36 protein-coding genes and 1 pseudogene are annotated in these 41,895 nt (G+C 70.3%); 12 read left to right on the top strand and 25 right to left on the bottom strand.

All coding sequences use genetic code 11. From position 1 onward, the window contains the following. A pseudogene (locus AX721_RS28065) lies at positions 1 to 308 on the top strand (M23 family peptidase); the annotation flags it as partial. Positions 309 to 348: 40 nt separating this feature from the next. Then, positions 349 to 1,389, top strand: coding sequence for a tetratricopeptide repeat protein (locus tag AX721_RS18645; protein ID WP_068877481.1), 1,041 nt, complete (start codon positions 349 to 351; stop codon positions 1,387 to 1,389). Between the two features lie 155 nt (positions 1,390 to 1,544). On the opposite strand, the gene AX721_RS18640 is transcribed toward AX721_RS18645, so the two are convergent. From AX721_RS18640 to AX721_RS18625, 4 genes are all read right to left on the bottom strand, one after another. Then, positions 1,545 to 3,194, bottom strand: coding sequence for a glycosyltransferase family 4 protein (locus tag AX721_RS18640; protein WP_068877480.1), 1,650 nt, complete (start codon positions 3,192 to 3,194; stop codon positions 1,545 to 1,547). 91 nt (positions 3,195 to 3,285) lie between these two features. Beyond that, on the bottom strand, positions 3,286 to 5,088 hold the full coding sequence (locus tag AX721_RS18635; RefSeq protein WP_068877479.1) for a calcium-binding protein: 1,803 nt from the start codon (positions 5,086 to 5,088) through the stop codon (positions 3,286 to 3,288). Between the two features lie 211 nt (positions 5,089 to 5,299). Then, on the bottom strand, positions 5,300 to 6,673 hold the full coding sequence (locus AX721_RS18630; protein WP_231733363.1) for an HlyD family type I secretion periplasmic adaptor subunit: 1,374 nt from the start codon (positions 6,671 to 6,673) through the stop codon (positions 5,300 to 5,302). Next, positions 6,670 to 8,406: a type I secretion system permease/ATPase gene (locus AX721_RS18625; protein WP_068877478.1), complete on the bottom strand. Its 1,737-nt coding sequence runs from the start codon at positions 8,404 to 8,406 to the stop codon at positions 6,670 to 6,672. The genes AX721_RS18630 and AX721_RS18625 overlap by 4 nt, the downstream gene beginning before the upstream one ends. Before the next feature lie 215 nt (positions 8,407 to 8,621). Between AX721_RS18625 and AX721_RS18620 the strand changes: the two genes are divergently transcribed. Continuing rightward, positions 8,622 to 9,428 carry a DUF6270 domain-containing protein gene (locus tag AX721_RS18620; RefSeq protein WP_068877477.1) on the top strand — a complete coding sequence of 269 codons (807 nt, stop codon included), beginning with the start codon at positions 8,622 to 8,624 and terminating at the stop codon, positions 9,426 to 9,428. Here the strand turns inward: AX721_RS18620 and AX721_RS18615 are convergent. Genes AX721_RS18615 through AX721_RS18600 form a run of 4 tightly spaced genes read right to left on the bottom strand, consistent with a single transcriptional unit; the run spans position 9,388 to position 15,195 of the window. Continuing rightward, on the bottom strand, positions 9,388 to 10,626 hold the full coding sequence (locus tag AX721_RS18615; RefSeq protein ID WP_156467250.1) for a hypothetical protein: 1,239 nt from the start codon (positions 10,624 to 10,626) through the stop codon (positions 9,388 to 9,390). The two genes, AX721_RS18620 and AX721_RS18615, sit on opposite strands and share 41 nt — an antisense overlap. Next, positions 10,623 to 11,648 (bottom strand): hypothetical protein, encoded by a 1,026-nt coding sequence (locus tag AX721_RS18610; RefSeq protein WP_068877475.1) that lies wholly within the window; start codon positions 11,646 to 11,648, stop codon positions 10,623 to 10,625. The genes AX721_RS18615 and AX721_RS18610 overlap by 4 nt, the downstream gene beginning before the upstream one ends. Beyond that, on the bottom strand, positions 11,645 to 13,243 hold the full coding sequence (locus AX721_RS18605) for a hypothetical protein (RefSeq protein ID WP_068877474.1): 1,599 nt from the start codon (positions 13,241 to 13,243) through the stop codon (positions 11,645 to 11,647). Before AX721_RS18605 ends, AX721_RS18610 begins: the two co-directional genes overlap by 4 nt. Beyond that, positions 13,240 to 15,195 carry a hypothetical protein gene (locus tag AX721_RS18600; protein WP_068877473.1) on the bottom strand — a complete coding sequence of 652 codons (1,956 nt, stop codon included), beginning with the start codon at positions 15,193 to 15,195 and terminating at the stop codon, positions 13,240 to 13,242. The genes AX721_RS18605 and AX721_RS18600 overlap by 4 nt, the downstream gene beginning before the upstream one ends. Before the next feature lie 132 nt (positions 15,196 to 15,327). Here AX721_RS18600 and AX721_RS18595 point away from each other — a divergent pair, with 132 nt between their 5' ends. Further along, positions 15,328 to 16,383 (top strand): sulfotransferase family protein, encoded by a 1,056-nt coding sequence (locus AX721_RS18595; RefSeq protein WP_068877472.1) that lies wholly within the window; start codon positions 15,328 to 15,330, stop codon positions 16,381 to 16,383. Between the two features lie 4 nt (positions 16,384 to 16,387). On the opposite strand, the gene AX721_RS18590 is transcribed toward AX721_RS18595, so the two are convergent. Genes AX721_RS18590 through AX721_RS18580 form a run of 3 tightly spaced genes read right to left on the bottom strand, consistent with a single transcriptional unit; the run spans position 16,388 to position 19,172 of the window. Beyond that, positions 16,388 to 17,761, bottom strand: a complete 1,374-nt coding sequence (locus AX721_RS18590; RefSeq protein WP_068877471.1) for a hypothetical protein — start codon at positions 17,759 to 17,761, stop codon at positions 16,388 to 16,390. After that, complete coding sequence (locus tag AX721_RS18585; protein ID WP_068877470.1) at positions 17,758 to 18,114, bottom strand: EamA family transporter; 357 nt, start codon at positions 18,112 to 18,114, stop codon at positions 17,758 to 17,760. The genes AX721_RS18590 and AX721_RS18585 overlap by 4 nt, the downstream gene beginning before the upstream one ends. Beyond that, positions 18,111 to 19,172 carry a glycosyltransferase family 2 protein gene (locus tag AX721_RS18580; RefSeq protein ID WP_231733362.1) on the bottom strand — a complete coding sequence of 354 codons (1,062 nt, stop codon included), beginning with the start codon at positions 19,170 to 19,172 and terminating at the stop codon, positions 18,111 to 18,113. Before AX721_RS18580 ends, AX721_RS18585 begins: the two co-directional genes overlap by 4 nt. Before the next feature lie 111 nt (positions 19,173 to 19,283). On the opposite strand from AX721_RS18580, the gene AX721_RS18575 reads away from it, so the two are divergent. Genes AX721_RS18575 through AX721_RS18565 form a run of 3 tightly spaced genes read left to right on the top strand, consistent with a single transcriptional unit; the run spans position 19,284 to position 21,314 of the window. Next, positions 19,284 to 20,117, top strand: coding sequence for an ABC transporter permease (locus tag AX721_RS18575; RefSeq protein ID WP_068877468.1), 834 nt, complete (start codon positions 19,284 to 19,286; stop codon positions 20,115 to 20,117). Further along, positions 20,114 to 20,860 carry an ABC transporter ATP-binding protein gene (locus AX721_RS18570; RefSeq protein ID WP_068877467.1) on the top strand — a complete coding sequence of 249 codons (747 nt, stop codon included), beginning with the start codon at positions 20,114 to 20,116 and terminating at the stop codon, positions 20,858 to 20,860. Before AX721_RS18575 ends, AX721_RS18570 begins: the two co-directional genes overlap by 4 nt. A gap of 58 nt (positions 20,861 to 20,918) precedes the next feature. Further along, entirely contained in the window at positions 20,919 to 21,314 is a 396-nt protein-coding gene (locus AX721_RS18565) for a DUF3597 domain-containing protein (RefSeq protein ID WP_068877466.1), read from the top strand. Between the two features lie 34 nt (positions 21,315 to 21,348). Here the strand turns inward: AX721_RS18565 and AX721_RS18560 are convergent, their stop codons facing one another. The 3 genes from AX721_RS18560 to AX721_RS18550 form a co-directional block, all read right to left on the bottom strand. Continuing rightward, positions 21,349 to 21,810: a hypothetical protein gene (locus tag AX721_RS18560; protein ID WP_068877465.1), complete on the bottom strand. Its 462-nt coding sequence runs from the start codon at positions 21,808 to 21,810 to the stop codon at positions 21,349 to 21,351. Between the two features lie 3 nt (positions 21,811 to 21,813). Next, complete coding sequence (locus tag AX721_RS18555) at positions 21,814 to 22,194, bottom strand: glycine zipper 2TM domain-containing protein (RefSeq protein ID WP_068877464.1); 381 nt, start codon at positions 22,192 to 22,194, stop codon at positions 21,814 to 21,816. 115 nt (positions 22,195 to 22,309) lie between these two features. Continuing rightward, the gene (locus tag AX721_RS18550) at positions 22,310 to 22,495 is read right to left on the bottom strand and encodes a hypothetical protein (RefSeq protein ID WP_156467249.1); all 186 of its coding nucleotides are present in this window, start codon (positions 22,493 to 22,495) and stop codon (positions 22,310 to 22,312) included. 150 nt (positions 22,496 to 22,645) lie between these two features. On the opposite strand from AX721_RS18550, the gene AX721_RS18545 reads away from it, so the two are divergent. Further along, the gene (locus AX721_RS18545) at positions 22,646 to 23,023 is read left to right on the top strand and encodes a VOC family protein (RefSeq protein ID WP_068877462.1); all 378 of its coding nucleotides are present in this window, start codon (positions 22,646 to 22,648) and stop codon (positions 23,021 to 23,023) included. Positions 23,024 to 23,031: 8 nt separating this feature from the next. Here AX721_RS18545 and AX721_RS18540 read toward each other — a convergent pair whose 3' ends face one another. The 5 genes from AX721_RS18540 to AX721_RS18515 form a co-directional block, all read right to left on the bottom strand. Next, positions 23,032 to 23,247, bottom strand: a complete 216-nt coding sequence (locus AX721_RS18540; protein WP_068877461.1) for a hypothetical protein — start codon at positions 23,245 to 23,247, stop codon at positions 23,032 to 23,034. Between the two features lie 468 nt (positions 23,248 to 23,715). Further along, positions 23,716 to 24,531: a carbonic anhydrase gene (locus AX721_RS18530; RefSeq protein WP_068877459.1), complete on the bottom strand. Its 816-nt coding sequence runs from the start codon at positions 24,529 to 24,531 to the stop codon at positions 23,716 to 23,718. 73 nt (positions 24,532 to 24,604) lie between these two features. Then, complete coding sequence (locus AX721_RS18525; protein ID WP_068877458.1) at positions 24,605 to 25,597, bottom strand: SDR family oxidoreductase; 993 nt, start codon at positions 25,595 to 25,597, stop codon at positions 24,605 to 24,607. A gap of 79 nt (positions 25,598 to 25,676) precedes the next feature. Next, positions 25,677 to 27,125 (bottom strand): sensor histidine kinase, encoded by a 1,449-nt coding sequence (locus AX721_RS18520; RefSeq protein WP_231733361.1) that lies wholly within the window; start codon positions 27,123 to 27,125, stop codon positions 25,677 to 25,679. Positions 27,126 to 27,225: 100 nt separating this feature from the next. Continuing rightward, a complete protein-coding gene (locus AX721_RS18515; RefSeq protein ID WP_068877457.1) occupies positions 27,226 to 28,545 on the bottom strand; it encodes a PA2928 family protein in 1,320 nt (439 codons plus the stop codon). Positions 28,546 to 28,672: 127 nt separating this feature from the next. Between AX721_RS18515 and AX721_RS18510 the strand changes: the two genes are divergently transcribed. After that, positions 28,673 to 29,944, top strand: coding sequence for a cytochrome P450 (locus tag AX721_RS18510; RefSeq protein ID WP_068877456.1), 1,272 nt, complete (start codon positions 28,673 to 28,675; stop codon positions 29,942 to 29,944). 54 nt (positions 29,945 to 29,998) lie between these two features. Here AX721_RS18510 and AX721_RS18505 read toward each other — a convergent pair whose 3' ends face one another. Then, a complete protein-coding gene (locus AX721_RS18505) occupies positions 29,999 to 30,775 on the bottom strand; it encodes a PEP-CTERM sorting domain-containing protein (protein WP_068877455.1) in 777 nt (258 codons plus the stop codon). 214 nt (positions 30,776 to 30,989) lie between these two features. On the opposite strand from AX721_RS18505, the gene AX721_RS18500 reads away from it, so the two are divergent. Beyond that, the gene (locus tag AX721_RS18500) at positions 30,990 to 32,828 is read left to right on the top strand and encodes an alpha/beta hydrolase (RefSeq protein WP_156467248.1); all 1,839 of its coding nucleotides are present in this window, start codon (positions 30,990 to 30,992) and stop codon (positions 32,826 to 32,828) included. Here AX721_RS18500 and AX721_RS18495 read toward each other — a convergent pair. The 4 genes from AX721_RS18495 to AX721_RS18480 all read right to left on the bottom strand — a co-directional run bounded on the left by AX721_RS18495 (position 32,807) and on the right by AX721_RS18480 (position 37,486). Next, positions 32,807 to 34,624: a DUF885 family protein gene (locus tag AX721_RS18495; RefSeq protein WP_068877453.1), complete on the bottom strand. Its 1,818-nt coding sequence runs from the start codon at positions 34,622 to 34,624 to the stop codon at positions 32,807 to 32,809. The genes AX721_RS18500 and AX721_RS18495 overlap by 22 nt on opposite strands. 68 nt (positions 34,625 to 34,692) lie before the next feature. Next, positions 34,693 to 35,973 (bottom strand): C69 family dipeptidase, encoded by a 1,281-nt coding sequence (locus AX721_RS18490; protein ID WP_068877452.1) that lies wholly within the window; start codon positions 35,971 to 35,973, stop codon positions 34,693 to 34,695. Between the two features lie 5 nt (positions 35,974 to 35,978). Then, complete coding sequence (locus AX721_RS18485; protein WP_068877451.1) at positions 35,979 to 36,698, bottom strand: methyltransferase domain-containing protein; 720 nt, start codon at positions 36,696 to 36,698, stop codon at positions 35,979 to 35,981. A gap of 59 nt (positions 36,699 to 36,757) precedes the next feature. Then, on the bottom strand, positions 36,758 to 37,486 hold the full coding sequence (locus AX721_RS18480) for a glycosyltransferase (RefSeq protein WP_068877450.1): 729 nt from the start codon (positions 37,484 to 37,486) through the stop codon (positions 36,758 to 36,760). A gap of 91 nt (positions 37,487 to 37,577) precedes the next feature. On the opposite strand from AX721_RS18480, the gene AX721_RS18475 reads away from it, so the two are divergent. Together AX721_RS18475 and pdeM are read left to right on the top strand one after the other, a co-directional pair. Then, on the top strand, positions 37,578 to 40,256 hold the full coding sequence (locus tag AX721_RS18475; protein ID WP_068877449.1) for a ligase-associated DNA damage response DEXH box helicase: 2,679 nt from the start codon (positions 37,578 to 37,580) through the stop codon (positions 40,254 to 40,256). A 59-nt stretch (positions 40,257 to 40,315) separates the two neighbouring features. After that, a complete protein-coding gene (gene pdeM / locus AX721_RS18470; protein ID WP_068877483.1) occupies positions 40,316 to 40,981 on the top strand; it encodes a ligase-associated DNA damage response endonuclease PdeM in 666 nt (221 codons plus the stop codon). 10 nt (positions 40,982 to 40,991) lie between these two features. Here the strand turns inward: pdeM and AX721_RS18465 are convergent, their stop codons facing one another. After that, complete coding sequence (locus AX721_RS18465; RefSeq protein ID WP_068877448.1) at positions 40,992 to 41,585, bottom strand: GNAT family N-acetyltransferase; 594 nt, start codon at positions 41,583 to 41,585, stop codon at positions 40,992 to 40,994. Positions 41,586 to 41,895 lie beyond the last annotated feature (310 nt).

Genomic DNA, 41,895 nt, shown 5'->3' with positions numbered 1-41,895 from the left:
CCATGGATCAGCTGGAGGCGAGCGGGCTGAGTCCGGTCACCGCCGACGCCCCGCTGATGGTCGCCTATTTCCGCGCGATCGCGCTCCTGCCCGGCGATGCGGTGGAGGTCGACCTGAGGGGGCCGGACGGGGTCAGCCTCGCCCGCACCCGCGGACAGCCCATGCAGCGCTGGCGCGCCCAGGACATGACCTACGTGGGCAAGCGCCGTCCGCCCGGCGGATGGGCGCGGGGGGTCTACGTGGCCGAATGCAAGGTCTGGCGAGGCGGCAAGGTCGCGGAGAGCCGCAGGGTGGAACTGCGCCTCTGACCACGTGACACCCCGCGAGCGTGACCTTAGGACTGCCCGCATGGAGTCGATCTTCAACGAGGGCGTAGCCCACCAGAAGGCGGGCCGGCTTGAGGAAGCGGAGGCCTGCTACCGCCAAGTTATCGCCTGGAACCCGGTGTGGGTGCTGGGCAACCTGGGCGTGATCCTGCGGATCACCGGACGCCTGGACGAGGCCGAGGCCGTCCTGCGGGAGTCCCTCGCGATCGACCCGACCCACGCTCAGTCACGGCACACCCTGGGCATGACCTTGCTGCAGCTCGGCAAGTACGCAGAGGGGTGGGCCTTTTACGAAGCACGGCACGAGCTGCTGTACCGACCGACCGCGCCGCTCACCGAGTGGCGCGGGGAATCCCTGCGCGGCAAGCGAATCCTGGTGGTGGCCGAACAGGGCCTCGGAGACCAGATCCTGTTCTCGCGCTTCATCCCGTTGTTGGCGCAACAGGCGGCGGAAGTGCGCCTCGCCGTGGCCCGGCCCCTGGTCGGACTGCTGAGCCAACTGCCGGCGGAGGTCTTCAATCCGCCGAACCTCGATGGCGAGACCGCGGACGTCTGGGCGTCCATGGGATCGGTGCCCCGCTGGCTCGGAGCCGGTCCCGACGATGCGCCAGCGCCGACACTGATCGCGCCGCCCCCACAGCCGACGCGGCGCCAGGGCGTGGGGTTGATGTTGCAGGGCGGCGATCGCAATCCCAATCCACGACGGGTGCCAAACCCTGTGATCGCTCGGGCCATCCGGGGGCTTGGAACCTTCGCCCCGCTCGAGCCCGAGATCACAGGAGCCAAGGGTTTTGCGGATACGGCCGCGCTGATCGCCGGCCTCGAGCGGGTGGTCAGTGTCGATACCTCTGTCGCCCACCTCGCCGGCTCGCTCGGAGCGCCCTGCCTGGTGCTGATGTCGCGGCCGGCGGTGGATTGGTACGCGAACTGGAAGGACGACCGCACGCCCTGGTATCCGTCGATGCGCTTCATAAGGCAGCGGGCGCCGGGGGACTGGGCCGGGGTCATCGCCGACCTGGCCAAGGCGCTGGCGGAACCCATCGGCCCGTGGGCTTCCAGTTGAACCACTCGTGATCCGTCGCATGCTTCCCGGCGTCCAAGCTTTGCGCTAGGTCTTCGAGGTCAGCCAAGCTCTCCATGGCTGTGTCGCTTTGGCCGGGTCGCGGATCCCTTGATTCCGCTTCCCGGCCGCTTGCGTTTCCGGCGTCGGCCGCGCTGTCAGCCGCGGGGTGTGATCTCCACGACGTCGTGGCGCGCGAGCCACGCCAGCGCCCGCTCCACGAAGTTGCGGCGCGGCGGCGGGAAGAGGTCGCGCAGGATGGCCACGGGCGTGGCGCCGTGGGCCGCCAGGTGGGCGATCACCGCGGACAGTTCCTCCGGCCTCGGCGGGTTGACGCGGCTGTAGTTCGCCAGGGCCGAGCCGAAGCGCGCGGCCGCCGCGCCCTCGCTCATGCCGGGGCGGAGGGTGACGAGGTCGCCGTGCCCGAGGTGGCGCGACGGATAGCTGGCGAACAGGGTGAAGGGGTCCGGCGCATAGGGATTGACCCGGGTCTGGGCCGGTTCCGCGACACCGGCCAGGCGCGCAGCCTGCTCCGCCCAGAGCGCCTGATACTGTGGAATGATGGCCGACCAGTCGAAGACCTCCCGGGCGCGCGTCTGCGCCTGCTCGCCCATCCGCCGGCGAAGGTCCGCGTCGTTCACCAGCGCCACGATCGCGGCTTCGGCGGCGCGAAGGTCGATCGCCGTGAACTGGGCGACGGCGCCGACATAGTTGTCGTAGGCCAGCCAGGCGTTGGCATAGAGATAGCTTAGGTCCCCACCCATGTTGGGCCGCGGCGCGAGGGTCGGGATCCGGAAGCCGTCGACGCCGTCCCGCACGGTGTCCTTGTATCCGTCCCAGTCGCTGACGACCGAGGGAAGGCCCGCGGCCATGGCCTCGACCGGGGTCAGGCCGAAGGTCTCCTGGATGTTGTCGGAGAAACTGATGAAGAAGTCGGCGACCGACCAGATCGTGAAACGAACGTCGACCTGCCGGCCGTCGACCTGATGGTAGATCACCGAGGGACAGAGCTTGGCCGTTTCCCGGTGAAAGATCTCCCCGGCGGCGTCCGTTTCGGCCCAGCCCGAGTTCACCCAGTGGATGGGCCGCCCGGCGGCGATCGCGGCGCGTTCCAGCGCCATGGCCATCAGGGCCGGGTTCATCTTGGCCTTGATGTTGAAGCGCCCGACATAGAGCGCGACGATCGCGTCAGAGGGAATGCCCAGCCGCTCGCGCCAGGCCTGGCGATGCTCGTCCGAAACCTGGAAGTCGGAGGCGTTGACGCCGAGCGGGATCGTCACCCGTTGCGGTTCGGCGCGCCGGCGGGCGCCGTACTCGCGCCCGAGATAGTCGCGCATCATGCCCAGCTGCGCGTCGACCGCCGCCCGCACGGCGTTGGACGTGCAGATCAGGGCGTCGTGCCCGTCCACGGGCGCGACGAGCATGTCGCCGACGATCTTCATGACCACGCGTGTCGCGGTGGTGTGCGTGACCCCGCAGAGGGCGTAGCGGACGCCCACCATGTGGCGCAACCAGGCTTCGGCGGGTAGGTCGGGCGCCGGAATGTAGAGCACCCCAGGATCGATGAGGTCGTGGCGGTTCCGCTGGGGGATCCAGCGCACAGGCCGGGCGGGCGGCTCGACCCGCGCGATCAGCGCGTCCAGCTCTTCGGTGGGGCGCCCGCCGACATTCCAGAGATGGAAGCGGTCGACCTCGGCGTGGCGGAGGAACCCGCGCAGGAAGCTCTCGCCTGCGGAGAGTCGTCCCAGGAGGCGCTTCCCCGAGGTGTCGTAGCCGTCGGTGTGGAAGTAGATCGCCGCGTTCGCCATGGGTTGCGCGTCTTAGCGTGGCATGGGGCCGACGCAAAGAAAAAGGGCCGCCCCGAGGGGCGGCCCTTCCAGATCGAGATCTGCGTATCGCTTAGACGATGTTCGCGAAGGAAACGTCGTCCAGCGTACGGCCCACCAGGACCACCGCGTCGACCGGGGCGTTCGTGGCGTTGTCGGAGAAGATGACAACGTCCGTGCCCACTTGGACCACGTAGTACTCGGTGCCCGCCGAACCCGTGAAGAAGGTCGTGGCGTTGGCCAGAGCCGTCGCGTAGTCCGACGCCGTGCCGGCTTCCACGTAGTTACCGGCGGTGCCGGCCGTGGCGTAGTTCAGCGCGTCGGTCGCTTCCCAGTCGAGGATCTGGTCGAGCGTGCCGGCCGTGGTGCCGGAGTCGCCCGCGTCGAACGTGAACACGTCGTTGCCGTTGCCGCCCGTAAGCTTGTCGGTGCCCGTACCCGCGTCGATGGTGTCGTTGCCGTCACCGCCGAGGATGGTGCTGTTACCCGCGCCGCCAACCACGCTGTCGTTGCCGCCAGCGGCGTCGACTTGGTCGGTGCCCGTGCCGGTGTCGATGGTGTCGTTGCCTTCACCGCCGTTCAGCGAGTCATTGTTGTCGCCGCCGTTCAGCGAGTCGTTGCCAGCGCCGCCCTGCAGGACGTCGTTGCCCGCCGCACCGATGCCCGTATCGTTGCCGTCGCCGAGAACGATGCTGTCGATGTCGGCGCCACCGGTCACGCTGTCGTCACCGGCGCCGGCGTCGATGCCGTCGTCGCCGCTGGCGTTCGTGATGACGTCGTTGCCGTCGCCACCGAAGACGGTGTCGTTGCCAGCGCCCGACTCGATGGTGTCGGTGCCGACGCCGCCCGAGAGCGTGTCGTTGCCGGCCGCGCCATTCATCGTGTCGTTGCCCGACTCGCCCAGCAGCTCGTCATTGCCCGCACCAGCGAGAATGGTGTCGTTGCCGAGGTTGCCGTTCAGGACGACGCCCGACGTCGCGCCACCGTCGCCGGTGATGCTGTCGTTGCCGGCGCCACCGAGGATCGTGACCGCCACGGCGCCCGCGGCGTCGAGGGTGTCGGCGCCCGCGTTGCCGTGGACGTAGCCGCCGCCCGCGATGTTGACGACGTCGTCGCCTTCACCGCCGAGCACCGACACGACCGTGGTCGCGCCGCTGACCGTGATGTTGTCGCTGTCGTCACCGCCGTCGATGGTGTCGTTGCCGCCCGAAGACGTGATGGTGTCGCTGCCACCTTCACCCAGCACGCGGTCGGCGCCGGCGCCGCTCTCGATCGTGTCGTTGCCCGAGTTCCCGTTGAGGAAGTCGGCGCCCGAGCCGCCCGTGATCGAGTCGTTGCCCTTGCCGCCGTAGAGGCTGGAGGCGCCCGCCGTCGCGGCGACGCTGATCACGTCATCGCCCGAGTTACCCTGAGCGAAGTTGACGCCCACGTCACCGTCGATGGTGTCGTTGCCTTGGCCGCCGTACATCGTGTCGGCGCCCGAACCGCCGTTCAGCGAGTCGTTGCCCTGGTTGCCCTGGAGCAGGTCGGCGCTGATGCCGCCCGAGAGCGTGTCGTTGCCCGAACCGCCGTAGAGGCCGTCACCAGCGTCGGAGCCGGTGTTGGTGTTGTTGTTGGTGTCGCCCACGAACAGAACCGAGCTGTCCGGGAAGATCGGGGTTTCGCCCGCGAAGTCCGCGGCGTCGAAGGTCACGGTCTTGCCGGTCAGGCCCGAGATCAGCGTGATCGAGGCGCCCGCCGTGGCCGTCGCCGCGTTGTAGATGACGCTCGTGATATTCGCACGCTCGCCGGTCTGGCCGAAGACCAGGTTGTCGGCGGTCGCGTCGAAGGTCGCAGCCTGCGCGTCCGTGATAGTCTCAAAGAAATAAGTCGCCATTAGTCTCTCCAGTCTGTGTCACACGGACCCCTGAAACGCTTGACCCCCGTCCCCGACGGAGCAGTCCCAGCGGTCCAATACCCCAAACGCCATAGCATGGCTGCGGCGCAGGTTAGACGAGCCCGAGGGCAGACGTATCGGAACCCTGCCCATTACGCAACCTCAAAAAGCCCGCCGGAACATAGGGTCAGCGGGTGTTGCGCAGGCGCCGCTACTCCTCGCGGAACGCGTCCTCCAGGGTGTCCGTAATCGGCGAAATCAGGAAGCCCATGACCGAGCGCTCGCCCGTCACGATCAGGGCTTGGGCTGGCATGCCGGGGGTCATCTGGACGCCCTTCTTCAGCTTCTTGAGCTCGCTCGGCGCGATGCGCAGATCGACCCGGTAGAAGGCCGCCCCCGTCTTCTCGTTGGTCATGCGGTCCGCCGAGACGACGTCCACCGTGGCGTCGAGCGAATCGTTGAACCTCTGGTTCAGGCCCGTCAGCTTGACCTTCGCCTTCATGCCCTTGCGGACCTCGTCCACGTCCTCGGGCTTGATCATCGCGGTCACGGTGAGCGGCGTGCCCGACGGCACGACGTCCATCATCGGCTCGCCGCTGCCGACCACGCCGCCGACGGTGAACTGGGTCAGGTTGAAGACGTAGCCGTCGACCGGCGAGCGAACCACGGTCGCGGCCAGGGTCTGGCGCGCCGTGGTCAGGCGCGGGATGATGTCGGCCAGCTTGGTCTGGCTGTCCCGCAGCCCTTCCGCCGCCTGCGTCTCGCGCTCGTCCCGGATCGACGCCAGCTGCAGCCGGGTCTCGCCGATCTGCTGCCGCAGGCGGGCGATCTCGGACATCAGCTGGCCCTTGCGGCCCGCCAGTTCCGCGAGGGTCCGCTCATAGCGGAGGATCAGGGTCTTCGGCGCGAAGCCCTGCTCGTTGAGCTTGCGGTAGCCCGCCAGCTCCTCCTCGGTAAGCCGCTGCTGCTCGTTGATCGACTCCAGTTGAGCCTGCTGGCCCAGCACCTGGGTCTGCTGCTGCTCGACTCGCTGCATCAGGACCGCGGACTGGCTCTGGAACAGCTGCTGACGGGTCGTGAACAGGAACTGCTGGTCGCGGACCAGCGTCGCCACGGCCGGGTCCGACATTCGGGTGGTCAGCTCCCCCGGCATCTCCAGCGCCGTTTTGCCCATCGCCTCGGCCATGAAGCGCGCGTTCTGGGCGAGCAGGGTGTCGTACTGGTTCTGGTAGACCGTCACCGCGGCGCGGGCTTCCACATCGTTGAACAGCAACAGGGGTTGCCCGGCCCGCACATGCTGCCCCTCGGCGACCAGGATCTGCTTCACGACCCCGACCTCCTTGTGGCGCAGGGTCTTGCGCATGGCGTCCGCACGCACCTCGGCCGGAGCCGTGATCCCGGTGCTGAGCTGGCTCACCGAGGCCCAGAGGCCAAGGCCCAGCACGAAGGCGCCGATCACGCCCGCGCCAACCACCATGGGCCGCCGCAGCCGCTGCTGCAGCTCCGCGGGCATCTGTTCGCGCTCATCGCTCCCGAACGTGGGCGCGACGTAGTCGCGGCGAACCGGCGTCAGATCCAGCTTCATCGACCCGCCTCCACCGCGCGGACCTCGGGCGGCTGCGCGGGCTTGACCAGCCGGGCCATGACCTGGTCGCGCGGCCCGAACAGCTCGACGCGGCCCTCGCGCAGGACCAGCATCTTGTCGGCCGCGCGGAAGACGCCCGGCTTGTGCGAGATGATCACGACCGTGGCGCCGTTGGCCTTCATGGCGTCGATGGCCCGCATCAGCGCCTCCTCGCCCTCGGCGTCGAGATTTGCGTTCGGTTCGTCCAGGACCACGAAGGCCGGATTGCCGAGAACGGTGCGCGCCAGGCCGACCCGCTGCCGCTGGCCGGCGGAGAGCACGACGCCCCCCTCGCCCACGTCGGTGTCGTAGCCCTTGGGCATGCGAAGGATCAGCTCGTGCACGCCGGCAAGCTGGGCGGCTGCGACGACCTCCTCGTCGGTGACGTCGTCACGGAAGCGGGCGATGTTGTTGCGCACGCTGCCACCGAACAGCTCGGTGTCCTGGGGCAGGTAGCCGACGTATTTGCCGAAGTCGGCGCGATCCCAGGTGAACACGTCGGCGCCGTCCAGCCGCACGACCCCGTTCATCGGCTTCCAGATCCCCACGAGGAGGCGGGCGAGCGTGGACTTGCCCGCGCCGGACGGCCCGATGACGCCGAGCACCTCGTTCGGATCGAGCGAGAAGTTGACGTTGGTCAGCACCAGACGCTGGGCGCCCACGGGGGCGAAGTTGACCCCCTCCGCCGACAGTTTGCCGAGCGGCCGCGGCAAGGCCGTGGAGATCGCCGGCGGTTCGGCGCTGGCCAGGAGGGTGTTGAGCCGTTCATAGGCCCGGTACATGTTGTTCAACGGATCCCAGGACCCCACGATCTTCTCGATCGGCTGCAGGGCCCGGCTCGCCAGGATCATATTGGCGAACAGCATGCCCGAGTGGATCTCGCCCTTGAGGATCAGGTAGGCGCCGATGGCGATCACGAGCACCTGGATGCCCATGCGAACGGCCTTGATGATGTCGGTATAGAAGTTGGAGGCCTCGGCCGCCGCGGCCCCGCGCTCGATCGTCACCGCGCGGTGACGAGCCCAGGCCTGGCCGATGGTCGGAAGCATGCCCATGGCGCGGACGACCTCGCCGTTGCGCAACGCTGCGTCCGTGAAGCCATAGCTCTTCAGCGCCGCGTCGTTCGCCTCCTTCAGCGCCGACTGCGTGGCCCGGGCCTGGGCCACGGCGAGGCCGAGCAGCACGGCCGCGCCGATGACAGTCACCACGCCCACCAGCGGGTCGATGATGAACAGCACGATCATGAACACCGGCATCCAGGGCACGTCCATGAAGGCCGCAGCGGCCACGCCGGTCAGGGCCTGACGGAACTGGTCCAGGTCGCGCAGGGCCTGGGCCCGGGCGCTCCAGTTGCCGCGGACGGCGGCGTCGAACAGGCTGGTGAACACCCGGCCGGAAACCCGCTGGTCCAGGGCCACGCCATAGTTGATGAGGATGCGGGCGCGCAGGTCGTCGATGGCGCCGGAGATGAAGAAGACGAACAGCGTCACCAGGGTCAGCATCCAGAGCGTCGCCTGGTTCTGGCTGACCATCACGCGGCCATAGACCTGGTAGGTGTAGAGCGGCAGGGCCAGGTACAGCAGGTTCGACACCAGGCTGAACCCGAAGGCCACCGCGGCGGGCTTGTAGCCCTCGCGCAGCGCACGCCCGAGCACGTTGTCAGGCAGGTCCGTGAGGAACGTGAGGAATTTCATGTCGCCTAAGCCGTCCCGTGAGACCCTACGGCCTGATACAACAAACCGCGTCGAAAATGGTGAACGCTCGTGAAGATTGCGCGTTCGCGCCCACTGCCGCAGCAGGGCGCCGGAAGCGCGCGTAGATGCGCAGGCGGTCCCGCCTTGTCAATGCCGCCCACTTTCGCCCGGCCATGCTAAGAACCGCGGACGGACCCTTGACGCCAGGAGCCCCGATGCCGCGGATCGCCATCGTCGGCAGCTGCATAACGCGCGACCTGTGGCCAATCCGTGGCGGGGGCGTGGAAGCTCTGCTGTATATTTCCCGGACCAGCCTGCCGGGCCTGCTGTCCGCGCCGGTCGAGGGCTTTCGCCCCGCGGAAGACCTGCCGGGGGACCTTCACCGGAACGAGCACAACGCCCTGGTGGCCGATGTGCGGAAGACGGCGCTTTCCGCCCTCATGGCGTACCGGCCCACGCACATCATCTTCGACTTCATAGACGAGCGCTTCGACCTGCTGTCCGTCGGCTCGTCGCTGGTCGCCAACAGCGGCGAAATGGTGCGTAGCGGCTATCGGACGCAGCCGGCGCTGGAGAGGGTCAGGACGATCTCGCGCCTGTCCGACGGATGCGAAAGGCTTTGGCGCGCGGCCGCCGTCGAATTCGCCGCCGTGGTCCGCGCCACGCCCCTCGCCCGGGCCCGGCTCATCCTCCATAGCGCCCGCTGGGCCGAGCGCCAGCGTCTGCCGGACGGCCGGATCGAACCGATCGACCACGTCGAGATCATCGGCGGACAGCGCGCGGTCATCGCCGACTACAACGCGGTCCTCGAACGCCAGGAAGACGCATTCGCCTCTTTGCTGCCCCTGGCGAAGATCGATGCGGGCGCCTTCCGCCTGGCCGACTCCGCCCACCGGTGGGGGCCGAGCCCGTTTCACTACGTGCCCGAGTATTACGACGAGGTCCGGCGACAGCTCGTGGCGCTGGGCTTGGACGAAGCGTTCAGCGACCGCCCCGCCGCGCCCAGTGCTCCAGCGGGGTGATCCCGCGCCGGACCAGCGCCGGCCGCGTCGCCACATAGGCGGCGGTGGGAAACCCCGGCCGCGCCTCCGCCACCGCCCAGGCGCCGCCGCGCAGGTAGTCGATGAGCGGATGCACGCCCGCCGGCAGATCCGGGCCCCGCGCCTCGACGTAGGCGGGCAGGTCGAACCAGGGGCTGGGGCTCGTCCCTTCAAATCCGCCGTGCGCCAGGAAGTGGGTCAGAGGCTCCACGCCGGCGTCTGCGACATTGGGGTGCTGGTCGAGGTACCACCGGGGATCGAACAGCGGGTGCGGCGCGAGGCCCGCCTTCCAGCCTTTCGACAGGTAGTGGACCAGCGCCGGCTGGCCCGCCGCGTCGGGCGCGCGCTCCATATACCAGGCCGGATCGAACAGCGGATGCGGGCTGAGCCCTGAGCGCCAGCCGTCCCGCAGGTAGTGGGACAGCGGTGCGTCTCCCGGCTCCAGCACGGGCGCTTGGGCGAGATAGTGGGCCGTGTCGAACGCCGGATGGGGCGACAGGCCCCGGGCCGCGCCGACCCGGACGTAGTGCTCGAGCGGCGTCACGCTGGTGGCCGCCAGCTCCGCCGCATTCTCCCGGCCGTACCAGCCCGCATGGAACAGCGGTGCGGGATCGCGGCCTTCGCGACCGCCGCGCACGAGATAGTGCGCCAGCGGCGACATGCGCAGGCGCGCCAAGTCCGGGTTGCTCGCGAGGTACCAGGCCTGCTCCAGCGGCGCCCGCGGGATGATGCCCGGGTCGGCCCCGCGCCGCGCGTAGGCCGCCATGTGGCGCAGGTCGTGCAACGGCCGCCCCGTGCCGTGCCACACCCCGCTGCGGGCGATCACCAGCGCCTGGCCGGGCCAGCCCAGGCGGGCCAGCACCCGGTCCAGCATTTGGCTCAGGCGGTTGTGGCGCCGCAGGCGGCCTCTGCCCCGCGCCTGGAACGCCGCCACCGCCTGGTCGCGCAGCCGCGCCTCCAGCTCGGCGCGCGCGGCGAGCGATTCGGTCAGCGCCAACGCCAGCTCGGTGCGGGCCAGCGCCTCGCGGACCTGGGCCTCCTGCGCCAGCTTGTGGGCGCCCGCGAAGTCGCGGCTGAGCCGGGCCACCTTCGCCGTCACGGCGCGGGCCTTGTCGAGCATCGCCCCGGGGGCGGCCTGGGTGGCGGGAGCGGCTCCGGACGCGGCGTTCGCCGGCGTCACGCGCCTTCGTGTTCGAGCCATTCTTGGAAGCTGCCGCGCCCGGAGGCGAAGGGGTTGGGGAAGGCCGCCTGCAGGTCGGCGCGCTCGCGATAGAGCACGCGCTCGCTCTTGGCGATGGGCCGGCCGTCGTCATAGGCGCCGAACGCCCACCAGCGGTCCGGAATCGAGGGGTCGGTGGCAGCGGTCACCAGGCGCTTGTACCAGGCCCAGATCTCGTAGACCGGGAAGTTCGTCCCGGCGTAGCGCTTGGTCATCGCATCGCCGATCGCGCCAAGCTTGGTGAAGTGCCAGAAGCGCAGCGGCGCGCCGTTGACGGTGATGCGTCCGTCCTTCTCCACCGCCACGGTGCGGGTCGAGAGATTCCAGCTAGCCACGTTGTAGCCGGGGTCGCGGATCACCTTCACGCTGTCGAACAGCGCCGGGACGTGGTCGCACCAACGCTGGTCGACGAAGAGCCCGTTGGGCATGTCGTCGTAGCAATAGGATAGCAGCCGGTCGTTCCACCACTTGGCGAAGCGGGCGCCCTCGCCCGTCGTGCGGATCGCCACGAAGCCCAGGTTGAAGATTCCGGTGCGCGACGCCGACAGGTCGTTGTCGAGGATCGCCGCGTGGTCGTCGTTGGGGTCGATCAGGTGGGGCGTCAGCAGGATGTCGTGCTGGCCCAACCACGCCTCCAGCGGCTGCAGCGTCCCGAGGGCCGCCGTGTCCGGATCCATGTAGATCACCGCGTCGAAGCCCCAGCCGCAGGCCTGGTGGATGAACGGCCCCTTCACCGCGGTGCAGACCTCGACCACGTCGTGCTTGAATAGCCAGCTCTGGAAGTCGGGGATGCCGAGGTCCTCGGCCCAGACCAGCCGATCGAACGGCTCGGCCGCCGGATCGAAGGCGAAGCCCTCGGGCGGACGGTCGGTGATCAGGGCCGCCAGCTCCCAGTCAGGATGGTGCTGGCGCAACGTCTGGAACAGCACCCGGGCGCGGTTCAGGTACGAGAAGGTGAAACTGGAATAGCAGAGGATCTTCATGCGCTTGCCGTGGCAGCGAGGTCGAGGGTGAGCGCGCTGTAGCGCAGGTCATAGAGCATCGGGCCGCGGCGCGCGCGGGCGAGATCCAGAATGGACCCGCTTTCGAAGGCCGCCGCCAAGGCGGTCTCTTCCAGCACGCGGCCGTGCCCCGTCTCGCTCACGAACGCGGCGACGTTGCCGCTGTCGGGACCGGTGACGACAGCGCAGCCGGCCGCAACCGCCTCGTAGGCCACGAACGAAAAGGTCTCCCGGCAGAGGGGCCAGACCAGCACGGCGTCGATTTCGGCGACCTCCAGGGCGTCGCGCATGGCCAGCGGGCGGTCGGCGCCGGCGCTCACCGGGCGGAACGTCGCCGGCAGGCTGGCGTCGCCCCGGGCGCCCAGGTGGTGGAAGTCGTATCGCGGGTCGTCGGCGAACCGCCGCGCCAGCCCCTGGAACAGGGGCCAGCCCTTGTGTCCCACCGGCAGGCCGGCATAGGCCACTCTCAGCGGCCGATCGGAGGGGGTGGCGGGCGCCCGCCCCCGCTCAACGAGCGTTGCGTGCGGCAGAACGACCGTACGCGCGGCAGGGAGCGTCGTCGACGCCTGCCACAGATCCAGCGTCGCCTGGGACGGCGCGGCGACCGTCAGACTCAGCCGCTCGAACAGCCGCGCATGCTCGGACAGGTGCCGTTCCCGCCAGGGGCCATAGACGCAGATGTTGCAGGCGGCGCTGCCGGGTGGCGGCGCGGCGCAGTCCTGCACGTCGTCGCGCAGAAGGTGGAAGCCGGCGCAGAGGCTGGCGAAGTCGTGCAGCCAGAACACGCCCTGCCGCAGCCCGGCCGCCGCCAGGATGTCGGCCGTTTCGTCGGCCGCGTGGCCCAGCAGGCTGTGGATGGCGAAACTGCGCCCCTCGTCCCCGCTGACCGCCGCGGCCAGGGCGGTGGCGATGTCGGCAGGATCGAACAGCCCCACGGGCGCGCCGTTCCAGACCACGCCCAGCACGCCGGGGTCGGCGGCGGTGCGGACCACCGGCCACGGGCGGGACGGGTAGAGGTGCAGGTGGTCGCGCCCCTGTTCCGCCAGCCGCGCCGCCTCCCGGCCGATGGAAAGCTGCAACCCGCCCAGGTTCGCGCTGTAGTCATCGTGGCTGAAGGTGACGTGCAGCCTGGCCAGCCCGCCACGCGAGACCGCCAGCGCCGCAGCCAGATCGGACCTGGGCCCGGCCGCATCGCGCGCCGTGGGGACGCGATCCCCCACCGGCTTCAGCCGCGCGATCACGTCGTAGCGGAAGCCCTGCGGCGACTCCGGCCGCACGGCGCGAGGCCGGCCGTTGGTGATCCAGTGAACGAAGGGGTTGGCGCCCTGCTCCGCCACCTCCGGAAACGCCTCGAGGTAGGCGCTCACGGAGAAGTCGGGCGAGGGATCGCGCCCCTCGCGCCAGCCATAGGTCATGAAGTGGTCGAGGGGATCTGCGCCCACCTCGCCCACGTCCGGATAGGTCTTCAGGTAGAAGGTCGCGTCGAAGGCCCGCGCGGCGATGGCGTGATCCGGCTGCAGCCGACGCAGGCGTCCACGCAGGCGCATCGGCACGGCGGCGGCCAGCAGCCGCTTCACGAGACAAGCTCCCCGGTCATGTCGCTGTAGGCCAGGTCGTACAGCTTCGCGCGCCGCGGTCCGCGGCCCAGCGCCAGCACGTCCCCGGACGCGAAGGCGGCGGCCAGCGCGGCCTCGTCCGCCAGCACGCGGCCGATGGCCGGGTCGGCGGCGAAGGCGGCGACGTTGCCGCTGTCGGGCCCGGTCAGGACGGCGGCGCCCGCGGCCGCGGCTTCGTAGGCGGTGAACGAAAAGGTCTCGCGGCACAGGGGCCAGATCAGTGCCGCGTCGGGTTGCAACGCTTCCAGCGTCTCCTGCATGGCGCGGGGCTGCTCGGCCGTCACCACCACCCGGTGGAACTCAGCCGGCGCGGACGGGTCGGGGGCGCCGCCCAGGTGCAGGAACGCGTAGCGCGGATCCTCTTCGAACCGCTGAGCCAGGTCGCGGAACACGGGCCAGCCCTTCAAGGGCGTGGGCATTCCCAGATAGGCCAGGCGGAAGGGCCGGCCAGCCGGCGGCTTGCGGGCCGACTTGCGCTCCACCAGCCGGGCGTGGGGCAGCACCACGGTCTCGCAGGCCGGCAGGTCGCCATGCGCGCGCCAGAAGTCCAGGGTGGTCTGCGAGGGCGCCACGGCGGTGACGGACAGCCGCTCGAACAGCCTCCGGTGGCCCTCGGTGTGCCGCGCCCGCTGGGTGCCATAGGCGCAGACCCCGCAGGCGGCGCTGGTCGATGGCGGGGCGGCGCAATCCTCCACGTCGTTGCGCAGCAGGTGGAACCCGACGCACAGGCTGGCGAAGTCGTGCAGCCAGAAGAAGCCCTCGCGCAGGCCGGCGGCGCTCAGGATATCCGCCGTGGCGTCGGCCTCGTGACCGAGCAGGGAGTGGACCGCGAAGCTGCGCCGGCCGCCGCCCGGCGCGGCCGCCAGGGCGTCGCGCACCGCTTCCGGCGCGAAGACGCCCAGCCGCCGCCCGTTCAGCAGCACCCCCAGGGGGCCGGGTTCGCCCGCCACGCGGACGGCCGGCCAGGGCGCGGCGGGATAGAGGTGCAGATGGTCCACGCCCCTGGCGGCGAACGCATCGGCCTCGCGGCGCACGCAGAACTGCAGCCCGCCCCAGTGCTCCACATAGTTGTCGTGACTGAGCGTGATGTGGAGGTCGCGCAGCCGAGCGAGCGCCGTGGCCAGGCGGACGGGCGGGTCGGCGCGCAGCCGGGCCGAGGCGGTCGCCGCCTCGCCGATCCGCGCTTCCACGGGCTTCAGCCGGGCGATGACGTCATAGCGGAAGCCCAGTTCATGCCGCGGGCTGCGGCCCTCGGCGCGCCCGGCGACTAGGTAGTGGGCGAACGGATTGAGGTTGGCCGCAAGGACGTCGGGGTTGGCCTCCAGATAGTCGCGTACCGAGAAGCGGGGGTTGGGATCTCGGTCTTCGAGCCAGCCGGTGCGGATGAAGTGCTCCAGCGGATCCATGCCCGCCGTCGCCACGTCCGGATTGAGCGCCAGATAGAATGCCTCGTCGAACTCGGCCGCCACCGCCGCGTGCTGCTCCGGCGTCAGCGGAACCGCGGCGACCCGACGTCGGCCGCGGCCGGCCGCCTGAGGGCTGTCCGAAGCAGCGAAGCTCTCGTGCGACCAGGGCGCAGGCGCCCAGCCCACCTGGCCGAAGTAGCGCGCGGCATGCCGCGACGGCGCGATCTCGCGGCCCTCGTGCCGGCCATGGGCCAGGAAGTGCGAGAAGGGCTCGATCCCCGCCGCCGCGACGTCGGGGTTCGCTGCGAAATAGCCCTCGACCGAGAACCAGGGCGCCGGATCGCGTCCCTCCTGCCAGCCGGCCATGCGGTAGTGCCACAGGGGGGGCATATCGGCCGGCAGGTCCGTATAGATCGCCCGATAGAAGTCGGGGTCGAACGCCGGCGAGATCACCCGGTGCGCTTCCGCGGACGGCGGGCGTTCGTCGGCTTGGGCCGTGACGGCCATGGAGTTCCAGTTCCTGCGAGCGGCGGCGCGGGCTGGTGTGCAACAGATGGGCGAGCCGTTCAACCTTGGCCGGAGCGCCGTCGCGATCAACCGCTTGCCCAGCGGCGTCCTGCCCCGTACCACCGCCTCGATATGAGCCGACAGCCCGCCAGACCGCGCGCCGCCCGCACCGCCTACCTGGTGCTGGGCATGCATCGTTCGGGCACCTCGGCGGTGACCCAGCTCCTGGCGCTGGCCGGCGCCGAGCTGCCGGCCAATGTGATGCCGGGGGACGAGCACAACGCCAAGGGCTACTTCGAGCCCTGGAAGATCGCGATCTTCAACGACGAGCGGTTGCGCGCCGCGGGGTCGGCCTGGGACGATCCGTTCGCCTATCCCTACCGTCCGCTGGACCCCGACCAGGAAGAGGCCTGGCTCGACGCCGCCTCGGCCCTGTTCGACGAGGAGTTTCCGAAGGCGACGTGGCCCTTGATGAAGGACCCGCGCGCGACGGTGCTGTTGCCCATGTGGCGCCGGGTGTTGTCCGCCAAGGGCGTGGCGGCGCGTTGCGTCATCCCCGTCCGGCATCCGCTGGCCGTGGCCGGGTCGCTACGGCGGCGCGACGGATTTGCGGACGAAAAGTCCGTTCTGGTCTGGAGCGCCTACATGCTGGCGGCCGAGGCCTACACCCGCGACTTGCCGCGCGCCTTCGTGGGCTACGACGCGCTGCTGGCGGACTGGCGCGCGGAGGTGGCTCGGATCGAGGCCGCGCACGGCGCGCCGTTGCCGAATCTGACGCCGAAGTCGGCGAAGGCCGTCGACGGCTTCCTCACCGCCGACCTGCGCCACAACGCGGTGAGCGACGGCCTGAAGTCCCTGGGCTGGGCGGGCGAGATCGCTGCCGATGTCTTCGCCTGGTTCGAAGCCAAGGCGGCGGGCGGCGATCCGCCGATGAGCTTTCTAGACGGCGCGGCGGCCCGCCTGGCCGAACGGGCCCGGGACATGGGCGCCCTGATCTCCTCCACCACCCGCGACCTGGCGGCGGTGCGGGCCGAGCTGATGGAGGCGCGCGCGCGGCTCGACGTGGCGCGGGCGTTCGAAGCCGAGGCCCGGGCCGACATCGCGCGTCTGGAGGAAGGCTGGCGGGCGGCCCAGAGCCTGCTGGACGACATCGACGTCGAGCTGGACGCCGCGCTCGCCGAGGAATGACTCCTCAGCGCCGACGCAGGCGCGGGTCGATGGCCAGGTAGATCAGGCCGGTGATCGCAGCCAGGTCCAGCAGGTAGAGATAGCGGTAGTCGCAGGCGATCGAGATCGCGAAGAAGCTGGCCGCGAACCCCAGGGCCCCGGCCAGCAGGCCGGCGATGGCGAGGTCCGCCGGGTCGCGCCGCACCAGCAGGAAGACGCCGACCGCCAGGGCGATGGCCGCGAAGGTCAGGTGCGACATGGCGGGCGTGTCCAGAAACCAGGTGGCGTAGTTGTAGAGCCTCTGGTCGCCCGCGCTGCGCCGGGGCTGCATCTTCAGGGCGGCCATCGCCGGCGCAGGCCCCTCCGCCCCCACCGACAGCGGCAGGCAGCGGTCGATCGCCGGCGTTCCCAGCACCTGCTGGAAGGCCAGGGCGCGGGCGTGGAGGTAGACGCCGGTGTCCTCCGTGACGAGATCGACCCACTCACGCTGGATGACGTCCGAAGGGACCTTCCGGAGCAAGCCGGACAGGGCGGGGTCCCAACCGATGGTGTCGACGCGCTCGGGCGCGTAGATCCGCGCGGCATGCGCGCGCAGATAAGGCGCCACGGCGGGCGCGGCGCGATCCAGGTGCGGCGTCGTCAGGGTCGGATCGAGCGCGATCGCCGCCACCAGGTCGTAGGTCTGCAAGATGCGCACGCCCTTGCCGCCGGCGCTGTCGGGCCGGCCTGCGCCCTGCGGCTGAGCCACGGCGCTGAGGACGAAGGTGAGCACGGCCACCGCCACGAGCCAGCCCATCGCCAGCGGCAGGCTGCGCCGCCAGCCGCCCGAACCCGACCTGGCCCAGGCGATCGCCAGCGCCGCCGGCAGCGCCAGGATCAGGCCGTTCTGGCGCAGCAGGCCGGCAGCGGCGAACAGGAGGGCGGCGAGCACCAGGCAGATCCAGGGCGTCGGCCGCGCGGGATCGCGCACGGCCAGGCCCAGCAAGGTGAAACCGGCCACGGCCGCCACGGCGAACTGCACGTCCTTCCAGACGATGCCGGGGTAGATCATCGCCTGCGGCAGGCTGATGAGCGCCAAGGCCAGGATCGGGGCCAGCCAGCTGGTCCGCGGCCGCAGGGCCGGCAGCAACGCCCAGGCGCCGAACAGCAACACCCCGCTCATGACCACGGCGAGCTCTGTTCCAGGCCGGATGCGGTCCAGGACGCCCAGCAGCCAGCCGAAGAAGGCCGGGTTCCAGGTCGTCCGCACGCCGAAGCGGCCCTCGTGCAGCGCCAGCACCGAATCGACCGTCAGGTGACCCGGCAGGTTCAGCCGCAGCATCAGCAGAAGGGCGCCCAGCAGCACCAGCCGGAGCGTCCAGCGCGCGAGGACCCCCGAGCCACCGGCGGCGCGGCTCATGCGGGGCGCACCACGAGGAAGAGGCCGGCGATCATCAGCAGGTAGCCGGCGGCCATGGTCCAGGTCGCCTGCTCCTTGAACACCAGCCACCCGGCCAGCGGGACCAGGCACGAGCCGATCAGCGAGAAGGCGTAGGCGAGCGACAGCGGCACCCGGGTCAGGACGTAGAACCACAGGAGCGCGGTGACGCCGTACCAGGCGAAGGCGCCCATCAGCGGGTAGTTGACGATCACCCGCGCCAGGAAGGGCCCCGACAGGCGCTCGTTGTAGACCGCGCCCCACTTGAACAGCATCTGGCCCAGCGGCAGCGCCACGGCGAAGACGCTGCAGAGCGCCATGTCCTTGGGGCTCATGCCGACGTCTCCTCGCTCTCCAGCTCGCGCAGGACGTTGAGATACGGGTGGATCGGCCGGTTCGGCACGTTGAGCACGTCGTAGTTCATGGCCTGGAGCAGGAACTGGGCGCCCAGGATCACCGGCAGGGCGGCCAGCATGACCACGCCGGCCGATGCGGCCTGACCGGGGACGCGATTGGCCATGTAGCTCAGCGCGTAGCCGACCCCGAACAGCGAGAACAGCAGGCCGAAGAGCAGCTCCACGCTGGCGGCGTTGAAGTCGCGGACGAAATACTGCCCCAGCACCCGCTGGGCGAAATTGCGCAGGTGCTTCAGCGCGAAGGGGCCGACGATGGCCTGGATGCGGATGTTCGAGACTTCATCCGCGTAGCGCGCCGGCATCGGCACGTCGCGCACCACGGCCCGCAGGGTGCCCAGGTGGTAAAGCAGGTCGGTCTCGAAGAAGAACCGGCGGGAGACCCGCTTCTCCATGACAAGCCGCGCCACATTGGCTTCCAGCGCGGTGTAGCCGTTCGTCGGGTCGAAGATGTTCCAGTAGCCGGTCGAGACCTTGGCGGCGAAACTGAGCGCCGCGTTCCCCAGCACCCGCACCGTCGGCATGGTCGTCAGGTGGCTGATGGACGTGAATCGGTTGCCCTTGGCGTAGTCCGCCTCTCCGAGGAGGATGGGGGCCACCAGCTGGGCCGCGTAGCCAAGATCCATCTGGTCGTCGCCGTCGACCTTGACCATGACCCGCGCGCCGCGGTTCGCCGCCTCGGCATAGCCCGCCAGCACGGCGCCGCCGACACCCTGGTTCTTGGGCAGCCGCACGACGACGACCCGCGGGTCGGTGTTGTTGGCCTCGATGAAGTCGCCCGACTTGTCGGGGCAGGCGTCGTCCACGCAGACGATGCCTTCGAACCAGGCCGGCGTCTTGCGGATCACCCGCAGGATGTGGCCGGTGACCTTGTAGCAGGGCACGACCAGCCACACGCCGGCGCCTTCCAGGGAAAAGGCGGGGCCGCCGGGGTCGCGGGCGGGTCTGTCGATCGGCGGGATGGTGACGGTGGGGGGCACGGAGCCGGGCTAACACGGAAGCGCGCGGGCTGGAAAGCTCGTGCGACGGGCGCTGTCCTTGCGCCGTCAAACCCCGGCTGATACCTCCGCGCCTTCGTTCGGGAGAGGCCATTGCAGACCGCCACCCACATGCTGCGGACCGGACAGCGCGGCGCGCGGTTCCAGTTCCAGATGGCGTCGCGCGACCTGGCGAACTCGTTCCGCCGGCTGGGCCTGTCCTGGTCGCTGGCCTGGCACGACGTCACTTCGCGCTATCGGGGCTCCGTGCTCGGGCCGTTCTGGATCACCCTGTCCATGGGCCTGATGGTCCTGGGCATCGGCTTTCTCTACGCCAGCCTCTTCAACCTGCCGCTGAACGAGTTCCTGCCCTATGTGGCGCTGGGCATCGTGTTCTTCGGTGTGATGACGGGCACGATCAACGAGGGTTGCGAGACGTTTGTCCTGGCCTCGGGCATGCTCTCCCAGACCAGCCTGCCGATGTTCACGTTCGTCTGGCGCACAGTGCTCCGGAACCTGATCAACCTCGGCCACCACCTGGTGATCGTGGTCGGCATGCTGGCCTACTACGGCTACTGGAAGGTGGCCGACGTGCCGGTGGCCCTGATCGGCATCGTGCTGATGCTGATGAACGTCAGCTGGATGTCGCTGCTGGCCGCTATCGCCTCGGCCCGCTACCGGGACATCCCCCAGATCGTGGTCTCGGGCATGCAGTTCGCCATCTTCATGACGCCGGTTTTCTGGCTGCCCGACCGGTTCGGCAAGCATCAGGTGTTTCTCGACGTGAACCCCTTCTACCACCTGCTGCAGGCGGTCCGTGCGCCCCTGCTCGGCCAAGCGGTCCACACGACCAGCTATGTGGTGCTGGTCGCCATGGCGGTGGTCGGCTGGCTGGTCACCTTCGCCATCTTCGCCCGCACCCGCCGGCGGCTGGTGCACTACCTGTGACCGGCGCCTCCATCACCTGCCGCGACCTGACGATCCGGTTCCCCGTCTACGGGGCCGACGCCAAGTCGCTGAAGAAAGCCCTGGCGCGCGCCGTGGCCGTGGGCGGCGCCCTCGGTCGTCACGCCGGCGTCACCGACGTCACTGCGCTGGCCGATGTGAACCTCGAGCTCAAGGCCGGGGATCGCCTGGGCCTGATCGGCCACAACGGCTCGGGCAAGACGACCCTGCTGCGGGCCCTCTCCGGCGCCTATGAGCCCGACGAGGGATCGATCGAGGTCCACGGCCGTATCGCCTCGCTGCTGGACCTCAGCCTGGGCATCGACCCTTCGGCCACGGGCTACGAGAACATCCGCCTGCGCTGCCGGATCGGCGGCCTGTCGTCCAAGGAGATCGACGCGCGGCTCGACGAGATCGCCGAATTCACCGGCCTTGGCCCCTTCCTGTCGATGCCGGTGAAGACCTATTCGGCGGGCATGCAGGGTCGCCTCGCCTTCGCCGCGGCGACCGCTGTCGAGTGCGATGTCCTGCTGATGGACGAGTGGATCGCGGTCGGCGACGCCGACTTCCAGAAGATCGCCCACAAGCGCCTGCTGAAGCTGGTCGAGCGCGCCGGCATCCTCGTGCTGGCCACGCACGAGGCGCCGCTGCTCAAGCTCTACTGCAACAAGGTCATGAAGCTGGAAGGCGGCGTGGCTTCCGAGATCGTCGACATCCGCAAGCTGGATCAGTTGCTCGCGAGCTGAGCCTTGGCATCCATCCGGCCACGCTGACGTTCCGCCTCCAACATCAAAGGAGGCCGCCATGAGCGTGTTCGGCGATATCATGTCCAAGATCTTCCGCCATCCGCAGGCCAAGGCGGCTCCCCGCCCTGCCCCGCAGGCGGCGCCGGCGACGGCGCCAAGCCCCGCTCCCGCGGCCGCGCAGGCCGCAGCGGAGGCGCCGGAAGTCGATGTCGCGGCCGTGCTCGAGATCATGGCCAAGGACAACGGCCAACAGCTCAACTGGCGCCAGTCGATCGTCGATCTGCTGAAGCTGCTGTCGATCGACTCCAGCTTGGGGAACCGCAAGGCCCTCGCCGCGGAGCTTGGCTACAGCGGCGACACCGAGGACAGCGCGGCCATGAACGTCTGGCTGCACAAGGCGGTCATGCGGAAGCTGGCCGAGAACGGCGGCATCGTGCCCGATTCGCTGCGGTGAAAGGGTGGGCGCGCCGGAGAGGCGCGCCCCTCAGTCATCTGTCCGGGCTGGTCATCGGCGCGCCCTCGCGACGGGGCGGCGGCTTGCACGCCCCCGCACGGGCCTGGGCCACATAGAACAGGGCCCGGTCGGCCGCGAAGTTGCGGTGCTCGGCGATGGGGTTGGTGGTCTCCCCGGTCAGCAGGCTCTGCGCCTCCTGGGGCGCCCCTTCGGCGGCGGCCAGGCCCAGGCTCTGCTGGTTCCAGCGGCTGAGCGGCGCCGTGCACGCGGCGACCGTGGCGTCGGCCACCGTCCCCGCATCGTCGGGCCCGCCCGCCAGCGTATAGGCCCAGCGGTGGAGGCAGTCCTCCGTGGCCGCCGCGCCGTCGGTCGCCGCCGGCTGCGCCGCGTTGGCCGCCGGGAACGGCTTGCACAGGCCGGCCACCGGCTTGCGGTCGCCGCCCTGGCAGGCCGCCAGGCCCGCGCAGGCGGCCGTAACGATCAGGATCCTGCGCATGGCTTAGCGGCACACCCGCGTGGGCTGGTACACCCGCTGACCGTAGGCGTCGTAATAGGCGCGGGTCTCCATCCGGCAGGCCGCGGCGTAGCGCGGGCGATCATAGGACGCGCGGTCGTAGGTGCGCGCCCGCTGATAGCTGCGGCTGGAATAGCTCTTGTTCTTGCACTTGCTGACCTGGTTGCCGACCAGGCCGCCCGCCGCGCCGCCGATGAGCGCGCCTTCGGTGCGGTCCCCACGTCCGGCGACGGCGCTGCCCAGCAGGGCGCCGCCCAAGGCGCCGATCACGGTGCCGTTGGTGCGCTTCTGGCAAGCCGCCTGCGAGGCGGCGGGAACGGCGGCCACGGCAAGGGCCAGGCCGGCGATCATGGCGATCGTCCGCATACTCTCTCCTCCATCCGTGAGCCGTTCCCTCGTCCGGCTCGGAGGACACAAACGCCGCAGTGGGCCTTTGGATGCGGGAAAAGTGTCGGCCGGCCGACGGACCTCGGCGGAGCGCCTAGGCGTCGCGGCCGGCGAGGCTCGCCATGACCGTGGCCAAGGTCTCGTCGACCACCACGTGCTGACCACCCGTGACGTAGATCTTGGTCGCCTCAGGGCCCTGATCCGTCACGAGGGTGACCTGATCCACGTTGAGGCAGACCGTGCGGACGCCGTCGCTGCGGAAAGCGACAAATCGGGCCATGGCGAAAGGCTCCATCGGGGCGGTGGCTGGCCCTCCGAGGGTGCTGTGGTTCGCGCGCCGTGGCCAGAGTGGGCCGTACGCCGGGACGGCTTGCCAAGGCGCGGCCGTTTCGCGCATGTCGGCCCGAAACGAAGGGAAGGGAATCTGCCGATGTTCTCGCACGTGATGATCGGGACCAACGACCTGGAACGGGCGAAGTCATTCTACGACGCGCTGCTCGGAACGCTGGGCGTCGGGCCGGCGATGGTGGACCGTCACCGGATTTTCTACCGCACGCCGACCGGGGTGTTCGCCGTGTCGCTGCCGATCAACGGCGAGCCGGCCACCTTCGCCAACGGCGGCACGCTGGGCTTCGCCTGCAGTTCTCCCGAGCAGGCCGATGCCTGGCACGCGGCCGGTGTGGCGGCGGGTGGAACCACCTGCGAGGAGCCCCCGGGCGTGCGCGACGGCGGCATGGGCAAGATGTATCTCGCCTACCTGCGGGACCCGGACGGCAACAAGCTGTGCGCCCTCCACCGCATGGGGTGAGACGGCCGTCAGACCTCGGCCGGCTCGAAGCTGCGGGGACCGATGCGGCGCCACGCTCCGACAAGCCGGGCGTCGCGCCAGAGCTGCACCAGCACGCCCTCGGCCGCCGACTGCGCGCGCCGGGCGGCGGCGGTGTCGTGAGGGGCGTCGAAGGTGTCGCTGAGCGCCCGGCCGTCGCACGCGATATCGATGGCGACATAGGACTTCAGGCGGCTGGTCGGCATCGGGCAGGCACTCGCGAACGGACAGGCCGGGGCACAATGCCCAGCTTCGGTGTCCGTTCCGAGACCAAGTTAAGTTCTTACTCGTCTACTTCAACCGGCGTCGCCCAGGAGTGACTTCATTCCTCCGCCGGCGCCCGCCTGAACGTTCGATCCGCCGAACGGCGCCATCGCCCGATCAGCTGTGCGCCGCGCCACAGCGAGACAGCCACGCCCTCCGCCGCGGACAGCGCGCGGCGGGACGCGGCCGTATCGTGCGGAGCGGTAAAGGTGTCCAGGACCGTGCGGCCATCGGCGGCCACATCGATAGCGACGTACGACTCCGTGTTTCCAGACATTGGAACGCAACCCCATTCAGCACCCTACGCGACCTAGGATGCCGAAGTCGCGGACGCCCGACATCCCCCGATTGGGGGACGCCGGCCTGCGGAGGCCGATTTCTTGCCGAGCCGCGCCCGAGCCGGACTTCCGTCAGGCTCGTTGCGTCGTCGTGGGCGTGACCCGGCCGTCGTCCAGGTCGTAGCGGGCGGCGACGATCTTGAGCTGGCCGGCCAGGACGCGGGTTCGCAGCGGGCGCGAACCGGCGAAGACCTCGGCCGCCGCGTGGGCGGCGTTGAGGCTGACGGCGGCCTCGACCGGGTCGGCGGTTCCGGCGGGCACCGCGCGGACCGCGGGCGTGATCAGGGCGGCGAGCGCGCCGATGCGGGTGTCGCGGTCCTCGGGCGATCCCCGGCCGGCGAGGGCGTCGACAGTGGCCTTCACGGCGCCGCAGCGCTCGTGGCCCAGCGCCATGATCAGCGTCGAGCCGAGGTGGATGACGGAATATTCGATGGAGGCCAGGACGGCGTCGTCGACGACGTTGCCGGCCACGCGGATGACGAACAGGTCGCCCAGGCCCTGGTCGAAGATCAGTTCGGGCGCCACCCGGCTGTCCGCGCAGGCCAGGATGGTGGCGAAGGGCCGCTGGCCGGTCGCCACCTCGAGGCGGCGGGGGCGATCGCCATGCGGATGGGCGGCGTAGCCGTCCACATAGCGGGCGTTGCCGTTCATGAGGCGGGCCAGGGCCTCCTCGGGCGGGACGGAGGGCGGGGCTGCCGCGTGCCCGGCGGCCGGGCCGTGCGGCTCCGCCGCGGGCGCCGGCGCGGCCGCCTTGGGCTTGGCCTTGGGGCGCGGCTTCGGCGCGGGCGCATGCTCGACCCCACCCTCGGCGAGGGCGATGGCGGGGACGGCGACGCAGAGGCCTGCCCCCAAGGCGGCGATCAGGCGGCGGCGGTGAAGGTCGGGCATAGGGATCCCCCCGGATCGGAGTTCGAGTGGGGGGATCAGAGCACGGAAGTCCTAAGATGCGGTTTGGACGGCCTCAGTCCCGCGCGTTGGAGGCGATGCCGTTCAGCTGCCAGCCGACCTCCTTGGCCAGGACCTCAAAGAACGCCGGCTCGTAGGCGTTCTCGGGATCGGCGCGGACGAGGGCGTCCATCCTGTGCGCATCGTCCCCCACCAGGATGCGCCAGCGCTCGGCCTTGACGCCGTCGAGGATGACGGTCGCGGCGGCCGCCGCGGTCATCGGGGCGTCTTCCAGGAACCGCCGCGCCTGCTCGGCTACCATCGCCTGGATCGCCGAGTCGGGGATCGCGTCGGCGTCCATGCCCATGCGGCCGATCCGCTGCCGGGCGCGGGCCAGCTCCTCCGGCGACAGGGTGTCGTCCTCGGTTCCGCGGATCACCTTGCGGCTGTTGCCGGCGATGGCCGTGCCGATGTGGCCGGGCATGACCACCGAGCACTTCACGTGCGGGGCGTTCAGGCGCAGGTCGGTGATCAGGGCCTCGGTGAATCCCTTCACCGCAAACTTCGCGGCGGCGTAGGCGGTGTGGGAGACGTGCGGGCCGAGGCTGGCCCAGAAGCCGTTGACGGATGAGGTGTTGACGATGTGCGCCTCATCGGCGGCCATCAGCGCCGGCAGGAAGGTTCTGACGCCGTAGTAGACCCCGCCCCAGCACACGTTGAACGTCCGCTCCCATTCCGCCCTGTCGTCGACGACCATGGAGCCGCCGCCGCCGATGCCGGCGTTGTTGAACAAGAGGTGGAGCCGGTCGATCTCGTGGGCGGCCAGCGCCTCGTCGCGGAAGCGGACCAGGGCCGCCTCGTCGGATACGTCGGCCACATGGGCGGTGATCCTGGCGCCCTGCGGGATCCCGTCCGATGTGCAGAGGGCGATGGTCTCCCGCATGTTGCGGTCGGAGACGTCGCACATGGCCACGCTGCAGCCCTCGGCGATCAGCTGACGGGCAAGCTCGCGCCCCATACCCGTCCCGCCGCCCGTCACAACGGCGAATTTCCCCGCGAAGTCCTTCATGGCGTCTCTCCCGACCGCATATTTGCCGAGAGGTTAGCCGCTGACGCAGGGGCAGGGGCAAGGGGGAGAGGCCGTCGCCTCAGATGCCGTCCAGCAGGTTCAGCATACCCTCGCGCTTCGGCAGCTGGGCGTCCATCAGGCAGACGAGGCCGGCCGGGTCATAGGTCATGTCGGCGCGGCCCTGCAGCTCGCTGCGCAGGGCGCGTTCGATCAGGCGCGAACCGAAGCCGCGGCGCGTGGGCGGTCGAACCGGCGGACCGCCGGCTTCGGTCCAGGTCATCCGCAGGCGCTCGGCCGGCGCGTCGAAGGTCCACCCCAGGGTCACGCGCCCTGTCGCCGAGGACAGGGCGCCGTACTTCACGGCGTTGGTGGCCAGTTCGTGCAGGACCAGGGCCATGGCGAGCGCCGCCCGCGGCTGCAGCCAGACGGCCGGGCCCTCGAGGCGAACCTGGCTGGAACCCGCGCCCGCGAAGGGCCGCAGCGCCCGCTGCACGACTTCCTCCAGGTCGGCGCCGTGCCAGCTCTCGCGCGTGAGGACGTCGTGCACCTCGGCCAGGCCCATCAGCCGGGACTCGAAACGGTCGTAGGCGGTCACGGGGTCGCCGCCGCCACGCAGGGCCTGGGCCGCCATCGACTGCACGGTGGCCAGCGTGTTCTTCACCCTGTGGTTCAGCTCGTTGATCATCAGGCGCAGCTGGGCCTGGTAGCGCTGCTGCTCGGCCTCGGCTTGCTTGCGCGCCGTAATGTCCTCGATCACCGCGACGAAGTAGTCCGGCGCCCCGTCGGTCTTGCGGACCAGGGACACCGTCAGGTTCACCCAAACCGGATCGCCCGGCTGGGTCACGTACCGCTTCTCGCGCGTGTAGGTCGAGATTCGTCCGGCCAACAGCTCGCCCGCCTGGACTTCGTCGGGGGCCAGGTCTTCGGGATGGGTGATGTCCTGGAACCGGAGGGCGAGCAGGCCGGCCCGATCATATCGGGTGATGGCGCAGAAGCGGTCGTTGACCTCCAGGAAGCGCCCGTCTGTCGCGACGCGGGCCACGCCGACGGCCGCTTGGTCGAAGACGGCCCGATAGCGGCTCTCCGCCGCCTCGAGGCGCAGGCGCGCTTCAACGCTGTCGGTGACCACCTCGGTGTACAGCACCAGGCCACCGACCTGACCGTCATCGGTGCGCCACGGCTTCAGCGACCAGCGGATCCAGTCGACGCAACCGTCCTTGCCCGTAAAGGGGTCGGCCTCATGGCTGAACGCCTCGCCGTCGCGCAAGGCCCGGGCGTGCAGATCGCGCCAGTGCTGGGGCACTTCGGGAAACACGTCGTAGTGGCGGCGCCCGACCAGGGGCGTGTCCCCAGGCAGGCCCTGGTCCGTGAGGAACCGGCTGGAGGCGGCCAGGTAGCGCATGTCGCGGTCGAAGATGGCCACGCCCAGCGGCGCCTGGGTAAGCGCCGTGAACACGCCCGAGCCCGGCGCGGGCGGCGGGGGATCGGCCTGCGCCTCGCCGAGGCCCGCCGAATGCTCAGAGCGCAAGTCTGACAAGGGTATCGAACGCCGGTTGGGGAAGGCCGGAACCTACATCGCCCGGCGCCGCCGCGCCATGCGGCGTGGCCGCCCAAGCCAAGCTTCGCGATCAAGGGCTCGTGGAGGACGGCGGAAGCTGGTGAGGTTGCGTCGGCCGGATGCGGAATCCATAGGCGCGGACGGCGCCGGTGGCGAGGTCGACGGACACCAGCTGGTCCACGCTCTCCGGGCGTTGGGTCTCGAAGCGGCGCGGGAACAAGGGCGGCTCGTCGCGGCGGCCCAGCAGCACGATCGCTCCCTCGCCCGGCATGACCGCCTCCAGCGCCTGGAGCGGGAGGTCGGCGGTCCAGAGCGGCCGCCCGCGCGGCCCGGAGACGCGGGTCAGGCGCAACCGGCCCTGGTCGCCCAGCCGGTCGCGATGCAGCACCAGCACGCTGTCCGGCTTGAACAGCAGGATCGGCGTGTCGTGGCAGCAGCGATTGTCCTCCAGCAGGCCCGCGACCAGGAATTCCGGGCTCTCGGGCAGGGGTTTGAAGTCGCTGAAGGTCGGCCTGGGGCCGAAGAAGGTGGACCTGCTGCCGATCTTCGCCGACCAGATCCGCGTGCGCGGATGGCGCTCGGGGTCCACGCCGCCGATGACGCCCTTGTCGCGGAAGTCCCGGACCTCGGGTTCCGCCAACAGGCCCAGCCACATCCGCCCGCCGATGTTGAGGCCGCGGGTATAGAAGGCCCAGGTCCCGATCCCGCCGGCGGTATTGGCCGGGAGGCTGACCCCCGGCGACGGCGGCGCGCGCTGCGCGTCGGTGTCGAGCCTGGGGCCGTCGGGACGCGTGGCGGCGCCCTGCCCGGTCAGCCGCCAGTCGCGCCCGTCGGCGGCGGTGAAGGACAGGCCCTGCGGGTCGAAACGGACGTAGCGCTCCTCGGTCGGCATGACGCCCCTCAGCGCCGGATTGGCGGACTCGAAGGCGGCGTTGTCGGCGACCCGGGCGCCGTCGGCGGGCGAGAGGCCCAGCAGCTCCCGGCCGTCGAACAGCCAGAGGACGCCGCCTTGCACGCCCAGGATCCGCCGGCCCATGTTGACGCCCCGGCGTTCGTCCACGATCCGCTGGCGCCAGACCGGCCTGGCCGTGGCGGCGTCGAAGCCCCAGACGTCGATGAAGAGCCGGGTGTAGCTGACCCCGGAACGGCTGGCTCGGGAGCGGAACGTGCGCCACTGGCTGGTCATCAGGAAGACGCGGTCGCCGGCCGCGGTGACCGTCCGCACCGGCTCGGCCTGGACGTCGGCCACGCTCGGGACGAGGCCGCCGCCGGCGATCATGAACCAGACCACCGCGGCGACGACCGCCGGAATGGCCAAGAGGCCCAGCAGGCGCGGTAGGCGCTTCAGAAGGTTGCGCCGCCGCCAGGTCTGCACGATCGGCTCGGACATCGCCCCTTCCCCCGGGGCCGAAGCGGACCACGGCGCGAGGCGAGCGACAAGCTCACACCGTCGCGAGGGCCCTAGCCAAACCTGACTGATCGGCGTTCACTGTCGCAAACACGACGGAGGGACGACCATGGCCGACGGCAATGCGCTGGCGAACCGGGAACAGGCGCGGGCCGAGGCTTATGCCTTGCCGCTGGACAAGCTGAATCCGGCGCGGCCGGAGCTGTTCCAGGCGGACGCCATGTGGCCCTACTTCGAGCGGCTGCGGGCCGAGGATCCGGTGCACTATACGGCCGAGCATGAGTTCGGCCCGTATTGGTCGATCACCAAGTACAACGACATCATGGCGATCGACACGGACCACAACCGGTTCTCGTCGGACTTCATGAAGGGCGGCATCACCATCGCCGGCGGCCAGGCCAACATGGATCCGCTGCCGATGTTCATCGCCATGGACCCGCCCAAGCACGACATCCAGCGCAAGGCGGTGAGCCCCGCGGTCGCGCCCCCGGCGCTGGCGGCCATGGCGCCCGAGATCCGCGAGCGGGCAGGCGCGATCCTGGATGGCCTGCCGATCGGCGAGCCGTTCGACTGGGTCGACCTGGTGTCGAAGGAGCTGACGGCCATGACGCTGGCGACGCTGTTCGGCGCGCCGCAGAAGGACCGCCGCCAGATCACCTACTGGTCCGACGTGGTCACCGCGGTGCCGACGCCGGGCGGCCTGGTGGAATCCATCGAGCAGAAGATGGGGATCTTCGGCGAGTACCACGCCTATTTCACCGGCCTCTGGAACGAGAAGGTCAACGCCCCGCCGACCGGCGACCTGATCTCGATGCTGGCGCATCACCCGGCCACGCGGACCATGGAGCCCCGGGAATACTTCGGGAACGTTGTGCTGCTGACGGTCGGGGGCAACGACACGACCCGGAACACCATCTCGGGCTCGATCCTGGCCCTGAACCAGAACCCGGACCAGTACGCCAAGCTGCGGGCCAATCCGGACCTGATCCCCTCGATGGTGTCGGAGACCATCCGCTGGCAGACGCCGCTCGCCCACATGCGCCGCACGGCCGTCGAGGATGTGGAGTTCCAGGGCAAGACCATCCGCGCCGGCGACAAGGTCGTCATGTGGTACGTCTCGGGCAACCGCGACGAGACCGTGATCGAGCGGCCGAACGACTACATCATCGACCGCGAGCGGCCGCGGCAGCACATCTCGTTCGGCTTCGGCATCCACCGCTGCGTGGGAAATCGGCTGGCCGAGCTGCAGCTCACCATCATCTGGGAAGAGATCCTCAAACGCTTCCCGGAAGTGACGGTGGTCGGCGAGCCGAAGCGCTCGTTCTCCACCTTCGTGAAGGGCTACGAGACCCTGCCGGTGGTGATCCCGAAGCGGAACTAGGTCGGCTGGCCGCCGAGGGCCGGTTGCACGAGGTGGCCCTCGGCGGCGCCGACGTCAGGCCTCGAGGAGGCGCTGGCGTGCCCGACGGCCACGGAGGATCGCCCCCGCGCCGAAGAAGCCGGACAGCATCAGGCCCCAGGTCGCAGGTTCGGGGACCCCCGCGACGGGATCGTTGCTGACCGTGTAGCCGCCCCGGCCGTCGGCCGTGAAATAGACGTTGCGGCCGTTGAGATCGAAGGTGTTCGCCGCGGCCAGGTCGTAGACCGCCCGGTTGGCGCCTGTGGAGAACGCCGCCCCCGTCAGATCGGTCTCGCCGGGATCGGCGACGCCGCCGCCGGCGCTGATGCCGGTGAGGGTGGTGTGTCTGTTCGGCACGCTGTCGCCGCTATAGCCGAAGATGATGTCGCCGTTGGCGAACAGCTGGGCCTGTGCGGCGTAAGAGCCGCCGCCGCCATACTCCCCGCCCACCCAGGTGAAGACCGCCCGGTCCCCGACGGCGGTGTTCAGATAGACCGTGCCGACGATATCGAACCATTCCGGAGCGATCCGCGCCGCGCCGTTCAGGAAGTCGCCGACACTGCCGTTGCAGCAGCCCGAGCCATTGCCGCCGCCGAGGCTGACGAAGCCGTTCGTCGAGGCGTCGAACGTCGTATAGGTCTGCCCGAAGAACGAGAACGCGAACGGCAGGGAGCCCCCGACCGTCTGGTCATCGCCGCCCGTCACGGCCGCGCCGTAGTCGGTCTCGAACACCGGAGACGTCGCAGCGGCGGCCGTGCTGGACATCAACACCGCGGCGGCGAACGCCGTCGCCCCCAAGCCAATCTTCTTCATTTTCCCCACTCCTGTAGCCCGCGCCTGTCTGGCGCTCAGGCTCCTAGGGGTAGGTCGGCCGAGCTCTGCCGCGCCGCCCCCTTTTTGTGGTCCGGCGTCGAAAATTCACGATCCATAAAGGACGATCCTTAGCCCACCCTTAGAAGCGCCGACGCGAAACCTGAGCGGAATTCGGCGTTTACCGGGAGGTCGGGTGAGTACGGAGTCCGTTCGATTGCGCCGCACAGATCCTGCGTCTTCGCCGTCGTCCCCGGCTCAGTTGCTGCGGCGAGCCTGGGCGCGCAGCGGTCCGCGGGCCGACGAGGCGGCGCGCCTGGTGGACGAACTGCTGCATACCGAGGCTAACGAAGGCTTCGATTTCGGGGCTGCCGCGCTGGTGCCCGAGGCCGCGCTCGCGATCGCGGTGCTGAGCGCCCGCAACAGCCTGGCCGCAGCCGATGCGGCGTTCGCGCGGGCCTTTCCCGATCCGGGAGCTATCCCCGACCTGCGGCGGTTGGCCGAGCGGGCGCGCCGCAGCGGTTCGGCGTTGGGCCTCCTGGAAGCGGCGGACGGCGCGCCCCTCATCGCCTGGATGGGCCGGGGACCATCGGCCACGCGGTGGGTGAGAACCGACACGGCTCGGGCGGCGCTGGTGCGACCGGGCGCCGTGGTGGCGCTGGTGTTCGCCCCCTCGCGATCGGGCGAGCTTGCCGGCCGGGCATCCGCGGCCTTCGGATTGACCCCCATCGAAGCCCGGCTGGCGGAGGCGTTCCTGTTCGCGCCCACGCTTGAGATCGCGGCCGCTCAGGCTGGCATCGGACACGCCACCGCCCGCGACGTGCTGGCCCGCGTGATGGCGAAGACCGGAGCCGCGCGCTCGAGCGAGGTGGTGCGCGCCCTGTCGGAAGTGATGAGCGCGGTGCACGAGGCTCCGGCCATGACGCCAGACCGGCTGAGCGAAGCGCTCGGCCTGACCCTTGCCGAGGCGGGCGTCGCGCTGGCGCTGGCCGGCGGAGCCACCCAGCGCGAGGCGGCCCGGGCGCTGGGCCTGCAGCCGGAGACCGTGCGCACCTATGCGAAGTCCGTGCTGGCGAAGACCGGCGCGGCCCGGGCGAAGGACCTGGCGCGGCTTGTCGCCGAGGCCGGCGCCCTCTCAGGGCTGGTGGCGGTGGCCGAGCCCGTGTTCACGTCCGGCGACCCGCCCGCGAGCCTGCGCCTGATGCCGCGACCCGGCGGCCGGCGGCTGGCGTTCCTGGACTATGGCCCGGCGACCGGGCGGCCCGCGATCGTCTTCCATGGATTCACAGCCGGTCGCAGCCTGCCGCCCCGGCTGGCGGCCGCCCTGCAGGTCCACGGCCTGCGGCCGATCGTGCCCCAGCGCCCCGGTTTTGGCCTGACTTCGCCGGCCGTCGGCGACTATCTGGCGGACGCCGCGGACGACCTGGAAGCCCTGGTCACGGCGCTGGGCCTCCGCGACGTCGCCTTGTTCGCCCGCGACGGTGGCGCAGCCGCAGCCCTGGCGTTCGCGGCCGCCCATCCGGGACGGATCTGGCGCGGCGTATTGCTGAACCCCCGCTCGCCCCGGGGCCTATCGCCCGGCCACCGCAGCGGCCCGGTGAAGCGAATGACCCGGATGCTGTTGGATCAGCCGCACCTGATTTCGGGATTGGGAGAGCTGATCCGCCGGCGCACGCGCAGCGACTTCCTGGAAGCGGCGCTGTACGAGACCCTGGGCGCCATTCCCGCCGATCGCGGGGCGCTGGCCGACCGGGCGGTGCGCGCCCAGCTGGTGCGCGACATTCAGGCCCAGTTCGCACACACCAGCGCCGGCTACGCCGCCGAGCATGCGGTCTATGCGCAAGGCTGGCGCGTGCCGCCGGTCGGCGGCGGCGGACCATGGGCCCTGGTCCACACCGGAGCCCTGGGCGATGAGCCGCCCCGGGACCCGTGGCTCCGGTTGCCCGGAGCCAGCTTCCATACGCTGGATGGCGCAGGTGTGCTGGCCCAGTTCACCCACCCGGAGCACCTCGCGGCGCTGATCGCGGGCGAGCCCTACCTGGCCCCGGCGATATAGGCGTCCACGCGGGTCTCCAGCACGTCGAGCGGCAGGGCGCCGGCGGCGAGGATCGCTTCATGGAACGCCTTCACGTCGAACTTCGGCCCCAGCGCCGTCTCGGCCTTGGCGCGCAGCTCGGAGATCCGGAGCTGGCCGACCTTGTAGCTGGTGGCCTGGCCGGGGCTGGTGAAATAGCGGTCGATCTCGCGCGCGATATCGAGGTCCGAGCTCAGCGTGTTGGCGGTCATGTAGGCGATCGCCTGGTCGCGGCTCCAGCGCTTGGCGTGGATGCCGGTGTCCAGCACCAGGCGGGCGGCCCGCCAGATCTCCAGGCTGAGGCGGCCGAAGTCGTCATAGGGGTCCTGGTAGAAGCCGGCTTCCTTGCCCAGCTTCTCGGCATAGAGGCCCCAGCCCTCCGTGTAGGCGCCGTAGTAGGCGAGCCTGCGGAACATCGGCAGGTCGGTCTGTTCCTGGCTGCGCGCGATTTGGAAGTGATGGCCCGGCGCGCCCTCGTGGTAGGCGATGGCCGGAAGCTGCACCTTCTGGACCTGGGTCATGTCGGCGAGGTTCACGTAGAAGATCCCGGGCCGTGAGCCATCGGGCGTACCAGGATTGTAGAAGGCGGTGGAGGCGGTCTTCTCGCGGAACGGCTCGACGGCGCGAACCTCGAGCGCCTGCTTGGGCAGGGTCGAGAACTGCCGGTCCGCCACGGCCATGTAGTCGGCGATGATCTTCTTGGCGTCCGACAGGTACTGCTGCTTGCCTTCGGCGGTGTTGGGATAGTGGGTCTTGGGATCCGTCTTCACGAAGGTGAAGAACTCATCCAGCGTCCCCTTGAACCCGACCTTCTGCCGGATGACGTCCATCTCGGCGCGGATGCGAGCCACCTCGGCCAGCCCGGTCTGATGGATCTGGTCGGGGGTGAGGTTGGTGGTCGTGAAGAAGGCCACCTGGTCGGCATAGAACGCCTCGCCCTGCGGCAGGCCCCAGACGCCGTTCACGCTCGTCGCCTTCTTCTGCATGGCGGCCAGGGCGACCAAGTAACGTTCGTAGCCGCGCTTCCACGGCCCCTTGAGCGCCGCCTCGCCCTCGGCAAGGAGGCGGGACTTGGCGGCCTCGTCCGCTTTCAGCGCGGCGACCTTGGTCTTGAAGTCGGCCCAGAGCGCATGGTCGGGCCCGGCGTCGAAGGGCGCGCCCTTGAGCTGGTTCTGGGCGTCCGGAATCACCCGGCCGAACACGAAGGCCGGCGGCAGGAAGCCCTTGGCCGTGCGCTGGTCGATGTCGTCGGAAACCTCGCCGGCCACCCGCTCGATGGCCTTCAGGCGCGCCACATAGGCCTCGGCGTCGGCGACGCTGTCCACCCGATGGGCATTGACCAGCATGACCGGCAGGCCGTCGAGGGCGCTGCCGTTCGAGGAGACGGCGTAGTTCTGCCAGTACCACTTCGCGAACATCCGCTGGGTGGCCACGTTGCGTTCGAAGAGGTCGTACGAGAGCTGCGAACCGGGCGACAGCTTGGCGCGGTCGAACTCCCGCTTCATGCGGGCCAGCTGGGCCTCGGCGACGGCCAGGGCCTTCTTCTGGCCGGCCTCGGTGTAGTCGCCGAGTTCGCCGTAGCGTTCCTTCATGCCGAGCTGGGTCAGCGTCTCGGGGCTCAGCCGCGCGGCCTCCAGGAAGGCAGCCTGGAAAAAGGCGGCGAGGCGCGCGTCCTCGGATTGGGCCTGGACCGCCGGAGCTGGCGCAGGCTGGGCCAGCGCGGGCGCGGCGAAGGTGGCGACGCTCAGCGCCAGGACGGAGCAGACGGTGCGGAACATGTGACCCCCAGGATGTCGCGAGACGGGAGGCTTAGGCCCGCGCCGCGGCGGGCCGAAGTGAATTTTCCTCAATCTACCCAGCCGGCCACATGGTTCAGCCGCGCCCAGCTGCGGCGGTGGGCAGGAGTGGCCTCGCTGCGGCCCGGGCGGGGGAAGTTCGTCCGCCAGCGCGCCTCCGCCGCATCCGCTTCGGCCCAGCAGCTGGCGATGGCGCCGTCGAGGTCGCCCGCGTCGAAGGCCTGGTCGATGCGCGCCTGGAAGCTGGCCTCGAGGGCGTCGCGTTCCGGCGCGATGGCGGCGAGCGCCGGAGTGAAGTCGGCCAGCATGGCGCGGTGCACGCGCTCATGCCGCCACCAGCGGGACTCCGGGTCCGCCCGGTCGGTCGGCGAGGCCCCGAACGGCGGGGCCGCCACGCCGAAGACAAAGGGCTTGAAAACGCTCGTGCACGGCGCGGACGTACCGGTCAGCCAATGGACGGTTCGGCCAGGACGCAGCTCGCTCACCATCGAGGCCACCGACTGGCTGCGGCGCGGCCCGTTCGACGCGTGCATGCAGAGGGTGCGGTCGCGGGTGTTGGCGGGGGTCCAGTCCGGCGCCTCTCCGTGATCCCGAAGGATCGCCATCATGGCGGCGGGCGTGAGACGCGGCGCGGCGCGGTCCAGCAGCGCCTGTCCGCGCGCGCAGCGGCCCCGTCCGAAGCTGACCGCGTCCCGCGCCTCGTCGATCAGAGCCGCGGCGACGTCGTAGCGCTCCGCGCGCCGAAGGCCAGGGCTGATCGCGTCGTAGTCCGCTGCGATCGAGTAGGCGTTCGACAGGGCGCGCTGCGCGGCGACCCGGCGCCACACCCACTCGCGGCCGGCGGTCTCCAGGACATAGGCTTCCGTGGGATCGGCGATGATGAAGCCGTTGTTGTAGTAGAACCGGCCCAGGTGACCGCAGTCGCCGCCCTGGCCGTGACGCTCCAGGAGATCGATGATCACGTCGCGGGCCTCGGCGGCCGTCGCGCCGCGCTCAAGCCCCAGGCGCACCAGGTCCATACCGATCAGGGCCCGCCGGCGCTGGGCGGGGGTTTTGGCATGCAGGGCCTCGTTGCCGATGACCACGCCGTGCGCGTTGGCGCCCATCTCGGCGCCCCACATCCAGAACGGGCGGCTGAGCAGGCACGCATGGGTGCGCGCGACATCCGGGATCGAGATGTAGGTGACCCGCAGGGGGCGACCGGCGGCGCCGGCCCGCGCTGGATGGAGTTCGAGGACCTGGGCCTCGTTCCGCTCGCGGTCGCTGTTCTTGGCGAAGAGCGCGGCGCCCCTGGCGGCGGACGATGCGAGGCTGGCCAGGGTGTCGCACATCGGCGTCAGGGCGCCTTGCAGGGCCTGATGTCGGCCGGCTTCGGCCGGGTCACCGGCGCCTCGAAGATGGCCAGGTAGCCCACGCCGCCGGCCATGGGAGCGGAGGAGAGCTGCCGGTAGCCCACCGCCTCGAACTCGCACTTCAGCAGCGCGGGCGGCATGCCGTGTGAGGCGGTGGCGCGGTCGAGGTCGATCACACCCACCCGCGCACCCGGCTTGAGCGCGCCCGCGAGGTTCCACAGCAGCGCGTAGGGGTTCTCGACCTCGTGGTACATGTGCACCAGCACGGCCCGGTCGATGGACTTCGCCGGCAGCTTCGGATCGTCGGGCGTGCCCACGACGATGCGGATGTTGGTCAGCTTGCGCCGTTCAGCTTCCCGACGCAGGCCTGAGATGTAGGCCTCGACGATGTCCTCAGCATAGACGATCCCGGTGGGCCCCACGGCCGGCGAAAGCCGCAGCGTGTGGTAGCCCGAGCCGGCCCCGATGTCGGCCACGCGCATGCCGGGCGCGATCTCCAGGCCGCGGATCAGCTGGCCGGACTCGTCGGCCGCATCCCGGTCCGGTCCGGACGACCACTCGGGCGCCACGATGCCGGCGACGGGGCGGTCGGGAAGCGGGAATCCGCCCTCGGCGCGGGCGGCTGCCTGGGCGGTCCGGCTCTCCGGCGTCGGCGAGCAGGCGGTCAGCAGGGCCGCGGTCAGGAAGGCGAGACTGAAACGCATCCGCCTCATTTAGCGAGCCCGGCCGCCCGAAGCGAGGCCGCCCCGGTAGCAGCCTGGATTCAGGTCAGCTCCAGGCCCGCCTCGTGCATCCGCCGGGCGGTCCAGTAGTCGAACATCTTCGGATAGGGCTCGTCCGGCGAACGCAGCATGCAGCGGGAGCCCGGCGGCGGCTCCTCGCCGTGCTCGATGTAGGTCATCGCCCACATGGTGCGGTAGTTGACCGTCGGCTCGGGCGAGTGCGCCAGCTTCGCGTTGGAGTTCCGGATGAGCCCCCACAGCACGTAGTCGTCCACGATCGACGCGCGCGGGTCCTTGAACGCCCAGGCCCCGATGGCCGCAAACGCGGGACGGGTGATGAAGAAGCAGTTCATGTCGCAGAAGTCGACGCCGTTGGACTGCTTGCAGACAGCCAGCACGCTGCCGTCGGGCCGGATGAGCCGACGCGTCGCCGTGACGATATGGGCCTTGGTCTCGGCCTGCAGGCGCACCAGGGTGGCGAGGTGGTCCGGATCGTACCAGTTGTCGGCGTCGAGGAAGGCGATGGCGTCGAAGCCCTGGGAGGAAGCGCTCATCGCCGCCACCGCGCGCGGCGTGTCGCCATAGTCGCCATGGTTCCAGGGTAGCGGCAGATGGCGGACCGGCCAGCTGTCGATCTCGGCGTTGGGGTGGCCGTCGGCGACCATGAAATGCGTCACGTCGGCGTACGTCTGGGCCGCAACGCTCTCGTGGCAAAGGCGCAGCTGTTCCAGCGGCTCCTTGAAGTACGGGGTGATGACGGCGATGCGCATGAGATCCCGTTTAGCCCGCGCCGGCGCCCGGTGGAACCCGACAACGCGTGAGGCGGATGAAACGGAACGGGAACGTGCTATAGGCGTCCGAATGGCCGATGCCGCGGGCTCCCCTGCCGACCTATTGCCGGAACGGTTCCGGGCCTGGTTCGCCAGGCGCGGCTGGACGGCGCGCACGCACCAGCTGGAGATGGTGGCCAAGGGGCGCGAGGGCCGCGACGCCCTGCTGATCGCACCCACCGGCGGCGGCAAGACCCTGGCCGGCTTCCTGCCCACGCTCATCGACCTCTCGGAGCGGCCGCCGGCGAATACACCGAGAGGCCTCCATACGATCTACATCTCGCCGCTGAAGGCGCTGGCCGTGGACGTGGAGCGGAACCTCAACACGCCGATCCTGGAGATGGGGCTGAACGTGGTGGCCGAGAGCCGGACCGGCGACACTGGGATCGCGCGGCGCCAGCGCCAGCGGGTCAAGCCGCCGGACATCCTGCTGACGACACCGGAGCAACTGGCGTTGCTGTGCGCATGGGAAGGGGCGCGGCTCTATTTCGAAGACCTCCGCTGCGTGATCCTGGACGAGATCCATACGCTGCACGCCAGCAAGCGCGGGGACCTGCTGGCCCTCGACCTGGCGCGGCTGCAGACCCTCGCGCCGAACATGCGCCGGGTGGGGTTGAGCGCGACGGTCGACGATCCCGAGGTGATCAAGAACTGGATGGCGTCGCATATTCCTCCCCCACAGGGGGAGGTGGCGGCGAAGCCGACGGAGGGGGCTTCCGCCCCGGCGATCGTTGTGGGGGAAGCCCCCTCCACCGCTTCGCGGTCCCCCTCCCCCGCCGTCTCCGCGACAGGGGAGGAGCGGGGCAGCAACGCTCGCTCCTCCCCCGCGCAAACGGGGGAGGTGGATCGGCGCGTCAGCGCCGGGACGGAGGGGGCGCAGCATGGCTCCGCCTCCATCGCCCTGGTCCGCGGCCCCGCCGGCGCGGAGCCCGTCGTGGATGTCCTCCTCTCCGAAGGCCGGGTGCCGTGGGCCGGGCACACCGCGCAGCACGCCATGGCAGAGGTCTACGACGTCATCCGCAGGTCCCGGACGGCGCTGGTGTTCGTGAACACCCGGTTCCAGGCGGAGTTCGCGTTCCAGGAGCTCTGGCGGCTGAATGAGGACAGCCTGCCCATCGCCCTGCACCACGGCAGCCTGGCGGCCGAGCAGCGGCGCAAGGTCGAGGCGGCGATGGCGCGGGGAGAGCTCAGGGCCGTCGTCTGCACCTCCACCCTGGACCTGGGCATCGACTGGGGCGACGTGGACCTGGTGATCCAGCTGGCCAGCCCCAAGGGCGCCTCGCGCATGGTGCAGCGGATCGGCCGGGCCAACCACCGCCTGGACGAGCCCAGCCGCGCGCTGTTCGTGCCCGCCAACCGGTTCGAGATGCTGGAGTGCCAGGCGGCGCGCGAGGCTATCGCGGAGAACAAGCTGGACGGCGACCCGCCGCGGGTTGGGGCGCTGGATGTCCTGGCCCAGCACGTCATGGGCTGCGCGGTGTCCGAGCCCTTCGACATGCTGGCGCTGTACGACGAGGTGCGTTCAGCGGGGCCCTACCGCGATCTGCCCTGGGAGGACTTCGAGGCGGTGGTCGATTTCGTCTCGACCGGCGGATATGCGCTGAAGACCTACGACCGCTTCCGACGGATCGTGCAGCTACCCGATGGTCGCTGGAAGGTCCGGGACCAGAACGTGGCGCAGCGGCATCGTCTGAACGTGGGAGCTATCGTTTCGCCGGCCGTGCTGGCGGTGCGGATGGCCATGCGCGGGGGCCGGGGCGGCCGCAAGATCGGCGAGGTCGAGGAGGGCATGCTGGAGATGCTCGACCCTGGCGACACCTTCGTCTTCGCGGGCCAGGTGTGGGAGCTGGTGGGCGTGACCAACCTGGACGTCCTGGTCCGGCCGGCGAACCACAAGGACCCCAAGATGCCGTCCTGGGGCGGGTCGAAGTTCGCGCTCTCGACCTACCTCGCCAAGCGCGTGCGGCAGCTGATGTTCGACGAAAGCCACTGGAACGTGCTGCCCACCGACGTGCGCGAATGGCTGGGCGCGCAGAAGGACCGGTCCCTGATCGTCGGCGAGGACGAGATGCTGCTGGAGACCTTCCCGCGCGGCAAACGCAACTTCATGGTGGTCTATCCCTTCGAGGGGCGGCTCGCCCATACGACGCTCGCGATGCTTTTGACGAAACGGCTGGAGCGCCTGGGCGTCGGGCCGCTGGGGTTCGTCTGCAACGACTACGCCATGGCGATCTGGGCGCTGAACCCGATGGACCGGCTCGACTATGACGAGCTGTTCGCGCAGGACATGCTGGGCGACGACCTGGAAGCCTGGCTGCACGAGAGCTTCATGATGAAGCGCGCCTTCAAGGGCTGCGCCATCATCGCCGGCCTGATCGAGAAGCGGTTCCCGGGCGAGCAGCAGAAGACGGGGCGACAGATCACCTTCTCCACCGACCTGATCTACGACGTGCTGCGCCGGCACGAGCCGGACCACCTTCTGCTCCGCTGCGCGCGGGCGGATGCGGCGACCGGCCTCATCGACGTGGCGCGGCTGGGCGACATGCTGGCCCGGATCCGCGGCCGTATCCGTCACGCGCCGCTGGATCACCTCAGCCCCTTCTCGGTGCCGATCCTGCTGGAGATCGGCAAGGAGCGCTCGCCCGGCCAGGCCGGCGAGATGATCCTGGCCGAGGCGGAAGAAGACCTGATTGCAGAGGCCTTGCAGTGAACGACGTCAGTATCCCCTTCGCCTATCGGTTCGCCGCCAGCGACTGCGGCGGGCTGGCGATGGGGATGCGCGGCGCCGAACTGGTGATGCGGTGCTCCGGCGCCCTGTGGCTGGCCGCGGAGCGCATGCTGATCGTGGCCGACCTGCACCTGGAAAAGGGCTCGTCCTACGCCGCCCGCGGCCAGATGCTGCCGCCCTACGACACCCGCGAGACCCTGCGGCGGCTGGAGGCGGAGGTGGCCGCGCTCGCGCCTGCGACCGTGGTCCTGCTGGGCGACACCTTCCACGACCGCAGGTCCGAGGACCGGCTGGCGGGCGACGACGCCGAGCGGCTGCGGGCGCTGGCGGTGGGTCGCGCGCTGGTCTGGGTTGTGGGCAACCACGACGCCGACGGGCCGCGCGCCCTGCCGGGCGAGACGGCCGACGAGATTCTGGTCGCTGGGCTGATCCTGCGCCACGAGCCGCAGGCGGGCACCCAGCCCGGCGAAGTGGCCGGCCACCTGCACCCGGCCGCCAAGGTGCGCGCGCCGCGCGGCACGGTGCGGCGGCGTTGCTTCGTCACGGACGGCGAACGAATGATCCTCCCGGCTTTCGGCGCCTATGCGGGCGGGCTGAACGTGCGCGACGCCGCGTTCGCGGGGATGTTCGTGCGCCCGCCGCTGGCCGGCGCGCTCGGCGCGACCCGCGTGCGCGCCGTGGGCTGGCGGCAGCTGGCGGGGGACTGACCCGGCGCGGTCAGCCGCCGATCATCGGGAAGTGCGGGGCGCTCTCTCGGGGCGACTTTCCCAGGTGGCGAGGGTCGTCGGTGATCTCGACCCTGCGGCGGAAGGGCACGAAGCCCGAGCGCATGTAGAAGGCGACGGCGCCCTGGTGGTCGAGGGTGCAGGTGTGGACCCAGAGGCGGCGGATCGGACGGGACCAGGCCAGCTCCAGCGCCTGGCTCATCAGCCAGCGGCCGGCGCCGGTTCCGACGAGGCCCGGCGAAACGCCGAAGAAGGCCAGTTCGCACTCCCCCCCTTCCCGGAAGTCGAGCTCCAGGATGCCGACCCCGCCGGGCGCCTCCAGCCGATAGACCTCCACGCGGGGGTCCCGGACGATGGCCAGCAGCTCGGCCTCGCTCAGCGCCAGGCGCATGAACCACAGCCAGTCCCGGCCGACGGCCCGATAGAGGTCCAGGTACTCGGCCGCCGCGACGGCTTCCACCCGCACCAGCCGGAAGTCCCCGCCCGCCGGGACCTCGCGTTCCGGAGGCCGCGCGAACATCTGGAGCGAGGTCTCCACGGTGACGATCTTGGTCGGATCCACCTCGTGGTAGCCATCGGACAGCATCTTCGACGTCGCTCCGCGAACTGGGGTGTTGCGTGCGTGGCAGTACGTCGCCCCGACGCCGCATTCAATCGGGCGAGGCAACCTGGACCCTCATCCGGCGATTGAGCATGCGAGGGACCTGAGACGCGAGCTGACCATGGCGCCTGACGATCGGAAGGATGGCGAGCCGGACCAACCTCTGCTGGGCTTCCAAACCTACGCTGACGGGACACCGCGTGCGTCCGCCGATGCGCGGATGCGGTTCGCCTCCGATGACGCGGATGACGCGGATGACGACTGGCGCGCTGACCCCGCGCCGTTCCCGCCCACC

The organism is Phenylobacterium sp. CCH9-H3 (assembly GCF_001557235.1).
In the GTDB taxonomy this organism is placed as follows: Bacteria; Pseudomonadota; Alphaproteobacteria; order Caulobacterales; family Caulobacteraceae; genus Phenylobacterium.
Note: the sequence above shows the minus strand (reverse complement) of the source record. Positions and strands in the feature narration are given on the sequence as shown.

Coding starts and splice junctions, on each gene's coding strand:
- AX721_RS18585 (WP_068877470.1), bottom strand. CDS start 18,114: ATGAGCCCCAAGGACATGGCGCTCTGCAGCGTCTTCGCCGTGGCGCTG.
- AX721_RS18480 (WP_068877450.1), bottom strand. CDS start 37,486: ATGCGCATCGCCGTCATCACCCCGTACTTCAAGGAGCCGCTGGAACAG.
- AX721_RS18485 (WP_068877451.1), bottom strand. CDS start 36,698: ATGCGTTTCAGTCTCGCCTTCCTGACCGCGGCCCTGCTGACCGCCTGC.
- AX721_RS18640 (WP_068877480.1), bottom strand. CDS start 3,194: ATGGCGAACGCGGCGATCTACTTCCACACCGACGGCTACGACACCTCG.
- AX721_RS18465 (WP_068877448.1), bottom strand. CDS start 41,585: ATGCTGTCCGATGGCTACCACGAGGTGGATCCGACCAAGATCGTCACC.
- AX721_RS18495 (WP_068877453.1), bottom strand. CDS start 34,624: ATGTTCCGCACCGTCTGCTCCGTCCTGGCGCTGAGCGTCGCCACCTTC.
- AX721_RS18490 (WP_068877452.1), bottom strand. CDS start 35,973: ATGTGCGACACCCTGGCCAGCCTCGCATCGTCCGCCGCCAGGGGCGCC.
- AX721_RS18515 (WP_068877457.1), bottom strand. CDS start 28,545: ATGTCCGAGCCGATCGTGCAGACCTGGCGGCGGCGCAACCTTCTGAAG.
- AX721_RS18525 (WP_068877458.1), bottom strand. CDS start 25,597: ATGAAGGACTTCGCGGGGAAATTCGCCGTTGTGACGGGCGGCGGGACG.
- AX721_RS18530 (WP_068877459.1), bottom strand. CDS start 24,531: ATGCCCGACCTTCACCGCCGCCGCCTGATCGCCGCCTTGGGGGCAGGC.
- AX721_RS18475 (WP_068877449.1), top strand. CDS start 37,578: ATGGCCGATGCCGCGGGCTCCCCTGCCGACCTATTGCCGGAACGGTTC.
- AX721_RS18555 (WP_068877464.1), bottom strand. CDS start 22,194: ATGCGGACGATCGCCATGATCGCCGGCCTGGCCCTTGCCGTGGCCGCC.
- AX721_RS18540 (WP_068877461.1), bottom strand. CDS start 23,247: ATGCCGACCAGCCGCCTGAAGTCCTATGTCGCCATCGATATCGCGTGC.
- AX721_RS18565 (WP_068877466.1), top strand. CDS start 20,919: ATGAGCGTGTTCGGCGATATCATGTCCAAGATCTTCCGCCATCCGCAG.
- pdeM (WP_068877483.1), top strand. CDS start 40,316: ATGGGGATGCGCGGCGCCGAACTGGTGATGCGGTGCTCCGGCGCCCTG.
- AX721_RS18620 (WP_068877477.1), top strand. CDS start 8,622: ATGCCGCGGATCGCCATCGTCGGCAGCTGCATAACGCGCGACCTGTGG.
- AX721_RS18600 (WP_068877473.1), bottom strand. CDS start 15,195: ATGGCCGTCACGGCCCAAGCCGACGAACGCCCGCCGTCCGCGGAAGCG.
- AX721_RS18595 (WP_068877472.1), top strand. CDS start 15,328: ATGAGCCGACAGCCCGCCAGACCGCGCGCCGCCCGCACCGCCTACCTG.
- AX721_RS18590 (WP_068877471.1), bottom strand. CDS start 17,761: ATGAGCCGCGCCGCCGGTGGCTCGGGGGTCCTCGCGCGCTGGACGCTC.
- AX721_RS18645 (WP_068877481.1), top strand. CDS start 349: ATGGAGTCGATCTTCAACGAGGGCGTAGCCCACCAGAAGGCGGGCCGG.
- AX721_RS18545 (WP_068877462.1), top strand. CDS start 22,646: ATGTTCTCGCACGTGATGATCGGGACCAACGACCTGGAACGGGCGAAG.
- AX721_RS18550 (WP_156467249.1), bottom strand. CDS start 22,495: ATGGCCCGATTTGTCGCTTTCCGCAGCGACGGCGTCCGCACGGTCTGC.
- AX721_RS18510 (WP_068877456.1), top strand. CDS start 28,673: ATGGCCGACGGCAATGCGCTGGCGAACCGGGAACAGGCGCGGGCCGAG.
- AX721_RS18505 (WP_068877455.1), bottom strand. CDS start 30,775: ATGAAGAAGATTGGCTTGGGGGCGACGGCGTTCGCCGCCGCGGTGTTG.
- AX721_RS18630 (WP_231733363.1), bottom strand. CDS start 6,673: ATGAAGCTGGATCTGACGCCGGTTCGCCGCGACTACGTCGCGCCCACG.
- AX721_RS18610 (WP_068877475.1), bottom strand. CDS start 11,648: ATGAAGATCCTCTGCTATTCCAGTTTCACCTTCTCGTACCTGAACCGC.
- AX721_RS18625 (WP_068877478.1), bottom strand. CDS start 8,406: ATGAAATTCCTCACGTTCCTCACGGACCTGCCTGACAACGTGCTCGGG.
- AX721_RS18635 (WP_068877479.1), bottom strand. CDS start 5,088: ATGGCGACTTATTTCTTTGAGACTATCACGGACGCGCAGGCTGCGACC.
- AX721_RS18560 (WP_068877465.1), bottom strand. CDS start 21,810: ATGCGCAGGATCCTGATCGTTACGGCCGCCTGCGCGGGCCTGGCGGCC.